The sequence below is a fragment of the Carnimonas bestiolae genome, from assembly GCF_051251145.1.
Lineage (GTDB): Bacteria > Pseudomonadota > Gammaproteobacteria > Pseudomonadales > Halomonadaceae > Carnimonas > Carnimonas bestiolae.
Map to the genome: position 1 here is coordinate 56262 of NZ_JBPCZK010000006.1, position 57671 is coordinate 113932.

Annotated in this window: 53 protein-coding genes and 1 riboswitch (2 of these 54 cut by a window edge); of the genes, 23 read left to right on the forward strand and 30 right to left on the reverse strand. The window is 56.3% G+C overall.

From position 1 onward, the window contains the following. A protein-coding gene (lptG, locus tag R84865_RS08730) for an LPS export ABC transporter permease LptG (RefSeq protein ID WP_435638098.1) crosses the window boundary here: on the reverse strand, positions 1–212 show its beginning. It extends 853 nt beyond the left edge of the window; only the first 212 of its 1065 coding nucleotides appear in the window; it begins with the start codon at positions 210–212; its stop codon lies beyond the left edge, outside the window. After that, entirely contained in the window at positions 212–1282 is a 1071-nt protein-coding gene (gene lptF / locus R84865_RS08735) for an LPS export ABC transporter permease LptF (protein ID WP_435638099.1), read from the reverse strand. Before lptF ends, lptG begins: the two co-directional genes overlap by 1 nt. A 279-nt stretch (positions 1283–1561) precedes the next feature. On the opposite strand from lptF, the gene R84865_RS08740 reads away from it, so the two are divergent. From R84865_RS08740 to R84865_RS08750, 3 genes are read left to right on the forward strand one after another with little or no spacing between them, the layout of a single operon-like run. Beyond that, positions 1562–3100 (forward strand): leucyl aminopeptidase, encoded by a 1539-nt coding sequence (locus tag R84865_RS08740; protein WP_435639408.1) that lies wholly within the window; start codon positions 1562–1564, stop codon positions 3098–3100. After that, positions 3100–3861, forward strand: a complete 762-nt coding sequence (locus R84865_RS08745; protein WP_435631302.1) for a glucose 1-dehydrogenase — start codon at positions 3100–3102, stop codon at positions 3859–3861. Before R84865_RS08740 ends, R84865_RS08745 begins: the two co-directional genes overlap by 1 nt. Positions 3862–3867: 6 nt before the next feature. Beyond that, a complete protein-coding gene (locus R84865_RS08750) occupies positions 3868–4305 on the forward strand; it encodes a DNA polymerase III subunit chi (RefSeq protein ID WP_435631301.1) in 438 nt (145 codons plus the stop codon). 163 nt (positions 4306–4468) lie between these two features. Here R84865_RS08750 and R84865_RS08755 read toward each other — a convergent pair whose 3' ends face one another. Next, positions 4469–5479, reverse strand: a complete 1011-nt coding sequence (locus R84865_RS08755) for an AI-2E family transporter (RefSeq protein ID WP_435639409.1) — start codon at positions 5477–5479, stop codon at positions 4469–4471. Between the two features lie 310 nt (positions 5480–5789). Between R84865_RS08755 and R84865_RS08760 the strand changes: the two genes are divergently transcribed. The 4 genes from R84865_RS08760 (at position 5790) to R84865_RS08775 (ending at position 10752) form a co-directional block, all read left to right on the forward strand. Next, positions 5790–8741 carry a valine--tRNA ligase gene (locus R84865_RS08760; protein WP_435639483.1) on the forward strand — a complete coding sequence of 984 codons (2952 nt, stop codon included), beginning with the start codon at positions 5790–5792 and terminating at the stop codon, positions 8739–8741. Positions 8742–8962: 221 nt separating this feature from the next. Beyond that, a complete protein-coding gene (locus tag R84865_RS08765; RefSeq protein ID WP_435639410.1) occupies positions 8963–9658 on the forward strand; it encodes a phosphatase PAP2 family protein in 696 nt (231 codons plus the stop codon). Positions 9659–9711: 53 nt separating this feature from the next. Continuing rightward, positions 9712–10434 carry a phosphatase PAP2 family protein gene (locus R84865_RS08770; protein ID WP_435639411.1) on the forward strand — a complete coding sequence of 241 codons (723 nt, stop codon included), beginning with the start codon at positions 9712–9714 and terminating at the stop codon, positions 10432–10434. 123 nt (positions 10435–10557) lie between these two features. Further along, a complete protein-coding gene (locus tag R84865_RS08775) occupies positions 10558–10752 on the forward strand; it encodes a hypothetical protein (protein WP_435639412.1) in 195 nt (64 codons plus the stop codon). A gap of 78 nt (positions 10753–10830) precedes the next feature. Here R84865_RS08775 and pstB read toward each other — a convergent pair whose 3' ends face one another. The 4 genes from pstB to pstS all read right to left on the reverse strand — a co-directional run bounded on the left by pstB (position 10831) and on the right by pstS (position 14885). Beyond that, complete coding sequence (gene pstB, locus R84865_RS08780; RefSeq protein WP_435631295.1) at positions 10831–11685, reverse strand: phosphate ABC transporter ATP-binding protein PstB; 855 nt, start codon at positions 11683–11685, stop codon at positions 10831–10833. Between the two features lie 2 nt (positions 11686–11687). Continuing rightward, on the reverse strand, positions 11688–12542 hold the full coding sequence (pstA, locus tag R84865_RS08785; protein ID WP_435631294.1) for a phosphate ABC transporter permease PstA: 855 nt from the start codon (positions 12540–12542) through the stop codon (positions 11688–11690). Between the two features lie 15 nt (positions 12543–12557). Next, positions 12558–13496, reverse strand: a complete 939-nt coding sequence (gene pstC / locus R84865_RS08790) for a phosphate ABC transporter permease subunit PstC (protein WP_435638106.1) — start codon at positions 13494–13496, stop codon at positions 12558–12560. Positions 13497–13832: 336 nt separating this feature from the next. Next, on the reverse strand, positions 13833–14885 hold the full coding sequence (pstS, locus tag R84865_RS08795; RefSeq protein WP_435631292.1) for a phosphate ABC transporter substrate-binding protein PstS: 1053 nt from the start codon (positions 14883–14885) through the stop codon (positions 13833–13835). A 307-nt stretch (positions 14886–15192) separates the two neighbouring features. On the opposite strand from pstS, the gene R84865_RS08800 reads away from it, so the two are divergent. The 5 genes from R84865_RS08800 to R84865_RS08820 all read left to right on the forward strand — a co-directional run bounded on the left by R84865_RS08800 (position 15193) and on the right by R84865_RS08820 (position 18813). Continuing rightward, positions 15193–15789, forward strand: coding sequence for an NAD(P)H-dependent oxidoreductase (locus R84865_RS08800; protein WP_435639413.1), 597 nt, complete (start codon positions 15193–15195; stop codon positions 15787–15789). A 47-nt stretch (positions 15790–15836) separates the two neighbouring features. After that, a complete protein-coding gene (gene ssuC / locus R84865_RS08805) occupies positions 15837–16637 on the forward strand; it encodes an aliphatic sulfonate ABC transporter permease SsuC (RefSeq protein ID WP_435631290.1) in 801 nt (266 codons plus the stop codon). A gap of 102 nt (positions 16638–16739) precedes the next feature. Next, on the forward strand, positions 16740–17585 hold the full coding sequence (locus tag R84865_RS08810) for an ABC transporter ATP-binding protein (protein WP_435639414.1): 846 nt from the start codon (positions 16740–16742) through the stop codon (positions 17583–17585). A 39-nt stretch (positions 17586–17624) separates the two neighbouring features. Then, complete coding sequence (locus R84865_RS08815; protein WP_435631288.1) at positions 17625–17843, forward strand: TOBE domain-containing protein; 219 nt, start codon at positions 17625–17627, stop codon at positions 17841–17843. A 109-nt stretch (positions 17844–17952) separates the two neighbouring features. Further along, positions 17953–18813 carry an aldo/keto reductase gene (locus R84865_RS08820; protein ID WP_435639415.1) on the forward strand — a complete coding sequence of 287 codons (861 nt, stop codon included), beginning with the start codon at positions 17953–17955 and terminating at the stop codon, positions 18811–18813. Between the two features lie 230 nt (positions 18814–19043). On the opposite strand, the gene R84865_RS08825 is transcribed toward R84865_RS08820, so the two are convergent. The 12 genes from R84865_RS08825 to R84865_RS08880 all read right to left on the reverse strand — a co-directional run bounded on the left by R84865_RS08825 (position 19044) and on the right by R84865_RS08880 (position 33884). Continuing rightward, positions 19044–19946, reverse strand: coding sequence for a PH domain-containing protein (locus tag R84865_RS08825; RefSeq protein WP_435631286.1), 903 nt, complete (start codon positions 19944–19946; stop codon positions 19044–19046). Between the two features lie 33 nt (positions 19947–19979). Beyond that, positions 19980–20834 carry a 3-hydroxyacyl-CoA dehydrogenase family protein gene (locus R84865_RS08830; RefSeq protein WP_435639416.1) on the reverse strand — a complete coding sequence of 285 codons (855 nt, stop codon included), beginning with the start codon at positions 20832–20834 and terminating at the stop codon, positions 19980–19982. A gap of 431 nt (positions 20835–21265) precedes the next feature. Beyond that, positions 21266–22105, reverse strand: coding sequence for an EAL domain-containing protein (locus R84865_RS08835; RefSeq protein WP_435631284.1), 840 nt, complete (start codon positions 22103–22105; stop codon positions 21266–21268). A gap of 144 nt (positions 22106–22249) precedes the next feature. Continuing rightward, complete coding sequence (locus tag R84865_RS08840; protein ID WP_435639417.1) at positions 22250–23563, reverse strand: lytic murein transglycosylase; 1314 nt, start codon at positions 23561–23563, stop codon at positions 22250–22252. A 111-nt stretch (positions 23564–23674) separates the two neighbouring features. Continuing rightward, entirely contained in the window at positions 23675–24643 is a 969-nt protein-coding gene (gene epsC, locus R84865_RS08845) for a serine O-acetyltransferase EpsC (protein WP_435631282.1), read from the reverse strand. 331 nt (positions 24644–24974) lie between these two features. Beyond that, positions 24975–25952, reverse strand: coding sequence for an aliphatic sulfonate ABC transporter substrate-binding protein (locus R84865_RS08850; protein WP_435639418.1), 978 nt, complete (start codon positions 25950–25952; stop codon positions 24975–24977). A gap of 305 nt (positions 25953–26257) precedes the next feature. Then, positions 26258–26404 carry a type B 50S ribosomal protein L36 gene (gene ykgO, locus R84865_RS08855; protein ID WP_435631280.1) on the reverse strand — a complete coding sequence of 49 codons (147 nt, stop codon included), beginning with the start codon at positions 26402–26404 and terminating at the stop codon, positions 26258–26260. A 373-nt stretch (positions 26405–26777) separates the two neighbouring features. After that, a complete protein-coding gene (locus R84865_RS08860) occupies positions 26778–27614 on the reverse strand; it encodes an energy-coupling factor transporter transmembrane component T family protein (RefSeq protein ID WP_435639419.1) in 837 nt (278 codons plus the stop codon). Next, entirely contained in the window at positions 27607–30069 is a 2463-nt protein-coding gene (locus tag R84865_RS08865) for an ECF-type riboflavin transporter substrate-binding protein (RefSeq protein ID WP_435639420.1), read from the reverse strand. Before R84865_RS08865 ends, R84865_RS08860 begins: the two co-directional genes overlap by 8 nt. A gap of 156 nt (positions 30070–30225) precedes the next feature. Next, positions 30226–31035, reverse strand: coding sequence for a MetQ/NlpA family ABC transporter substrate-binding protein (locus R84865_RS08870; RefSeq protein ID WP_435639421.1), 810 nt, complete (start codon positions 31033–31035; stop codon positions 30226–30228). Positions 31036–31394: 359 nt separating this feature from the next. Beyond that, positions 31395–32420 carry an isopenicillin N synthase family dioxygenase gene (locus R84865_RS08875; RefSeq protein WP_435639422.1) on the reverse strand — a complete coding sequence of 342 codons (1026 nt, stop codon included), beginning with the start codon at positions 32418–32420 and terminating at the stop codon, positions 31395–31397. Positions 32421–32495: 75 nt separating this feature from the next. Then, a complete protein-coding gene (locus R84865_RS08880) occupies positions 32496–33884 on the reverse strand; it encodes an LLM class flavin-dependent oxidoreductase (RefSeq protein ID WP_435639423.1) in 1389 nt (462 codons plus the stop codon). 291 nt (positions 33885–34175) lie between these two features. On the opposite strand from R84865_RS08880, the gene R84865_RS08885 reads away from it, so the two are divergent. From R84865_RS08885 to R84865_RS08895, 3 genes are all read left to right on the forward strand, one after another. Then, positions 34176–34760, forward strand: coding sequence for a nucleoside 2-deoxyribosyltransferase (locus R84865_RS08885; RefSeq protein ID WP_435639424.1), 585 nt, complete (start codon positions 34176–34178; stop codon positions 34758–34760). A gap of 325 nt (positions 34761–35085) precedes the next feature. Next, positions 35086–35286 (forward strand): type II toxin-antitoxin system RelE/ParE family toxin, encoded by a 201-nt coding sequence (locus tag R84865_RS08890; RefSeq protein ID WP_435639484.1) that lies wholly within the window; start codon positions 35086–35088, stop codon positions 35284–35286. A gap of 5 nt (positions 35287–35291) precedes the next feature. Beyond that, positions 35292–35600 (forward strand): helix-turn-helix domain-containing protein, encoded by a 309-nt coding sequence (locus R84865_RS08895; RefSeq protein WP_435639425.1) that lies wholly within the window; start codon positions 35292–35294, stop codon positions 35598–35600. 187 nt (positions 35601–35787) lie between these two features. On the opposite strand, the gene R84865_RS08900 is transcribed toward R84865_RS08895, so the two are convergent. Beyond that, the gene (locus R84865_RS08900) at positions 35788–36330 is read right to left on the reverse strand and encodes a 6,7-dimethyl-8-ribityllumazine synthase (RefSeq protein WP_435631272.1); all 543 of its coding nucleotides are present in this window, start codon (positions 36328–36330) and stop codon (positions 35788–35790) included. 82 nt (positions 36331–36412) lie between these two features. Then, a riboswitch (FMN riboswitch) is annotated at positions 36413–36568 on the reverse strand. 446 nt (positions 36569–37014) lie between these two features. Between R84865_RS08900 and R84865_RS08905 the strand changes: the two genes are divergently transcribed. Genes R84865_RS08905 through R84865_RS08915 form a run of 3 tightly spaced genes read left to right on the forward strand, consistent with a single transcriptional unit; the run spans position 37015 to position 41537 of the window. Continuing rightward, on the forward strand, positions 37015–38871 hold the full coding sequence (locus R84865_RS08905) for an ATP-binding protein (protein WP_435639426.1): 1857 nt from the start codon (positions 37015–37017) through the stop codon (positions 38869–38871). A gap of 6 nt (positions 38872–38877) precedes the next feature. Next, the gene (locus R84865_RS08910) at positions 38878–39921 is read left to right on the forward strand and encodes a DNA cytosine methyltransferase (protein ID WP_435639427.1); all 1044 of its coding nucleotides are present in this window, start codon (positions 38878–38880) and stop codon (positions 39919–39921) included. Further along, entirely contained in the window at positions 39921–41537 is a 1617-nt protein-coding gene (locus tag R84865_RS08915; RefSeq protein ID WP_435639428.1) for a TIGR02391 family protein, read from the forward strand. The genes R84865_RS08910 and R84865_RS08915 overlap by 1 nt, the downstream gene beginning before the upstream one ends. A gap of 291 nt (positions 41538–41828) precedes the next feature. Here R84865_RS08915 and R84865_RS08920 read toward each other — a convergent pair whose 3' ends face one another. From R84865_RS08920 to R84865_RS08930, 3 genes are read right to left on the reverse strand one after another with little or no spacing between them, the layout of a single operon-like run. After that, positions 41829–42482, reverse strand: coding sequence for a methionine ABC transporter permease (locus R84865_RS08920; protein ID WP_435639429.1), 654 nt, complete (start codon positions 42480–42482; stop codon positions 41829–41831). Beyond that, positions 42475–43662 (reverse strand): methionine ABC transporter ATP-binding protein, encoded by a 1188-nt coding sequence (locus R84865_RS08925; RefSeq protein WP_435639430.1) that lies wholly within the window; start codon positions 43660–43662, stop codon positions 42475–42477. Before R84865_RS08925 ends, R84865_RS08920 begins: the two co-directional genes overlap by 8 nt. A 2-nt stretch (positions 43663–43664) precedes the next feature. Then, positions 43665–44591: a MetQ/NlpA family ABC transporter substrate-binding protein gene (locus R84865_RS08930; RefSeq protein ID WP_435639431.1), complete on the reverse strand. Its 927-nt coding sequence runs from the start codon at positions 44589–44591 to the stop codon at positions 43665–43667. A gap of 424 nt (positions 44592–45015) precedes the next feature. On the opposite strand from R84865_RS08930, the gene R84865_RS08935 reads away from it, so the two are divergent. Continuing rightward, the gene (locus tag R84865_RS08935; RefSeq protein WP_435631267.1) at positions 45016–45282 is read left to right on the forward strand and encodes a hypothetical protein; all 267 of its coding nucleotides are present in this window, start codon (positions 45016–45018) and stop codon (positions 45280–45282) included. A 209-nt stretch (positions 45283–45491) separates the two neighbouring features. Here the strand turns inward: R84865_RS08935 and R84865_RS08940 are convergent, their stop codons facing one another. Both R84865_RS08940 and R84865_RS08945 read right to left on the reverse strand, forming a co-directional pair. Next, entirely contained in the window at positions 45492–46661 is a 1170-nt protein-coding gene (locus R84865_RS08940) for a hydroxymethylglutaryl-CoA synthase (RefSeq protein WP_435639432.1), read from the reverse strand. After that, the gene (locus tag R84865_RS08945; RefSeq protein WP_435631265.1) at positions 46658–47743 is read right to left on the reverse strand and encodes a hydroxymethylglutaryl-coenzyme A reductase family protein; all 1086 of its coding nucleotides are present in this window, start codon (positions 47741–47743) and stop codon (positions 46658–46660) included. The genes R84865_RS08940 and R84865_RS08945 overlap by 4 nt, the downstream gene beginning before the upstream one ends. Positions 47744–48129: 386 nt before the next feature. Between R84865_RS08945 and R84865_RS08950 the strand changes: the two genes are divergently transcribed. Continuing rightward, the gene (locus tag R84865_RS08950; RefSeq protein ID WP_435637967.1) at positions 48130–48708 is read left to right on the forward strand and encodes a DJ-1/PfpI family protein; all 579 of its coding nucleotides are present in this window, start codon (positions 48130–48132) and stop codon (positions 48706–48708) included. 151 nt (positions 48709–48859) lie between these two features. On the opposite strand, the gene R84865_RS08955 is transcribed toward R84865_RS08950, so the two are convergent. Next, the gene (locus R84865_RS08955) at positions 48860–49630 is read right to left on the reverse strand and encodes a DeoR/GlpR family DNA-binding transcription regulator (RefSeq protein WP_435639433.1); all 771 of its coding nucleotides are present in this window, start codon (positions 49628–49630) and stop codon (positions 48860–48862) included. A 188-nt stretch (positions 49631–49818) separates the two neighbouring features. Between R84865_RS08955 and R84865_RS08960 the strand changes: the two genes are divergently transcribed. The 3 genes from R84865_RS08960 to pdxA are packed head-to-tail and all read left to right on the forward strand — an operon-like array spanning position 49819 to position 53147. Then, complete coding sequence (locus R84865_RS08960; protein ID WP_435639434.1) at positions 49819–50802, forward strand: 2-keto-3-deoxygluconate permease; 984 nt, start codon at positions 49819–49821, stop codon at positions 50800–50802. Next, entirely contained in the window at positions 50795–52057 is a 1263-nt protein-coding gene (locus tag R84865_RS08965) for a four-carbon acid sugar kinase family protein (RefSeq protein ID WP_435639435.1), read from the forward strand. Before R84865_RS08960 ends, R84865_RS08965 begins: the two co-directional genes overlap by 8 nt. Positions 52058–52073: 16 nt before the next feature. Continuing rightward, complete coding sequence (pdxA, locus tag R84865_RS08970) at positions 52074–53147, forward strand: 4-hydroxythreonine-4-phosphate dehydrogenase PdxA (protein ID WP_435639436.1); 1074 nt, start codon at positions 52074–52076, stop codon at positions 53145–53147. Positions 53148–53249: 102 nt separating this feature from the next. Here pdxA and R84865_RS08975 read toward each other — a convergent pair whose 3' ends face one another. From R84865_RS08975 to R84865_RS08990, 4 genes are all read right to left on the reverse strand, one after another. After that, positions 53250–54467, reverse strand: a complete 1218-nt coding sequence (locus R84865_RS08975) for an acyl-CoA dehydrogenase family protein (RefSeq protein ID WP_435639437.1) — start codon at positions 54465–54467, stop codon at positions 53250–53252. A 142-nt stretch (positions 54468–54609) separates the two neighbouring features. Continuing rightward, positions 54610–56001, reverse strand: coding sequence for an L-cystine transporter (locus R84865_RS08980; RefSeq protein ID WP_435639438.1), 1392 nt, complete (start codon positions 55999–56001; stop codon positions 54610–54612). Between the two features lie 119 nt (positions 56002–56120). Further along, positions 56121–57557: an LLM class flavin-dependent oxidoreductase gene (locus R84865_RS08985; protein ID WP_435639439.1), complete on the reverse strand. Its 1437-nt coding sequence runs from the start codon at positions 57555–57557 to the stop codon at positions 56121–56123. A gap of 7 nt (positions 57558–57564) precedes the next feature. After that, positions 57565–57671, reverse strand: partial view of a MetQ/NlpA family ABC transporter substrate-binding protein gene (locus R84865_RS08990; RefSeq protein ID WP_435639440.1) — the end only. The gene runs 751 nt beyond the window's last position; 107 of the gene's 858 nt are visible here — the last part of the coding sequence; its start codon lies beyond the right edge, outside the window — the gene reads right to left on this strand; it ends in the stop codon at positions 57565–57567.

Here is a 57671-nt window from a genome sequence, read left to right on the forward strand (position 1 = left end):
AGTAGTACTGCCAGCGGCGCGTACTCATAGATACGCCACGGCAAGCGCATCAGTTGGAAGGCAATCAGCTGTATAAAGCCGTAATCGCCGGAAATATCGTCGACCGACCCCAATAAGCCAATCGAAAAATCCAGCGCCAGCAGCGTGAATTCGACGATGAGCATGGCCGCCAGTACCGTGCGCGCGACGTAGCGATCAAACAACGAAAACATTAGCGCGCCCCCCGCTGTCCAAAGGTCTGCTGCAACAGCCACAAACCGATTAGCAAGAACAGCACGTGCACCGGCCACACGCCTATCCAATCAGGCATTCGCCCCTCTTTGACCATATTAGACACGGCAATCAGCGCACTCAGGTAGATAACGTGCAGCACAATGGCGGGCAGCAGCTTGGCGAAGCGACCGTGGCGCGGATTCACCTTCGACAGCGACATCGCCAACAGCGCCAGTACAGGAATCATCAGCGGCAGACTGAGGCGGAACTGCAGCTCACCGAGCGCCTGTTCACCACCTTCACGCCACAGCTGCGGCGAAGACTGCATGGTGACCGCATCGAAGTTAGCGCGCGAGTTGGCAGTGCGCAGCAGGAAGGCGTAGCTGGCAAACTTCATTTCATCCGCCACTTTATCGCCCGCCACAATCGACTGGCGGAAGCCATCGCGCAGCATCAGGTAGCGGTCACCGGTTTTCGGATTGGTGTATTGCACCCCCAGATCGGCGCGAGTCAACACCGTAGGTTTGCCGGCCTGCTCTTCACTGATAAACACATGATGCATTTCAGTGTGGTCACGATTGATCTCGCCAATATAGGCGGTGCGCCCCGAACCAATCGGCTGGAAACGTCCCGGCGTCAGAATGCTGAAGTCGAGCTGAGATTTTTGCTGATCGAGGGCCTGAGCGGTGGCCTTGGTGGCCGCAGGATTTAGCCACAGCGAACACAGCGCTACCGCTATCGCGGTGATCACCCCGGGCCAGAGAGAAATACCCAGCAATCGCGAGGGGCTGAACCCGCACGCCTGCAACACGGTCATTTCGCTATTAAGGTAGAGCTGACCGTAGGCCAGCAGGAAACCAAGAAAGAACGCCAACGGCAAAATCAGCTGAATGAAGCCGGGAAAGTGGAACAGCATCAGGTTGCCCACCAGGCTCACCGGCAGTTCGCCTGCGGCGGCGTCAGCAATGTAGCGAATAAAGCGACTGCCGGTGATCACCAGCAACAGCACCGCTGCCACCGCAATCATGGTGATCATGATTTCACGAATCAAATAGCGGAAAATAACCAACGTGACTCTCCAAAAAGCGCCCGGCATTACCCATGGCAGCTAACAACTCTAAACACTTGATCATCAACGCCTGCGCCAGCGTTGAACTTGGCACCTGCTGATCTCGGCATTGACCATTACCGCAAAAAATCGCGGCTTCCAACAGCCGTTGCGCCGCCGGATACCTAGGGTACACTGTAGCAGTCACGCTGACGCTTGGCGCCTAGCCAGCCGCTCTAGCCAATGGGCTGCGGCTATCATACAACGCCCCGTCACCCCGCCTGCGCAACAGGAGCCACCATGCAATTTTCCGCCAGCAGCGCTACTGCCACTGATGTTTCAACGCAATGCCTCGTGCTACCGGTATTCAAGCCGCACCAGCAAGCGCCTCGCCAAACGCCCGCGTTCGAAGGCGTGGACCAGGCGCTGGGGGGATTACTGCAACGCTTGCTCAGCAACGGCGACTTTTCGGCCGCCGCCGGCACCACCCTGCTACTGCCCGAACCCCAAGGCATTGCGGCGCAGCGACTGCTGCTGGTTGGCCTCGGTGACCCCGAAACATTCTCCGAGCCCGCGCTGCGCTCGGCGATATTAGCGGCCTTTAGCGCGGCTTCCAAGCTCACTATTGAAGATGTCGCTGCCGCCTTCACCGATCCGCTGCTGGAAGATCGTGAACCCGAGTGGCAAGCGCGCCTCTGCGCAGAAAACGCGGTTAAGGCCAGCTATCGCTATACCCACGGCAAAAGCACCGTCAACGACACCGTCACACTGGCGCGCGTTACCGTGCTGGCGGCGGACGGCATCGACACCAGCCGCATCGATGAAAGCCTTGCGCTGGGCGCAGGGGTTGGCGAAGGCATCAACTTCGCGCGAGAACTCGGCAACCTTCCGGCTAACGTACTCACCCCGCGCCACTTGGCTGAACAGGCGGTAGCGCTGGGTGACAACGGCGCGCTCAAGGTAACGGTGCTCGATGAAGATGAACTCGAAGCGCTGGGTGCTGGCGCGCTTCTGGCGGTTGGCAAGGGCAGCCGCGAGCCTTCCCGCTTGATTGTGCTCGAATATCAAGGGGCCGCCGCCGACCAGCCGCCGCACGTACTGGTGGGCAAGGGCATCACCTTCGATACCGGCGGTATTTCGATCAAGCCCAGCGCCAATATGGATGAAATGCGTTACGACATGGGCGGTGCCGCCAGCGTGATGGGTACCTTCAAAACGCTGCTAGAGGTGAAACCCGCCATCAACGTGGTCGGTATTATCGCCTCTGCCGAGAACATGCCCGATGGCAATGCACTCAAACCCGGCGACGTCATTACCACGCTGAAAGGTCTGACTGTCGAAGTGCTGAACACCGATGCCGAAGGGCGGCTGGTGCTGTGCGACGCGCTCACCTACGCCGAGCGTTTCAAGCCGGCCAGCGTCGTCGATATGGCCACCCTGACCGGGGCCATGGTGATTGCGCTGGGCAGCGAAGCAAGCGGCGTCTTCTCCAACGATGACGGCCTTGCCGAAGAGCTGCTCGAAGCCGCCGACGAGTCCTGGGATCGCGCCTGGCAGCTCCCCATCTGGGACGAGTATCACAAACTGCTGGAGTCCAACTTCGCGGATCTCGCCAATATCAGCACACGCGGAGGCGGAGCGGGGTCGATTACCGCCGCGTGCTTCTTGTCGCGCTTCGCCGAGAACTATCGCTGGGCCCATCTCGACATTGCCGGCACTGCGTGGGACGGCAAGAACGGCGCTACCGGTCGGCCTGTAGGGCTACTTACCCAGTACCTGTTTGATCGCGAGGCAGAAGGCCTCGATGCCGACCAGCTTGGCCCGCTGGAGGAAGTGTAATGACGGCGACCCAGTCAACACCGGTGATGCTGATTACTGGCGGCTCGCGCGGCATTGGTGCCGCCACTGCCCGGCTAGCCGCGCAGCGCGGCTATCGCGTGGTGATCAACTACCTGAGTCGTAGCGATGCAGCGCAGCAGTTGGTCAGCGAGATTGAGCAAGCGGGCGGCACGGCCGTAGCCGTACAGGCCGACGCCAGTGAAGAAGCGGGCATTCAGGCGCTGTTCGATGCCGTTGACCAGCAGTTCGGACGCCTCGACGTGCTGGTGAACAATGCCGGTATTGTCGATCAGGTCAGCCGCGTCGAAGCGCTCAGCTACGCCCGTATCGAGCGCATGATGCGCATTAACGTGGTCGGGCCTTTTATCTGCGCGCGCGAAGCGGTCAAACGCATGTCGACGCGCTTTGGCGGCCACGGCGGTGCCATTGTTAACGTTTCATCAGCAGCGGCCCACCGCGGCGGCGCTAATCAGTACGTTGATTACGCGGCGTCGAAGGGCGCGATCGATACCTTCAGTGAAGGGTTGGCAAAAGAAGTGGCCGCCGATGGCATTCGAGTCAATACCGTTCGGCCTGGCGTGATTCGTACCGAGATTCACGCCAGCGGCGGATTGCCCGACAAACCGGACAGCTCAGCCGCTAGCATTCCGCTGGGCCGCGCCGGAGAAGCCGAGGAAATTGCCAACGCGATTGTCTGGCTGGCTTCCGGCGAAGCCAGTTTTGCCACCGGCGCGGTGCTCGATGTCGACGGTGGTGTGTAGCGCAGCATGACTCAGATCGACTTCTACGTGTTGCCCGACACCACCCTCGATGCGCGCATCACCTTCGCCTGTCGTTTGGCTGAAACCATCAACCATAAAGGCTACCGGCTGCATCTACATGCCAACGATGAAGCCGCTGCTGGTGAGATAGATGCAGCGCTGTGGACCTTCAGGCCCGAGAGTTTCGTGCCTCACGCGCTGCTGGGCAGCGCCGATGAAGAGCACGCGGCCATCACCATCGGCTACAGCGAGCCCCCCTGCCCCGGTGCCGAGGTGCTGCTGAATCTGGCCGACGAGGTGCCTGATTGGTTTTCGCGTTTTGAGCGCATCGCAGAGATTATCAATCAGCACCAGCAGGTGCTCACGGCCAAGCGCGCCAGCTGGAAAATGTACAAGGAACGCGGCTATCCGGTGAAGGCACACCACCTGAAGGGGCAAGCCTGAGCCGGACGCAATTCCTCTCTTGCTACTGGCGCAGCGCCACCACACTTACCAAAGGCGCTGCGCCGCCCCTCTCGCTCATTAGCACTGAGCACACCAGCGAGCCCCGCGAGCGTCTCCACAGCGAGACGTTCGCGAGCCGCGATCAGCCTCGCCGGTAGCGGCGCTAAATCAGCGCTTTCTCACGCAGTTCCATCTTCATATAGGCGTAATAGATGGGCGCGGCGATCAAACCGCCCAGCCCAAACAACGTTTCGAACACCAGCATCGCCAGCAGCAGTTCCCAGGCGCGTGCGTGGATCGAGCCACCGACAATGCGCGCATTGAAGAAGTACTCGAGCTTGTGCACGACCACCAGATAGACCAGCACCGAAATGGCCACCCACAGCGATACCGACAGGCCAATCACGCAGATGATGGCATTGGAGATCAGGTTACCGACAATCGGCAGAAGCCCGACAATAAAGGTCACGATCACCAGCGTTTTTGCCAGCGGCAAATGCACCCCCGCTAGCGGCAACACCACCAGCAAGAAGACGCCGGTCAGCACGGTGTTAAGCAGCGAGATGCGAATCTGTGCAAACACAATCTGATGGAAAGCCGCCGCGAGGCGATTAACGCGGCGATAGAGCGCTGCGGCCAGCGGCTTCATGTTTTCTTCGGAAGGAGAAGGCACCAGCGCGATCACGGCCCCCAGCACCATCCCCAGCAGCACCTTCACAAACAGATGCACCGCGCCGGTGCCCCAGGTTTTCAGCTCACTGGTGTGATCGTGCAGCAACTGCTTCAACAAGCTGTGAAAATCGTCCGCCGAACTGGGCAAGTAGCGTGTTAACACGTTGGGCAACTGACGACGCGCCTGCTCAACCACATCGAGCAGCATGTTAGTCAGGCGCGCAGGGTTATTCACTTCATGCAGCACCAGCGAGAACGCCCCCACCACCAGAATCGACAGCCCGCCCAAAATGATGAGGGTCAGCAGCGCCACCGTGATTGCGCGAGCGAAGCGGTAAGAGATCAACCGCTCTACCATCGGCGTAAGCGCATTAATCAGCTCAAACACCAGTAGCCCCGCCAGCATGGGTGCCAGCAGCTTGAACGGCAGCAATAGAATCAGAGCCACCGCAGCGATAATCAAACTGGCTAATTCAGTGCGCGACACCGTTATGTTTTTCATAATCACCCACATTCAGCAACCGCTCGGCGGTCGATAGCAATAAGGCTTAACAGAGCGCGCAGTGTAGCCCCTCACCGCAATAAATCGAACTGCTTTTTCGTCATCACTCAACGCGCCATGCCATACCATTTGCTCATCGCTTCGGGCAATTTCGCGCCACGCGTATCCGAGCGGCCAAAGACTGTGACGGCGGACGGGTGAAACGCGTATAATCGGAGCCATTTTCCACTGCTGCCAGCACGATCACAGTGCGTCGCGCAGTCACGCTATTAGTCATTCACCATCACACTTGAGCCGCTACATGGAACCGATGGATAAAACCTACTCCCCCAATGAGCTGGAAGAGCGCTGGTATCAGCGTTGGGAACAGCAGGGCCTATTTGCTCCCGCTGGTCATGGCACGCCCTTTTCGCTAATGATTCCGCCCCCCAACGTGACCGGCAGCCTGCACATGGGCCACGGTTTCGGCATGACGCTGATGGATACCCTGGTGCGCTTCAAGCGCATGCAGGGGTATAACACCCTGTGGCAGCCCGGCACCGACCACGCCGGTATCGCTACTCAGATGCTGGTCGAGCGCAAGGTGCAGGCCGAGGAAGGCAAAACCCGCCACGATTTGGGCCGCGATGCATTCATCGACAAGGTGTGGGAATGGAAGGAAGAGTCCGGCGGCAACATTAGCCGCCAGCTGCGCCGACTGGGCGGCAGCCCCGATTGGTCGCGCGAGCGCTTCACCATGGACGATGGTCTGCAGAATGCGGTCAAGGAAGCCTTCGTGCGGCTGCACGAGGATGGCCTGATCTATCGTGGCAAGCGCCTGGTCAACTGGGACCCGGTGCTGAATACCGCCATTTCCGATCTCGAAGTCGAGAACAAGGAAGTGGCCGGCCATATGTGGCACTTCAAGTATCCGCTGTCGGGCGGCGAAACCTACGAATACATCGAGCGCGACGCCGACGGCAACATTACCAAGCGCGAAACCCGCGACTACATCTCGATCGCTACCACCCGCCCCGAAACCATGCTGGGCGATGGCGCGATTGCGGTGCACCCTTCCGACCAGCGCTATGCGCCGCTGGTGGGCAAACTGTGTGAAATTCCGGTTGGCCCCAAAGCGCTGCGCCGCCAGATTCCCATCATCACCGACGAACACCCCGATCCAACCTTCGGCTCCGGTGCGGTGAAGATTACCGGTGCCCACGACTTCAACGACCACGAGGTCGCCAAGCGCCATCAGTTGCCCATGTACGAGCTGATGGACCTGAGCGGCCACATGCGCAGCGATGGGCTCTCCTATGAAGAGAGCGCGGCGGTTGCTACCGCCATCGCTCAAGGCAGCGATAGCCGCAGCGACGTGAGCACCATCAACCTAGTGCCGGATGAGTTTCGCGGTCTCGATCGCTTTGAAGCGCGCCAGCGCGTGGTCGAGGCCGTTACCGGCGAAGGGCTGGCGGTGCTCAACGATGATGGCGAGCCGCTGGTCGAGAACAAAACCATCATGCAGCCGTTCGGCGATCGCTCTGGCACCGTTATCGAGCCACTGCTAACGGCGCAGTGGTTTGTGTCGATCAAACCGCTGGCCGAGCCAGCCATCAAGGCGGTGGAAAACGGCGATATCAAATTCGTGCCGAAAAGCTACGAGAACATGTACTTCGCTTGGATGCGCGATATTCAGGACTGGTGCATTTCGCGTCAGCTGTGGTGGGGTCACCGCATTCCCGCATGGTACGACCAGCAGGGCAACTGCTACGTGGGCCGCAGTGAGGAGGAGGTGCGCCGCACTGAAGGGCTCGGCGACGACGTCGAACTGCGTCAGGACGACGACGTACTCGACACCTGGTTCAGCTCCGGCCTGTGGACCTTTGCCACCCTGGGCTGGCCCGAGCAAACCGAGGCGCTGAAAACCTTCCACCCCACCGATGTACTGGTGACCGGCTTCGACATCATCTTTTTCTGGGTAGCACGCATGATCATGCTGACCCTGAAGTTTACCGGACAGGTGCCATTCAAGACCGTCTACATGACGGGTCTGGTGCGCGATGGTCAGGGTCAGAAAATGTCGAAATCGAAGGGCAACGTGCTCGACCCGATCGATTTGATCGACGGCATTGGGCTTGAGCAACTGGTCGATAAACGCACCGGCAACATGATGCAGCCGCAGAAGGCCGAGAAGATTGCCAAGGCAACGCGCAAGGAGTATCCCGACGGTATCGAGGCGCACGGCACCGATGCGTTGCGCTACACCTTCCTGTCGCTGGCCTCGACCGGACGCGATATCAAGTTCGATATCAATCGTCTCGATGGCTACCGTAACTTCTGTAACAAGCTGTGGAATGCTGCACGCTACGTGCTCTCCAATGCGGAAGGCGAGGATTGCGGTCAGCACGGCGAGACCGTCGAGCTAAGCCGCGCGGATCGCTACATCATTTCGCGCTTGCAGCTGATTGAAGCGCAGTTGACCAAACACCTTGAGGAATATCGCTTCGATCTGGCCTCTCAGGCGCTCTATGAATTTGTCTGGAACGACTACTGCGACTGGTACCTTGAGCTATCCAAACCGGTACTGTGGGACGACAGCGCTAGCGCTGAGCTGAAGCGCGGCACCCGCCGCACGCTGGTACGCGTGCTGGAAGTGATCCTGCGTCTCGCGCACCCGATGATGCCGTTCATTACCGAAGAAATCTGGCAGCGCGTTGCGCCGCTGGCAGGCATCGAGCTCACACCGGATAGCTCGATCATGGTGCAGCCATGGCCCAACGCCGACCAGTCGCGAGTCGATCACGCCGCCATCGACGATATCGAGTGGGTGAAACACGTCATCGTGGCGGTGCGTAACATTCGTGCTGAAATGAACATCGCGCCCGGCAAGGCGCTGCCGCTGATTCTAAGCGGTGGCGATGACAGCGACCGCCGTCGCTTGCAGGAAAATCGTCGAGTGCTTAGCAAACTGGCCAAGCTCGAAAGCGTTGAGTTCGCCGCCGCAGATGACGCACCGCTGTCGGCACTGGGCCACGTGGGGGCGCTGGAAGTGCGCGTGCCGATGGCCGGCTTTATCGACAAAGAGGCCGAGCTCAAGCGTATCGACAAGCAGCTCGAGCAAAGCCGCAAGGCCATCGACGGTATTGAGCGCAAACTGTCCAATCAGGGCTTCGTTGCCAAAGCACCAGCCGAGGTGGTCGAGAAAGAGCGCAGCCGCTTGGAAGAGCAGCGCCAGTCAATCACTCTGCTGGAGGCACAGCGCGACAAGATCGCAGCGCTGTAACGCTCGCCTGAGCAGTATTCGACGCTCAAAAGCAAAGGGCCGTGGGAGCAATTCCCACGGCCCTTTTGTATGTCCATCCCTACGCCAAGCGGAGCCGAGCAGGTAATTTTCACTCTTTTTACGCGGGAATGTCACGCTCACTATCCATTCAACATGTTGCACATCATGCAACTCACGTAAAATAAATTGAAACTTATAATACTGATACATCAAGGGATAACATGAAGAGTGCAGCACTCATACGTTGCTACTTCGTAGCACTGCTGCTGTTTGGCAGCTGGCTCTTGTTTCGTGCGCAATGGGACGCGCTCGACACGCGCCTGTTCTTCTATTTCAACCAGTACCTCACCCCCGCCCACCCGCGGTTCGTGAATATCCTGGCGCTGACTAACGCGCGTTTCTTCGATTCGATTATCTTTTGTATGATGCTAGCGATTCTCGCGTTCAATCTGCTCAGACATCTTAGCGTGCAGGGATTTTGCTACTGGTTCAGCATCGCGCTGGTGATGTCAGCATGCTCGGGCGTTGCCACCGATATCATTCACGTGATGCTCGATTACGCGCGTCCTAGCCCTGCCTATTTGCACGATAATGTGCACCTTATTACCACACTCACCGACTATAATGTGAAAGATGCGGTCAGTAACAGCTTTCCCGGCGACCACGGCGTTCACGCGATGATCTTTGCCGCCTTCATGATGCGCTTTGCCAATCGATTGTGGGCAGCCGTGGCGTTTGTGCTGGCACTGCTGGTGACCTGCCCCCGCATTATGGTGGGCGCACACGCCTTCAGCGATATTTATGTCGGATCGCTTACACTAGTGCTTTTGCTCACACCGTGGTTTATGTTTACCCCGCTTCAGCGCTGGGTAGAAACGCAGCTGATGGGCATTTTCAATCCTAAATCCAACATTTAACGCTGTCGTGCCAACACGTACGATCCGTTGTTGACTACCCGTAGATACCGTACATGTCTCTGAAACGAATTCTGACCCTCAACCTTTTGGGGCTACTCATTCTGTTTAGCTGGTGGCAAACCACGCTGCCCATCTGGCCCGCGCTCGACGAGTGGATATTCTTCTCGTTCAACCACACCATTACCGAACAGCACTCCCTGTGGGTGACCCTGCTGGGGGCGCTAAACACGCGCATCTATGATGCGGCCACCTTCTTCCTGATGCTGTTTGTGCTGGTGCTGGCGATGTTCGAAGACAAGCGCCCGGCACGAGTGTGGCACTGGTTCTCGATTGGCTTCGTAATGCTGGCCAGCGCCGGTATTATCGCGCTGATCAACAATAAGCTGCCCTACGCGCACGAAAGCCCATCGCTCTTTTTCCATGACATGGGCGAGCACGTCAATTACGTATCGCAGATGGTGTCGTTCAAGGCGAAGGATAGCGCTGGCGACAGTTTCCCCGGCGATCATGGCATGATGCTGCTGGTATTTACCTCCTTCGTCATGCGCTACGCGCCGCGCAAGTGGACGCCCATCGCCATTATCATGGCGCTCTGCTTCAGCATGCCGCGCATTATTGTCGGCGCGCACTGGTTCGAGGACGTTTACATGGCGTCACTGGCAATCGGGCTGATCTATCTGCCCTGGGTACTGATGACTCCCCTCAGCGACCGCTGCATTCGAGGTGTTGAGCGGCTGCTGCGCCTCACCCACCTGCCCGGCACCCAACGCCTATAAGCATTGGCCCCACTCGCTACCCAGCCAGTGGGGCCAAATCGTTTATGCCCGCAAAAAACCGCCTCAGCCAACGCGGCTGCGCTATGCTGATGAAGCCAATAACAACTAAAGCGAGCCTTCATCATGCGCTTCCTTCACGCATCAACCCTTGTAGTGCTTACCACACTGGCTGCCGGCTGCGTTAGCAACGACTACCCGCCTGATTCATGCGGCGGCGTTAACAAGACCGCCAATCCTGAAGTCGTCGCCCCCAAAACCTTTTCGCTCGACCCCGTATGCCTTTATCGCTCGGTGTTCGACAACCCAGGCCGCCAATAAAAACTCGCCCCCAACGAAAGCCCCCATGGCCTGAGGCGCTCATGGGGGCTAAGTGTCGTGCGAAGGCAAGCTCGTCGGCTATCCGTAGCGTCCGGTAATGTAGTCTTCGGTTTGCTTGTTGCGCGGTTGGGTGAATATCTTCGAGGTGCGGTCGTATTCGATCAGCTCGCCCAGATACATGAAGGCGGTGGTGTCGGATACGCGGGCGGCCTGCTGCATGTTGTGGGTCACGATGACGATGGTGTAGTCCTGCTTGAGCTCGTTGACCAGGTCTTCGATGTAACCGGTCGAGATCGGGTCGAGTGCGGAGGTGGGTTCGTCGAGCAGAATCACCTCGGGTTTCACCGCGATACTACGTGCGATGCACAGGCGCTGCTGCTGACCACCGGAGAGCGCTTGGCCGCTTTGACGCAGCTTGTCCTTCACTTCGTCCCACAGCGCGGCTTTGCGCAGCGCCCACTCCACGCGTTCTTCCATTTCGCGACGCGGCAGACGTTCGTAGAGCTTCACGCCGAAGGCAATGTTATCGAACACCGACATCGGAAACGGGGTCGGGCGCTGAAACACCATGCCCACGCGCGCGCGCAGCAGGTTGATATCGATACTGCGATCGTTGATATCGTTGCCGTCCAGCAGCAACCGACCTTTGGTATGCATGTTGGGGTAAAGGTCATGGATGCGATTGAAGCAGCGCAGCAGCGTTGATTTACCGCAGCCGGAAGGACCGATAAAGGCCGTTACTTCGTTGGCAGGAATCTCCATGCTGATATTTTTCAGCGCATGAAACTTGCCGTAGTAGAAGTTCAAGTCATCTACCAGCAGCTTGGTGCTGTTTGGCGTGTTGTTGGCACCACGTTCAGTCAGCGTGACGCCCGGCGTCACTTGCGGCTGCGTTTCCGGCGCGGAGGCGGAATAAGCGTTCGTCGAGGGCATGATTACCTCTTGTTGGCGTCTCGCGACACGAAGCGCGCGATGATATTAAGCACCAGAATGGTCAGCGTGAGGATCAAGGCTCCGCCCCACGCCAATTCGACCTGGCGGGGAATGAAGGAGTTGATCGTCATGTTTTGATAAATCGTCATTGGCAGGTTGGGCATTTCGCTACCAAGATCGAAGAAGTTCCACTGGTTGGAATTGAGTGAGGTGAAGATCAACGGCGCGGTTTCGCCGCTGATACGAGCACAGGCCAGCAAGATACCGGTGATAATGCCGGCACGCGCACCGCTGTAGCAGACTCGCACCACCACCCACCAGCGGTGAGCGCCCATCGCTGAAGCCGCCTCACGCAGTGAATCGGGCACTAGCTTCAGCATATCCTCGGTGGCACGAATCACCACCGGAATCACAATTACCGCTAGCGCCAGTATGCCCGCCCAGCCCGAGAAGTGGCCCATGGGCAGCACCACCAGCGCGTAGATGAACAGCCCGATAATCACCGAGGGCGCTGACAGCAGCACATCGTTGATAAAGCGAATAACGCTGCCGAGCACCGACTCACGACCGTATTCGGCCAGCCAGGTACCCGCCCCGACCCCGATAATCGTCCCGATCACGGTGCCGCCCAGCGTTAGCATGATCGAGCCCAGAATGGCGTTACCCAAACCGCCGCCCGACATGCGGGTACGTTCAGTAAAGGTCGACCATTCGATCGCGGTAACACCCTGCCACAGCAGCGTTGCCAGAATGGCCAGCAGCCAGAAGATGCCGAACAGCGCCGCCGCCGAGCACAGCACCATCACGGTGCGGTTAAGCAGCTTGCGCTTGTGATAAAGCGAATTGGAGTGTTGCATCTGCACTGGCTCCCGCTACGGCATCCGGCGCTGCATACGCTTGAGCATCAAGCGCGCGCAGGCCAGTACCGCAAAGGTAATCAGGAAGAGAATCAGGCCCAGCGCCAGCAGCGCCGAGCGTTGTACGCCGGTAGCTTCGTTAAACTGCGTCGCAATCAGCGCCGCAATCGACGTGCCTTGGCCGGTCAGGGTCGGCGAGAAGAACAGGTTATTACCGATCACAAAGGTAACCGCCATGGTCTCACCCAGCGCGCGCCCTAGCCCCAGAATAATGCCGCCCACCAGTCCGGCGCGAATCGACGGCAGCACCACCGAGCGCACCACTTCCCAGGTAGTACAGCCCACCCCGTAAGCGGATTCGCGCAGTACCGCAGGCACAGTATTCATCACATCGCGCGCGGTCGCCGTAATGAAGGGAATGATCATCACCGCCAGAATAATGCCCGCAGTGAGCAGCCCGGTACCGGTAGGGAAGGTAATCGGCGACAGCCATTGCAGCAGCGGGGCCAGCACCAGCACGCCCCACATGCCATAGATGATCGACGGAATGCCCGCCAGCAGCTCCACCGTCACCCCAAGCGGGCGACGCAGCACCGCAGGGCATAGCTCGGTGAGAAAGATCGCTATACCAAACGACACCGGCACCGCAATCACTACCGCAATCAGCGACGTGATCAAGGTGCCGTAAATGGCGGGCAGCGCACCGAACACCTGTTGATTGGGCGCCCAGCGGTTCTCAGTGAAAAACTGCCCGCCATAGCTCACCAGCGCCGGCCAGGCGGAAATCAACAGCGACAGCATAATGCCGCCCAGCAGCACCAGTACCAGTACCGCTAACGCTCCAGTGCCGTTTTTGAACACACGATCCATCAGCCCGTGGCGCGCCAGTGCGCGCTCTTCCTGCTGACTGGCACCCAGCAGCGGTGATGATTCGCGGCGATCGCTGTCGCTCATGGCACCGACCTCAGTCCTGTTTGAAAAATGCGCAGCACGATAAACCTTTGTTCGGTGAGTAAACCAACACGCCGTCAGACGGCGCTCGCACTAGCCTTTGAGCAACGCACCAAGGCATGCGTGGGATACTGAAGTAAACACCACTTCGCGGTGGAGCTAAGCACAACACTCTGTTTACTCAGCTAAACTTCAGATAACTGGAGGCATTGTCACGGATGAATGTGACACAAATACTACAACGCCGGGAAAAATCCCGGCGTTACCAACGTTTAGCGTATTGCACTCAGACCGGCGAGCCCCCTGAACAAGCGGGGAACCAGCCCTGCGCAATGCGGCTTACTTGTCGTTCCACACCGGCTTGCCATCAGCCTTGATGCGCGACCAAACGTTTTTCTTCACGGTGTCCACTACGTTTTGCGGGATCGCGACATAATCAAGCTTGGTCGCCGCATCGCCACCGTTGGCGTAGGCCCAGTTGAAGAAGTCGAGCGCCTGCTTCGATGCCTTGGCATCTTTGGCGTCGGTGTGCATCAGGATGTAGGAGACCGCAGTGATCGGCCAGCTATCGGCGCCCGGCTGGTTAGTCAGCACCACGTCGAAGCCAGGCGTACCCTGCCAGTCGGCGTGAGATGCTGCTGCGGCAAAGCTTTTGCCGGAAGGCGCAACAAACTTGCCTTCGCGGTTTTTCAGCTGCAGCGCGGGCAGGTGATTCTGCTTGGCGTAGGCATACTCAACGTAGCCAATTGCGCCCGGCACCTTGCTCACCTGTGACGCCACACCACCGTTGGCCTGAGCGCCAACACCCGCCGGCCATGAAACCGAATTGCCTTCGCCTACCTGCTGCTTGAAATCGCTGCTGACCTGCGACAGATAGTGGGTGAAGTTGAAGTTGGTGCCCGAACCATCAGAGCGGTAAACCGGCGTAATACGTTGCGACGGCAGGTCCACGCCTTCGTTCAATGCAGCAATTTTCTTGTCATCCCACGACGTAATCTTGCCCTGATAAATGGCAGCAAGCGTGGGGCCGTCAAGACGCAGCGTTTTACCTTCCGGCAGCTTCAGGTTAGCAACCGGTACTGCACCGCCCATGATCATCGGGAACTGCACCAGACCATGCTTTTTCTGCTCATCCGCGGACAGCGGCGCATCGGAAGCACCGAAAGTCACGGTGCCAGCCTGAATCTGCTGAATACCACCGCCAGAACCGATTGCCTGATAGTTAAGACCTGCACCGGTTTTATCCTGGTACTGATCCGACCATTCGGAATAGACCGGATAAGGGAAGGTAGCGCCAGCGCCAGTAATGGCGTCGGCCGCGTGAGCAGGAGCCTGAACACCCAGACCTACGACCAGTGAAGCGGCAAGAAGGAGCGAACTGCGCTTGAGCATGCGTGCTCTCCATAAACAGGGGCGATATTGAAATTTTGGTTCTGCGCTCGTTGCAGAGCATGCGAAGAACTCCCGCTACGCTAGCAACGGAGCATGTCAGTTTTATTTCAGTTTGGCGTTTTGCCTGCGTAAAAAATGCATCGTCACCGCTCTTATATTCACTTAGCGAATATCAAAACCCAAAAACTGTATTTAACGGTAATTAAGCGACGCCCTACTCTGGAACGCTCGCAACGCTGCCTGCCAGTGCCATCCGGCAAGGCAGAGCGTTGGCGAAGACGTATGTTGTTTGATGATCGGAGTCGCTATGAGTGTCGTGGTAATTCATGGAAGCCCCAGCGAGCCTTCGCGCTCTTCGGCGTTGGCCTACTACCTAAGCAAGCCATTAGAACAACAGGGCATCACTGTCCATCACGTAACGCTGACGCAGCTACCGGCCGACGCCTTGCTACGCACCGATACCGCGCATCCGAAACTGAGCCATTATCTTGAGCTGATTGCCAACGCCAGCGGGATCATTATCGCAACGCCGGTGTATACCGGATCGATCAGTGCGCTCACCAAGGCGCTGTTGGAAATCATTCCTGAGCGCGGTCTGCGCGGCCGCCCGGCGCTAGCGGTGGCCAGCGGCGGATCCGTCGCCAGCGTGCAGGCCGCCGAGCACGCACTAACGCCTATTTTGCGCAACCTCAAGGCGACGCTGATCGGCGCCAGCGTTTATAGCACCGCCAGCGAGCTGCCTTCACGTAAGGACAGCAACGGCTATACGCTCGATTATCAATTCACGGAAACGCTTACCGAGCGCCTCGACGATGCGCTCGAACACTTTGTTGCCCAGCTACCGCCAACGCACACGCGATCATCAACGCAGCAGCATGCGTGGGCGGCGCGGTTGGCGCTTTAGCCTCGCTCAACGGTTCTCTCTTCTGATTTGTGACAAAAGGAATCTTCATGGCTAGCGCACGACGCCATCACCCGTTACAGCGTCTTTTCAATCTCGCTGCACCTTGGCTGTTACCCATCGCGCTGTTGATCGTCTGGGAGCTGGCCGCTGACTACGGTTGGATCTCAGCGCGCATTCTGCCCTCGCCTTCGGCAGTGGTCGCTGCTGGCTGGCGCACCATCCAGGATGGTTCGCTGTTCGAGGCGCTGTGGTCAAGCACCCGTCGTGCGCTGATCGGCTTCGCCATTGGTGGTGCCGCCGGGCTAGCGCTGGGGTTTATTACCGGGCTATCCGCATTGGCCTCGCGACTGCTCGATAGCAGCCTGCAAATGATCCGCAACGTACCGCACTTGGCGCTGATTCCGCTGGTGATCCTGTGGTTCGGCATTGGCGAAACCGCGAAGGTTTTTCTGGTAGCGCTCGGCACGCTGTTTCCCATTTACCTCAACACCTATCACGGCATCCGCAACGTTGATCCAAACCTGATCGAAATGGCGAAAAGCTACGGTCTGCACGGTGCCAAGCTGTTCTGGAATGTGATTTTGCCAGGTGCGCTGCCGTCGATTCTGGTGGGCGTACGTTTCGCCCTTGGGCTGATGTGGCTAACGCTGATTGTGGCCGAAACCATCAGTTCCACCGACGGCCTTGGCTATATGGCGATGAATGCGCGCGAGTTTCTGCAAACCGACATCGTGCTGCTGACCATCGTGCTCTATGCGCTGCTCGGCAAGGTCGCCGATCTGCTAGCCAAGGGACTCGAATACTGGTGGCTGCGCTGGCATCCCGCGTTTCAACGCGACGCGCGTTAGGCCAGCAGCAACTCCCGACCGCTCGCCGCACTCGCCCTGTGTTCGAGTGCGGCGGCCGACGACACACCTTCGACGTTTAACTTCAGCGAGCGAATCATTTTTATGTCACAGCCTCACGATGCGTCACCGCACAGCGCTGCCTTAACGCTAAGAAACGTAGAGCGCCACTTCGGCGATACGCAGGTGCTTCAGCAGTTGGATTTGGACATCGCGGAAGGCGAAATCGTTGCCATTATCGGCCGCAGCGGCTGCGGGAAATCAACCCTGCTACGCCTGCTGGCGGGATTGGATAGCGCCGACGGTGGCACCCTCGAATGGCACGGCGCACCGCTAAGCCGACATACCCGCGATATCAGGCTGATGTTTCAGGACCCGCGTCTACTGCCGTGGAAGCGCGTGCTGGACAACGCAGCGCTGGGCAGCAACCGTACGGTGGCACGCAAGGCGCTGGAAGAAGTGGGACTGAGCGAGCGCGAACAGCGTTGGCCCGCTCAACTGTCAGGAGGCCAACGCTCGCGCGTAGCGCTGGCCCGCGCCTTGGCGCACCAGCCGCAGCTACTGCTGCTGGATGAGCCGCTGGGCGCACTCGATGCCCTCACCCGTTCGAGCATGCACCAACTGATCGAGCGACTCTGGCGCGAACACGGATTTACGCTGGTGCTGGTCACCCACGATGTGTCGGAAGCAGTAACGCTGGCTGATCGCGTGATTCTGCTCGATGAAGGACGCGTCGAGCTCGACCTGAAGATCGATGTAGCGCGCCCCCGCCGCCCCACCGATCCTCGATTGATTCAGCACGAAGCGACGCTGCTCGAGCACCTGACCGGACAACGCCAGGCGACACAGGACGACGACCCACACGAACACAGGCACGGCGGAGATCCTCACGATAGCTACTTGCATCAGGCGCGCGTGGTACAGGTTTCCCCCGACGCAATTGCCATCTGACCAACACTTTTCCCTCACACTCACTTACGGAGACATTCCATGTCCAACGATCCCGCTCTTAATCCGCGCAACCAGTTTCGCGGCACCATCAAGCAAATTCACGAAGGCGATGTGCTCAGCGAAATCGATGTCGAAACGCCACACGGCATCGTGACCTCGGTAATTACCACGCGCTCGGTACGCGAGTTGGAGCTGGCAATAGGCTCGCCGGTGCTGGCGTTCGTGAAGGCAACCGAAGTCGCGCTGGCGCGTCTATAGCCACAGGCTTGGCGTAGCCGCAGCTGCTTTATCAGCCCCTCGCGCTTTTCAGGCGCGGGGGGCTTGCTTTAGTCTGGGAAGGAAACGCGACACCTTCCGAGGAGGCATCATGACGGTCACGGTTAACTTCGCTGGACAGCAACTTCCCGCTATTGGTCAGGGCACCTGGCGAATGGGCGATGGGCATTACACCGCCGAGCAAGAGGTCGACGGACTGAGGCGCGGGCTGGATTTGGGCCTGACACTGATTGATAGCGCCGAAATGTATGGTCATGGGCGTTCGGAAAGCATTGTCGGCCGTGCGGTGAAAGGCCGTCGCGACGATGCCTTCATCGTCAGCAAGGCGCTGCCTTCCAACGCCACTAAAAAAGGCTTGAAGGAAGCCTGCGAGCGCAGCCTGTCGTATCTGGGCATCGATTGCCTCGATCTTTACCTGCTGCACTGGCCGGGCAGTACGCCGCTTAGCGAAACATTGGAAGGCTTCGAGCAGCTTATCGACGCGGGCAAGATCAAGCGCTGGGGCGTATCGAACTTCGATACCAGCGCCACCAATGCACTGGCACGCACCAGCGGCAGCAGCGACTGCACCACCAATCAGGTGCTTTATAACCTAGGCTCGCGCGGCATCGAATTCGATTTGCGCCCCCGCCTGCGCGAGCTGGAAATTCCGCTGATGGCGTATTGCCCGGTGGCCCAAGGCGGCAGCGCCAGCCGTCATTTGGTCAATCACCCTATCGTGCAGGAAATCGCCGCGCAGCATAACGCCTCCCCCACCCAGCTACTGCTGGCATGGGCCATTCGTCCCTTCAACGGTGAGCGCGACCTGATCGCTATCCCCAAAGCGGTCACCCCTGCGCATATTGAGGAGAATGCCAAGGCACTGGAGATTACGTTAAGCGCTGAGCAGTTGAAAAAGCTCGACGAAGCCTTCCCGCCACCCGCTGGCCCAGAGCCCTTGGACATCGTGTAAACATCCGCGAGCGCGTGTGAGTGCGCTAAGCAGAAAAAGCGCCGTGCGATCGAATCGCACGGCGCTTATTTTTTGACGGCTGTTAGCGGCCCGCTTTGGCACCAGCCTGAAGCCTTCGAACTGTTTGCTGCAACACGACTGGGCTACTGTGGAACACATTGCCTCGCTCGCCAGTCATAACATACGAGCGACAGTGCCAGCCGCAGCACCTCGCGGCGAATCGCGCGCCGCTAATACAGCGCGATGCCGGTAACGGCGACCGCTTGATCGAACCAGTTGCGTTTGTCACCCGAGCGCAAGTCGACTTCATACACATGGCCCGATAGATCAGCCACATAGGCAAGCTGCTGTTCTAACAGCAACGCCAGCCCGATGGTCTCCTTGAAGCCACGCGTGATGACCTCTACTTCGCCCAGCTTGCCGTTTTCCAAACGCGCGCGATTCAGCGAATTGCCGTTAGGCTCAGCGCCGCGGTCTGTCCAGTAGAGGAAACCGTTGTCGCTATCGAGCTCAAGATCGATCGGCTCTGGCAGGTGGTCAGCCAGCACGGTGATATCCGAGCGAGTCGACGGCGTTTCGCCTTCGGGCAGCTCGATGCCGGCGGTGAAGATACGCCCCTGACCACCCTTCGGCGGGCCTTTCTGCGTCCAATAAAGCGTGTTGTTCGCCTCATCGACCACAATTCCGACGCAGCGATCCAGCTCTTCACGCGGATAGGACTGGCCCGCACCGCGCTCGACCAGAGTTTCCAGCCCCGAGCCGTCAACATTGCAGCGCATTACCCTGCCCCCTTCGCGATCACACCAGTAAAGCCGCTGATGCGTCGTATCCAGATAGAGCTGCTTGGGCGTTACGATATCGCCGCCGCCGACCAGTTCGGTCATCTCAGAGCCATCGAGCTTGCTGCGCAGGATTCTGCCATCGGGTGCGGGGAAATCTTCGCCGTGCTTCTCTTTCCCCATGTCGGTCCAATACAGCAGGCCGTTCTGGGTATCTACCTGAACGCCATCGACAAACCCCGCAGAGGTAACGGTGGTGATTAAATGCTTGTCGTGTCTATCGAGGATATAGATGCTCTGCTTACCCACATCGAGCAGCACCAGATGTGAGTTTCTCTCGTTATTGGTGCTCATTGTCGGTTTCCTGATTCGATCAACGGATGAATATTACTCGGAATAATCGTCGTAAAAGCCTTTGCCGGTTTTTCTGCCCAGCTCGTTTTTATCGATGAACGTTTTCAAGAACTTCCTTGGCTCGTCGGACAATGCGGGATTCAGCTCGGCGTAGTGGGTTTCAATATCCAGTACGACATCAAGACCTACTTTATCCATAGAGCGGAACGGGCCAGAGCGGGTACCCAAACACTCGCGGAAGATATTATCGATAACCTCAGGGCTAGCGACGCCTTCTGCCGCTACGGTCAGCGACTCGCGTTTGATTGCCGCCCAAATGCGGTTAAAGATGAAACCGACGCTTTCTTCATGGGCAACATAGGCATTGAAGCCGTACTTCGGCAGGGCTTTCTCTACCAGCTCAATGACCTCAGGCAAGGTTTTACTGCAGCTCATCAGCTCAACCGCAACTACGTCTGGCGGCATCAGGAAGTGAGTATTCATGACGCGTTCAGGATGCTTAACGCGGTCGATCACCTGGCTGCTGGGGAAAGAGGACGAATTGGTAGAAAGCACTGCATCTTGCGGGGCAAGCTCGTCCAACTGCGCGAAGAGATCTACCTTGATATCGCGACGCTCAGGGATACATTCGATGGCGAGCCAAATATCGCTAACGGCCTCTTCGAGAGAGCTAAACGGCGTAAGACGAACCTTGTCCTTGTCTTTGCCCATTTTCTCAAGCTCCTGACCGATGAACTCAAGCCCTTGCTGACCCGCTTGCTCGTTGGCGTCGTACAGGCGGGTGTCTGCGCCGTAGGCAGCAAACATCAGCGCGATACGGCGGCCTAGCGTGCCAGCACCAACGATAAGTACAGGACGTTGCTCGAAATTTTCAGGAATATGGTCCATGAAGCGTGCTCCTCACTATCGGATAATGAATTTACCGCATGCCTACAATTAATAGCCTGCTAAGAATTTAAGTCAACTACACTACGCCATGTTCTTTACTTATACTCATTTTTTGGAATTTGGTTCTCTATATTTCCTAATTAATACTATTTACGTAAAGTAATGTTAATTATTTCACCCTTCCGCGCCGTCCTGTTCAGGTAATCGCAACAGCAAGTGCCAAACGCGGCTTTATAAATACCCATAGCGGATATCGACGCCCTAGTGGATGCCCCGTGACATGAATATCGCCCCGCTGCGTCGAGGCGATCTTATTCATCGATAAGCGCATAAGCATTGAAGTGGAAAAGCAAAAGGCCCTCGTGAAGAGGGCCTTGGGAAGAAGATAACGCGCGTGATGGCGGCGTTGATGGCCGCTGGGTTGGCTGGCATCAATAATGGCTTGCCGCTATTTCGTCGAGCCGATCGCCGCTAACCGCATCTACATTGAGCCGCCACGCCAGTTCCAGCGCTTTACTACTATCCAGAGATTGTAGCCATACTTTCAGCCCCTCGGCGTGAGCGCTGCTGATCCACTGGTCGAGGCGCGCCTGCAGCATGCGGTTGCGTAGCATCGCCTGCAAGAAGTCGGGATCGGCCGCTACCCAGTCGATGCCCATCTCTCCTAATAGCGGCCAGTGTGCGTGATCAATCGGCAATCCTTCGACCAACAACCGATAACCGCGCGCTTCGAAGCTAGCGACTGCGCGTCGCACGTGCTCATCTTCCACCAGCGCGTCAGCCTGCATGCGTAGGATGATTTGCGTCGGCAAAACACCCAGCTGCGACAGCAGGTTCTCGAACACCTGCCCGTGCGAAGCCTCTACCGCCCTGACATGGCGCCAGTGCACATCGAGGATAAGCGGCACTTCGGCAGTAGCGGGATCGCTACCGTGCTTGGCAAGATGGTTAAGCGTGTGCAAGACACGCAGAAAACGGTCGAGGAAGACGACATCTTCAGGTTCCCACGCGGCGTAGTATAGCGAGCGCGCGTTGATATCAGCGCCGTGCTCATCTTCGATGCGCAGCCACGATTCGAATGCGACCGGCGCACTGATTTCACTGTTGTAGAGCGCGTGCTGGCCGGGAACAATCCGCATGCCATCGATCTCGCCGGTTATTTCCGCGCGCTCGGACACATAGTGAATACGCGCGCTGGGGGCGAGCCGGGAAGCACGATTGAAGTCATCAAGGTGCGAATTGAAGTAGTTAACAACAGCAGTTAGCGGCATGGCATCGATCAGCTAGCAAGGGGGAGAAAGCGAGCAGGTTACGCTACCCCCTAGTGTGGAGAACACGAGCGGCAAAGTGAAATAGTATGCCGCCCGTCGATATTCGAATTGAATATAAACCGGAGATGCTATCAGGTAGCGACGTTAGTGCGCGGCATCGACCCGTTGCTTGACGTCCTGGCTAATGAAGCCGTCCGCTGGCTGCCCGTGGGCACGCTGGAATTTACGCACAGCGTCGCGAGTGCCGGGGCCCACGATGCCGTCGGCACCGCCCGCATCATAGCCCTGCGCGCTAAGCTGTTGCTGCAGCTGTTTGATTTGAGTGCGGCTCAGCGGCTTCTGGTTGCGCGGCCAGTTAGCCTGCACGCCCGCCTGCCCCGACACTCGCTGTGCCAACAGGCTGACACCCAGCGCATAACTGGTCGAATTGTTATAACGCAGGATGGTGCGGAAGTTATGCCCGGTCAGGAAAGCAGGCCCGTTGGCCCCTGCCGGAAGCAGCAGCGTAGCGCCTTCCAGCGACGGCAGCGAGCCGCCCGAGACTGAGCGCACGCCCAGCTGTTGCCAGGCGCTCACCGAACGCTGCTGCTTGCCATCGGCCAGACTGTAGTTGAAGCCTCTCGGCAGCGTCACCTCGACGCCCCATGGCTCGCCCGCGTGCCAGCCATTGCCCTTCAGGTAATTGGCAGTCGACGCGATAACGTCGGGAATACTGCCCCAGATATCACGGCGACCATCGCCATCGCCATCGACCGCATAGCTGTTGAAGCTCGACGGCATGAATTGGGTATTACCCATCGCGCCCGCCCACGAGCCGCGCATTTGGTCGTGGTTGATGTCACCGTTCTGGATGATCTTCAGTGCTTCGACAAGTTCCGATTTGGCCCATGCTTCGCGGCGTCCGTTATAGCCGATGGTCGCCAGCGCATCGATGGTGGGATAGTTACCGAAGTTAGCGCCGTAGTTGCTTTCCATGCCCCAGATCGCGACGATAATTTCCGGCGGCACGCCATAGCGCTGCTGTGCTTTGGTGAAGTCGGCCCGATGCTGCGCCAGCAGTTGCCTGCCTTTGCTTACTCGGGTATTCGACACCGCCGTGTCGAGATACTCCCACACTGGCCGCACGAATTCGGGTTGCGAGCGCGACAGATTCAGAATACTGGTTTGCAGGTGCGCATTGCGGAAAGCGCGATCGAAGGTGGCGGCGCTGATCCCGTGCGAGAGCGCGTAGGGACGGAAGTTATTGACCCATTGCTGAAAACCGCTCGCGGAATTGCTCGCCTGCGCCGGTTGCGCTTGCTGGCTGGCCGACGCACTACCTGCGGCGCTGGCGCCGGAGGATTCAGCCGTTCTGGCGTTGGCACTGCTGCTGAGCATGGCCAGACTGACGGCAGCGCCCAAGACAGCGCTCTGCACAAAGGTGACCTTGGCGCGGTTAGCAATTCTGCGTGACATCATGAGCGCGCATTCCTGTTGCAATATAAAAGTATGAATAATTTATCGCTGCCCATCAGCGATTGTTGCGGAAAACCCACGCGACAATCGCTGCAGCAGCGTTGACACGCTGGGCTACAGCAGTTGGCTCTGCTGAATGGGCTCGCCATTGGCCATACTGGCCTGCGATACATTACTGCCAGCCGGCACCCCACGCGTCAACCACACGTTACCACCCACCACCGTACCTTTGCCGATGGTCACTCGCCCCAGAATAGTCGCTCCGGCGTAAATCACCACATCGTCTTCGACGATCGGATGACGCGGCTGGCCTTTTTCCAGGTGTCCATCCTCGGCTTCGGGGAAGCGCTTCGCGCCCAAGGTAACCGCCTGATATATACGCACATTGTCGCCAATAACTGCTGTTTCACCAATCACCACACCGGTGCCGTGATCGATGAAGAAGCTGCGCCCGATGCTTGCGCCCGGATGGATATCAATACCGGTGGTCGAGTGCGCCTGTTCGGAGATAATCCGCGCCAGCATCAGCAAGCCTTCACCATAGAAATAGTGCGCCAGACGATGGTGAATGATCGCTTCAACGCCAGGGTAGCAAAGCAGCACTTCATCAACGCTACGCGCCGCCGGGTCGCCGCGATAGGCCGCCACGATGTCATCGTCCAAACGCGCACGAATATCGGGCAGCGCCAACGCAAAGCCCTTCATGATGCGCTCGGCGCAATCGCGCTGACGCTGCGGGCAGCTTTCGCCAATGCCACGACGGGCGGCGTAATCAAGCTCCAGACGTGCCTGCTCGAAGAGCGAATTGAACGCGACGTCCAGGGTATAGCCAACGTAAAAATCCTCGCTTTCCTCGCGAAGGTCGGCTGGCCCCAACCGCATCGGAAACAGTGCCTGAATTACCTTGGCGATGGCATCGCGTACGATATTGGGCGACGGTAGCTCGCGGCCGTTGAATTCGTTAGCGCGCTGCTGGTCGGAGCGCCATTTGGAACGCCGCTTGCGCAGCTCCGCCACGGCATCGCCAAGCTGCCAATTGATTCGTCCACTACCGCTTGGCGGTTCGAAATTATAAGAAGACATGCTGGTTCGACTCTCAAATAGAATGTTGCCAAGCATAGTGAATCGCGCCTCGCTTCAAAAGGGCTTAATGAAAGATGGTCGAGCGATAAAACAACAGGTGCTGGTGGTGTGAACGACGATACGGGCCGCACGATGGACCACTGCACGGCTTGGGGTTCGATAGTGCAGCGCGCCTGACGGAGTAACAGCAGCGGTCACGATAGTCGAGATTGCGCACCACCATCACGCTACCCAACTAACGCCAAGAGGCCGTTGCAGCAGCGTGCAGCAGCCTCTTGAGCGGTTTCTTTTATCTTCTAGCGCCCCCCTTCTCCTCGAGAGGACGCACGATTTACTTGGCCGTGAACTCGCCCTTGCGCCAGAAGTACTCGCCGACCTTGATTGGCGCAGGAATCAGATGCTGCTTGGCGAAGGCATCGGCTACCTGCTGCTGATCGGCGATCACCTTGTCGTCGAGTGGAATCAGGCGGTAGTCGAGTTTCTTCTGCCAGCCCAAAATCACCTCACGCGGCAGCCCAAGCTCTTTGGCAAGAATGTCCGACACTTCCTCGCGGTGAGCATTCACCCACAATGATGTTTTTCCCAATTCCTGAAGCAGCTGATTCAGCAGTTCGGGGTGCTGCTCGGTAAACTGCGCAGAGGCCTGATAAAAGCTATAGGCCGCCCCGAAGTCATGCCCTGCGCCCACCACCCGCGCGTGAAGATCATGCTGTGCCGATCCAAAATAAGGGTCCCACACCGCCCATGCATCGACACTGCCATTGGCAAAGGCCGCGCGCGCATCCGCCGGCGACAGATAGGCTGGCTGAATATCCTTGAAGCTCAGCCCTTCGTGCTCGAGTGCTTCCAGCAGCAGATAGTTGGCGCTGGAGCCTTTCTGCACCGCTACGCGCTTGCCTTTCAGCGCACTCAGCGAGGAGATGTCGGAATTTTCGGGCACCAAAATGCCTTCAGCATCGGGGCTCGCCTTCACTGCTGCCACATAGCGCAGGTCGATACCGGCCGCCTGCGCGAACACCGGCGGCGGTGCACCGGTATAGCCGAAGTCGAGGCTGCCAGCGTTCAGGGCTTCCAGCAATTGCGGCCCAGCGGGAAATTCGTGCCAGCTGACCTGAATGCCCTGCTCGGCGAGATGCTTCTCGAAGCCGCCCTGCGCCTTCAGTACCGCCAGCACGCCACTACCTTTCTGATAGCCAATACTCAGACGCTGTGCCGCCGCTGCACCGCTCGCCGCGCTCAGCCCTACGGCTGCCACCAGCAAGGCACCCATCCAGCGCTTCATGGTTATTTTTTTAATCCAGCCTGCCATCGTATTTCTGCTCCGCATCGCAATGAAAAAGGTTAACGCTACTCCTCTCAAAGCAAGCGCTATGCCAACCGAGAGCACACGGCTAACGCGCGCTGAGTTGCTGAGACACACGTGCACCGCGCCGCGATTTTTGGTTGGGCGTGATCTCTGAGTGATGGAAAAACAGCCAGGTGCTGTTGTATTACCGACACCGCCATGCGCTATCTGCGGGAAATTCGCGGGAGGGAAATACAAAAAAGGCGACCATCAGGTCGCCAATAGGTCTTGCTTCAGTGGGCTATTGCATCGTGAACGCCCGCTCGCGGCTACTTGCGGCCTGAACGGGCGCGGCCTTGTACGGCCTTGAAGCGAGGATTGCTTTTGCAAACAACGTAGAGCCGCCCGCGGCGTTTGACGACCTGACAGTCGGGATGGCGTTTCTTGGCCGATTTCAGTGAAGAGAGCACTTGCATGATGAGATCCGGTCTAGCCGATAAATGAAACGTTATACTATTTCATTTATCGAGATAAGCCAAGCCCCGCTGCGAAAACGCGAAGTCGCCGCCTAGCTGCTTGTCGCTAGCCACTAGCCACTGGGGCGGATGTCATGGCGAATGTCGAGTCCAACGATAACGCTCCGTTCCGCGACGCGTTAGGCCGCTAGCAAGGCAAGGCAAGGCAAGGCAAGGCAAGGCAAGGCAAGGCAAGGCAAGGCAAGGCAAGGCAAGGCAAGGCAAGGCAAGGCAAGGCAAGGCAAGGCAAGGCAAGGCAAGGCAAGTAAAACTGGTGCGGCGAAGGTTGCGCAAGCCGCGGCTATGCTCGATAGCGCGCACTGGTGGCGATACCTCACCCCGTCACGAAGGGATTATAAAAACGCCCGTGATTCAGCCAGAACAGCCACAGCCCCACCGCCACGATTCCAAGGCTTGCCACCACCACCGCGATATCAGCTGCGCGCAGGGGTGCCGCGCTGTACCAGCTGCGCGAGCGATTGGTGCCGAAGCGGCGCAGCTCCATGGCATGGCTGATGGTGGTAATGCGCTGCAAGCTGTTCACTACCAGGGTCCAGCCAATCCGAACGTTGCCGCGCACGCGCTTACCCAGCCGTGCCTGGCGAGACAGTTCGACGCCGCGCGCCTGCTGCGCCAGCCTGATGCGCTGATAGTCGCTTTGCAGCGCGGGGATGTAACGCATCGCCAATGCCACCGCGTAGCTGATGCGATAGGAAACACCGATACGATTGAGGCTGGAGGCAAATTCACTCGGATGGGTGGTCAGGAGAAAGATCAACGCCAAGGGAATGGTGCAGACGTATTTCAGCAGCAGATTGAATTCGTAGAACAGCTGTTCAGCGGTAATGGTGAAGCGCCCGACACCTCCAACGAGCAGTGTGCGGCTACGGTAAAGCGCAACGCCATACTCCGGCGCAAATAGCCAGGTCACCAGCAAATTAAGGATCATCACCACCAGCATCATCACCAGCACCGTGCGGATAGAGCGCAGGCGAACCCGTGACACCCGCAGCGCTACGCACGACAGCAGCGCAATCGCCACCAGCAAACGAGTATCGAAAGAGCTCATGGTGATGGCGAATATCAGCACCAGTGCCAACAGTTTGCTGGCACCGCTTAAGCGATGGAAGACCGAATCGCCCGCGCGATAGCCGAGGGTGCCTTCACTCATGACCACCTCCGGCGCTGCGTTGTTCAGCGAACGACTGTGTACTGGCATCGCGCAACCAACTAGCCACGCACTGTGCTGCCCACCTTCGGTCATGCGGATTCAGCACGTCGGCCAATTGATAAAGACTGCTGCGCCGCAAAGCGCCTTGCGCAACGATCGCGGGATCAGCAAGCACCTCAGCAGGCGCTCCGTCAGCGATAATGGCGCCGTCCCTGAGCACCAGCGTGCGATCGCTGTGCTCTAGTAGCAGGTCCATATCGTGCGTCACCATCACCAGCGTATGACCGCGCTGGTTAAGCTGATCGAGGAAGGTCATCAGCTCGCGCGCGTGCTGATAATCCTGTCCGGAAGTGGGTTCGTCGAGTAGCAATACGGGCGGCCGCGTGACTAATACGGCGGCGATACTGAGGCGCTTCTTCTGACCATGGCTTAACGCAGCAAGGGGCCAGTGACGCACCTCGTCGAGACCGCAGATGCGCAGCGTTTCACGTACTCGCCGCTCGACATCCTCGGCACCCCAACCGCGCAGCTCCAGCGCCCAGGCTGCCTCGCGGTATACGGTTGCCGCGCCGAGCATTTGGTTGGCGTCTTGCATGACATAGCCAATTCGCTCACCGATATGCTTGATCGACTCTCCCGCCATCGACCTACCCTGCCACTCGATCGTTCCGCAATGGGGACGCAAGAATCCACACAGCAAATTCGCCAGCGTCGACTTGCCAGCGCCATTGGCACCTACCAGCGAGACGCGCTCGCCGGCATGAAGCGCTAAATCAATATGATGAACACCCGCCCCATCGCTATTAGCGTGGTGATAGCCCACGCCTTTCATCGCGAGCAGTGGAGCTGTGGAGAGAAGGCCAGACGGCGGAACTGGCGGTGTTGTGTGCTGGCTAGACGACGAAGGCGAACGTGGCGATGCTGCCACTGAGAGCGAGCCCGACGGCGTGGCCGAGCTAGGCGATGGCGGTGCAGAGGAGCGCTCGAGCAGCCGAGCCTTAGCTTCGTTAGGTAGCGCTTCAGGGCGAAGCGGGCCTGAGTCGGGAAGCGCAATCGCGTAGTGACGCAGCACTTCGATCCAGCGCGGCTCGCGAATGCCATAGTGCGGCAGCAAGCCTGAACGCAGCAGCGTGTCGGGATCGGTATCTGCGACGACGCGGCCGTGATCGAGCAGCACCACTCGATCTAGCGAGCGGTGCAATAGAGTCTCGAGGCGGTGCTCGATGATGACGGTGGTTAGCTGATGCTGGCGATGCAACTCGTCGATCAGCTCAATGGCCTGAGCCGCCGCCGTGGGGTCGAGCGCCGCCAGCGGTTCGTCCAATAACAGCAACTGCGGCTGATCGATCAGCACGCCTGCTAGCGCAACACGCTGCTGCTGACCGCCGGAAAGCTGATGCGGCGCGCGTTCCAGCAATTCGGTAATGCCCAAGCGTTGCGCCCATTGCACCACCTCACGCTGCATCCTCGCTTGCGGACATGCGCTATTTTCCAGCGCGAAGGCGATATCTTCGGCCACCGTCAGCCCCACGAACTGCGTGTTGCTATCTTGCAGCGCCGTGCCCGCCTGCAGCGACAATTGCGCCACGGAAGCTTCTCCGAAGGTGCTCTCAGCAATGCGCAGCCGCCCATCAGCCGTGCCGGACTGTAAATGCGGCAGGGTACCGTTCAGGCTTTTGAGCAGCGTCGACTTACCCGAACCGCTACTGCCTATAATCGCAACCTTCTCGCCCTGACGAATGTGCAGGGTAATGAGGTTTAGCGACGGCGCTTGCTGCGCGGTGTAGGTCCAACTGAACTGGTCGGCGCTAACGACAACGTCACCCCCATGATGCGGCGGGGAGATTAACGGCGCGATGGCGATATCATTACGTTGCGCCTGCGGCTTGACCAGCGTTCCTCGCGGCACGAAAGACGCCGCCCACGACGTTAGCAGTGGCACCCCCACTATCACGGTGGTCAGCGAATTGACCAGCGCCGACAGCACTCCTTGGGTAAACACACGCGCCGCAGGCTCGGCGTAGATAAGCTGGTCGAGTAGCGGCGCTAAAGCGCCCCAGCTCAGCACATTGATTACCAGCGCCGCCAGTGAAAACAGCAGCAGCTTCGGCTTACTGAACCGGCCGTCCGCAATCGCCAGCGGGCGCTGCAACAGTCCAAACAGCGCCCCAACCACGCCCGACACCAGCACCCAACTGATCCACACGCTGCCATACAACGTCAGGTCGTTGAGGCAGTGACCGCAGAGCCCCGCGAGCCCAGCCACCACGGGGCCAAACGCAACACCCAATAGCGCCAGAAAGGGATAGCACAGCGCGATACTGGTATTAGGCAAGGGTGATGGCACCATCACGAAGCGCATCAGAATGTAGAAAATCGCGGTGCCGATGCCAATCGCAACCACGTCGGTGACCGACAGAGGGCGACGAGCAAAAGGATTCAGGAATGAGGGCATAATGAGCGCAACGCAGATGATGGAAACGCTAGCTTAGCAACAGAACGCGCCTAAAGGCTTGCGCCAGTCAGAAGAGAGCGGCGAACAGTGCCACCGCTCCCGCTACCACGCCTATCGATATGCCAATGGGCCGCTCAGAAGACAACGATGATCGCGCTAGTGCCCCTGCTGCTGCGCTCCGCCATGATGTACTGGCAGCACCGAGCCACGATAATGTTGCTCGATAAATGCTGCCACATCGGGCGAGGTTAGCTCTTCCGCCAGCTTCTTCACGCGTGGATCGTTTTTATCGCTGTCACGTACCACCAGAATATTGGCGTAGTGATTGTGCGCCGCCGGTTCCAGCGCCAGCGCATCCTTGGACGGCGTCAAACCTGCTTCGAGCGCAAAATTGCCATTGATGATACCGGCATCCACATCGGGCAACGCCCGCGTAATCAGCGGCGAATCGGTGAGCACCAGCCGCAGGTGATGCGGATTGGCAGTGATATCCTGCTCGGTAATCGCCTGCCCTTGGCTGCCCTTCACCTTCAACAGCCCATTGTCCTGCAACAGCAGCAGCGAACGCGCCAGATTAGTAGGGTTGTTCGGCAGCGCAATGCGGGCACCGTCGGGCAGCGCCGTCAGCGAGTCGTATTTCGATGAATAGATGCCCAACGGCTCGATATGCACGTCCGCTACCACCGCCAGCGACGCTGACAGATGCTTCAGATCTTCCTCAAGAAAAGGCCGATGCTGGAAGTAATTGGCATCGATATCGCCGCCGGCTAGCGGCTGGTTAGGATCGGTCTGACCGTCGATCTCGATGATATTAAGCTTCGGCGCATCGTCGAAGTGCGACTCGACATAGCGCAGAATCTCAGCGTGCGGCAGCGGCGCAGCCATGATGGTGAGCGTCTTGTCATCCGACGACGAGCAACCGCTTAGTACCAGCGCCACCAGGGTGGCTATCACGCATTTTTTCATTGTTGTATCCCTTCCTTGAAAATGAACGAGCGCTATTACCCGCTTCACATTGCACCCAGCGACCGGCGTCACCTCTTCACCAGCCTTAACATGCCTAGCCTACGTCCCCCCCTTCCAGCACGAGCCAGCGACGGTTGGGCTAGCCAAACAACGGTAGAAACGCGCAGTTTATGAGCTATGTCTAAACGTTAGAGAAGCCGCTCAACACCACCTGGCCTAAGTGCAGCCTTCCCAAAAGTGAGCGAACGACGGTCAGGCTAGGCAAACAGCGACGAAAACGCGCAGTTTACGAGTGGTAAATGAGCATTTTGAGGAGCTGTTTAACACCGCCTGGCCTAAGTGCAGCCACTTTTGAGCCGCTACCCGATATCCCCATAATGCCGCTGCGCCACATCCGGATGAGACCGCAGCCTTCCCTTGATCGCATTCGGCCCAATTTCACAGAACAACGGATTTTCTGGATCACTTTCTGGCCCTTGCGCCAGCTTCGCTAGATGCGGGGGAAGCGGCAGCAATGGAACGTTGCCTTCCAACGACGGCGACAGAAAATAAGCGATGGAGTAGCGCACTACCCCTTCCGGCGGCGTGATTACGCGGTGATTAGTGGCACGCAGGTAGCCGTTAGTGGCGAGCTCGAGTATTTCGCCAATATTGATCACGAAGGTGCCTTCGATCGGCGGCGCATCGATCCAGCCTTCTGGGCGCTCTACCTGTAAGCCACCGTGATGATCCTGATGCAGTAACGTCAGGATGCCTGCGTCCTTGTGCGCACCAACGCCCTGACGCTGCTGTTCATCGCTGGTACCGGGATAGCGAATCAGCTTCAGCAGTTGCGCGGGAGCGCCGTCAATCAATCCATCCAGCGCGTGTGGCGGTTGCTCAAGCGCCTCGGCGAAAGCCCGCAGCAGGGTAATTGCGATCTCGCGCAGCGACGCCGACCACGCCAGCGCTTCGTCGCGCAGTTCCGGCAGACTCTCCGGCCACTGATTCGGCCCCTGCATGCGCTCCCAGGCAGGCGCACCGGCGCGCCGCTCGAGCGCGGGCAGTTCGGCACCAATATCGATCTGCTCACGGCGGTCGGGGTGGTGACGCGTAATCTCATGACCGGTCGCGGTGTAGCCGCGAAAGTGCGGCGAGTTCGCCATGCGAATGGCGTCCTTTTCGTGCTGCGGCAGCGCGAAGAAACGCTTGGCTACTGCCTCCAGCCGCGCCAGACGTTCTGGTTCGATGCCATGACCTTTCAAATAGAAGAAGCCGACATCACGGGCCGCGCGCCCTAACCGAGCGATAAAGTCAGCGCGATGGGTAGGCTGCTCCAATTCGCGTAGATCAAGTACCGGCAGCGCAGCCTGCTGCTCCTGAGCAGATGATGAAATGTCGCTCATGTTGTTCTCCTGTATGACCGACACGACGCCCGTTTAACGCGGCACCGCGCCCTCAATGATAACGCTTAGCCCCGCTCACCCTTTGCTGTGATAGCGATAAGCCGCGGCAGGATGGCTTGGCGGCAGCCGGTCGCCGCCGCTTAAACGGCGCCTCAGGGTCTGATTGTGACCATGCTGATCGCGCGGATAGTCAGACGCCACTAAACCACGCTGGCGTAATTCCGGCACCACATGATCAACAAAGGCGTCGATGCTTTCAGGCACCACGGTACGCGCCAGATTAAAGCCATCGCAACCGGTCTCATCGACCCAGCGCTGCAACTCGTCGGCGACCGTTATCCCACTGCCCACCAGCGGCGCATAGCGCCCGCCCAGCCCATAGCTATCAAGCAGCGCGCGACGCGTGAGCGGCTGCTGCGCGCCGTTAACGTTGTCCACCGCAGACTGAATGGCGTTGCGATTACCGCCCTGAATCGGCTCATCCAGATCGAAGCGAGAGAAATCAATGCCGGTGCTGGAAGCAAAATGAGCAATGCCTGCCTCGGCACTGGCGTAATGCTGATATTCGCGGAACAACGCCTGCGCTTCGTTATCGGAGTCTGCCACGATGGCCGTCGCGCCGAGAAAAATCTTCAGATCGTAGGGATCGCGCCCTACCGCAGCGGCCTGCTCACGCAGGCTTTTTACCAACGCGGCGGTCTGGCCGCGGCTCTGCATGGATAAGAACACGCATTCTGCATGACGCGCGGCAAATGCCTGGCCGCGCGCGGAACTGCCCGCCTGAAACAGCACCGGCGTACGCTGCGGCGATGGTTCACTGAGGTGATAGCCGTTAACGCGATAGAAGTCACCGTGGTGGTTGACGGGATGAATGCGTGCTGAGTCGGCAAAGCGTCGCTGTGCTTTATCACGCAGCACCGCGTCGTCTTCCCAACTGCCTTCCCACAGTTGATAGACCACCTCCATGAATTCTTCGGCCTGATCATAGCGGCGATCATGTTCGACCAGCTGCTCCTGCCCCATCGCCCGTGCCGCACTGTCCAGATAGCCGGTAACAATATTCCAGCCGACACGGCCGCGGGTAAGGTGATCGAGTGTAGAAAAGCGGCGCGCAAAGCTGTAGGGCGTTTCGAAGCCCAGGTTGACCGTCACGCCGAAGCCAAGATGCTCGGTCACCTGCGCCATTGCGGGCACCAGCAGCAGCGGATCGTTGACCGGCAGTTGGATGGCCTCGGCGGCGGTCAGCTCGATGCCGTTCTGGTAAACATCGTAGACGCCCAGAATGTCGGCCAAAAACAGCGCATCGAAGCCGCCGCGCTCCAGCGTTTTCGCCAGCTCGGTCCAGTATGCCAGGGTGTTGTAGTTGGAAGAGGTGTCGCGCGGATGCGTCCACAGGCCGTGATTGATATGGCCCACGCAGTTCATATTGAATGCGTTAAGAAGGATAGGCGTTGTCGCTGACATGAATAGCTGCACTCATTGGAAATACAGCTTTCCGAAGCAACTTTCGTTCCTCTCTTAGCCCTTTGAATTTATTGAGTAAAAATACTCTTCTTAGAATAGCCATGAGGGATCATCGACAGCTTGGCGTCGCCTCTGTCCGATATCCAACACACCAAGGTCGGCTTCCCTTCAGCCTCACAAGCGCGCGACAATCAGCGTTTTCATTGAACGCAGCGGTGATCTTTCTATCGCTAACGGCCCAATTACCGCTGCGCTCGTTGTACCGCTCACTTTCACTATGGCAGCTCGATCATGGCAACCACGCTTTACCTGGCAGGCGATCTGGTGTTTCGCCCCGGCGCTATCGCGCTTTTCGATCGCTTGAAGGCAATTTGCGCAGAATACGATATCGAAGGGCTAGCGCCTTTCGATGGGCAGGAGGACGTTAAGGAACTTCCCGCGGGACGCGACAAACTGATGACTATCGCGCGCGCCGACCGAGCGCTAATGGACCATTGTGATGCCGGTATTTTCTGCCTCGATCCATTTCGCCGCGCCCCCGATATGGATGCTGGCACGGCCGTTGAAATCGGCTATATGCACGCGCTGGGCAAGCCTCTGGAAGGCTATACCGTGGATGGTCGCGACTATCCGGAGAAGGTTGCCGACTACTGGCAGCGCGCATGGCAGCAACCGCTCAGCGAAATTACCGGCGACGATGAGCTGAGTTCCGGCGGCTGGCGCGATGCCGACGGCATGCTCGCGCACTCGGAAGGCATGGTCCAGAACCTGATGGTAGAAGGCTTTATCGAACTATCGGGCGGCAAGGTTGCCGTCGGCACCAGCCTCGAAGCAGCCTTCAGGCAAGCCGTGGAGCACCTGAGTAAGCGGCTGTAGTGATCGCAAAAATGCTCGCATCTCGGCCCCCAAATGGAGGCGGAGATGCAAGCGTCGAACTCTCAAACTCTTCAATTAAATCGACGAACACGTTGCCCATCATCCATGCATAGTACCCCTGCTTCAGCTCTCAACTTGAGGTGCCTGAAGCCTATGCACTAACGACCGTATTTCCCCTTCACACGACTACGCCATTGGTGCCCAATCACACACAATCTTCATCGGGACCGAGATCTTCACTCGCCAGCTAAAGCATCTGCTCGATGAGGATTGCTATCGTCAGCTGCAGGTTGATCTGACCAGGCACCCGGACAAGGGAGATGTAATCTCCGGCACCGGGGGCTTAAGAAAGATAAGAGTGGCTGCCAAAGGACACGGCAAGAGCGGCGGCGCACGGGTTATCTATTATCACTTCATCAGCGCGTCTCAGATTGCGATGTTGTTTATATACCCAAAAAATGAGCAAGAAGACCTGACAAGTGAACAGCGGAAGATACTAAAAACGGTCATCGAGCATTGGAGATGAAACGCATGGATAAGCATCTGTTCGACGAACTCATGGAAAGCGTTCAGCAAATGGACGAAATTCGTTCAGGCGAACGTGAACCCAGCCGCGAAACCCACGTTCACGGTCTTCAAGTAAAGAACATCCGCTTGAAAGCAGGGCTAACCCAACAGCAATTTGCTGAATTGATTGATGTTCGAATTGGTACGCTGCGCAACTGGGAGCAAGGACGTCGTGAACCAACCGGACCTGCCCGCTCACTGATTCGCGCTATCGACCAGGATTCGACACATGTCATTTCAGCGCTGAATAAAGGTAGAAAAGCCGTGTGTTGAGGGGCGATTCATTCGCTTTCGGCGAAAGATGGTCGACAACAGCAGCCTTCAGGCAAGCCGTGGAGCACCTAAGTAAGCGGTTGTAGAAGGAGTTGCCTTAACGCAAAGAACCCACCTCGCGGTGGGTTCTTTATATCTGCACGGTGACTCTTGCTAGCAAGACATTCGCGCCCGACAACGCCAGCTGTTAGATGGCGCTGGTGGCGGTTGCCTCGGCGTTGACGCGCTGATCCAGCATGGCGTGAGTCGCAACGATGCCAATGCACGCTTGAGCGGCTTCTTCACCTTTCTTGATGAAATGCTCGCGGAAGAACTCGGTATGCTCAGCGGTTTCGTGGAAGTGATGCGGGGTTAGCACCACCGATAGCACCGGTATACCGCTGTCCATGCCAGTTTGCATCAGCGCTTTGATAACTGCGTCGGCGACAAAGTCGTGACGGTAAATACCGCCGTCGACCACAAAACCCGCCGCAACCACTGCGGCATATTTACCGCTGGCGGCCAGCTTTTTGGCCAGCAGCGGAATTTCGAAGGCGCCCGCCACGTCAAAGCGATCCACATGGCTGGCATCGCAGCCCTGGCGCTGATATTCCTTCATGAAACCGACGCGCGCGTTATCGACGATATCGGCGTGCCAGCCGGCCTGAATGAACGCGACGCGAGCGCCTGCACCGGGCGCAGTATCGTGGGTGTGGCTAGGAGAAACAGGTGTTTCGATAGACTGATTCATGGTGTCCTCGACAAAAGATTAGCAACCAGAATCAGGGCAAAAATGGATGGCGAGGCCGCAAAAATGCAGACGTTGGATCGACATCTATTCTCTTTCATCCGGACTATGACCGTCGGCTTCGGCATCTCACCGAATCTGCTGACCCTGCCGTGGCAGGCGCTCGCGGGCTCAAGCAGCGCTGTTTGATTAGCGTACTCATACCGCCGGTGGGGAATTACACCCCGCCCTGAGAACAATGTCGCTTGAAAGGCGACGCCTCTACTATCGCGCTGCAAGCGTTATGACGCAACCACCGCTTAAGAACATCTCGGCATATCGTATTCGATTGGAGAGTATTCGGTTGGGGCACTGACCACTGCGTTTTTGTCATTCATACCGTTGTACGAAAAATGCACCAGCCTATTGTCAATATCCTCCAAAAAGCGCTATCGACTAGGAAAGCGCTTTTTGCTAGAGAAGTGCGGCGGGTTCCACCCGCCATAGTGTGATCAGTGGAGTTCCAAGATATTGCAGTCTATTTTAAACTCAGCGGAGTTGACCTGGCTAATGTCTCCTAAACTAATTCCACTACCGCCGAAACCTTCCCTCCATAACCTGAGGGAGCTACGCTAGTTAGTAGAAATATGCAATGAACTTTGGCCAGAGCTGCTCGATACAGTCTTATCAGCCGGTGTGTATTGGAAAATGCTAATATTAAGCGAAGAAATTGAGCTCCTCAAAAAAATGGGAAAATATGAGAAAATTTTTCCAGGATACATTACTCACATACGTTTCCCACGCTACAAAAATATCGTAGATGGCACCCGCGTAGACTTCACATTCCCAATAACTGCGCTCGTTGGTCCAAATGGTTCAGGAAAAACCTCAGTATTAAATGCTTTGTATGGAGCACCCGCGAGAAAATCCACTGGAGATTATTGGTTTAGCACCAAAGTAGATCCCATCGAGGAAGGTGAAGGGAGCCCTAATCGGTTTATCTATGGTCATCACAGCTCTGACTTAAAATCAATTGTTGAAACGAGAAAAGCTAGGGTGAGAAAAGAACGCCACGGACGTCCTGATCCAAACTATTGGGAGCCGACCAAAGAAACTACTGGTGACGGCATGAAAGAACACGACTTGCGAGAAGGTAAAAACTACGCAGGTCGAAGCAAAGATCGCTGGAATCCAGTTTCTCGCAAAGTTCTTTATATAAACTTTCGCAAAGAGCTTAGCGCATTTGACAAATATTTTTATTTTGGGAAAGAACCCATTCCTCGTCGCTCGAATACCAAGCTCTCCTCTAATTCTACAAAGCGTAACTCGCGGCGTATCATTAATAAGAAGCATCAAGTTCAAAAAGACGCCGAGTTATTAGCTAGAGTTATTGATTTGGGCGATACGTCGTATCAATACCACAATCGTAAAGTAGCGACCGAAAATAGACTTCTTGATAGAAATGAATTAAGAATAGTAAGTTTCATTTTGGATAAAGAATATGATGAGGCTCGTTGGATTCGTCATCGGCTATTTAAAGGAGCAGACGGGCTTAGCGTGGTTTTCAGAACCCGACACGGAAAATACTCCGAGGCCTTCGCTGGTAGCGGTGAGATAGCAGTAACAAGCTGCGTCGTACAAGTTATAAAGGCTACCAAAGGAACTCTCGTATTACTAGACGAACCCGAGGTTTCTTTGCACCCCGGTGCTCAAGAACGGCTACTTGCATTCCTCGCGCATAGGGCACGAACTCATCATCTCCAGATTATATTTTCTACTCACTCGCCACATTTTCTAGTCAGCCTACCAAATGAAGCAATTAAATCCTTCAATCAACAGGATGACGGTCGTTTTTCCATCATACCTTCAACACATCCTTATGCTGCTTTTCAAAGACTGGGCGTTGTAGACAGCAATAAAATTCGGATAATAGTTGAGGACCGCCTGGCTGAAGAGGTTGTAAAACAAGCGCTACTTATATTACCTGATACCGCTGAGCGTGAAATATTCCACATCGAATACTTTAGCGGTGGTGCTGAGGCGATTCTTAAGTATCTGATCCCCTCACTGCTTACGGCACCAGGCCACACGCTGATTCTCCTCGATGGGGATCAGAAGAGAATGGATAAATTTGAGGATCCTGATACAATACCCGTTTCGGAAAATAGCACTCTTAGCGCCAAGATTATGGAAGCCACGGGAGTTGCCCCTAATCTAATGATCGATGGCGGTTCAAACGGGGGGAATAAAGCGCAGTTGATTGAAATTGAACGCAAATACCTAGCATGGATTAGAAAAAATTTGAAGTTTATACCGACCCTCTGTCCTGAGGAATTGGTATTGCGTGCAGTAAACATGAACGATCAATCTGCAACCAAGTCCCAACATCACAAGGATCGTCTTAGAGCCAAAGCAGAAGAACACTTTGGAACGAGTGTAACGAATGAACGCACGGATGAGTACGGAATCACATTGCTTGCTGGCAAGAGAAGTCAATCTAAGGAACTCTCTTTGCTTGCAAGCATATTAAAATGCTATATCGAATCAGTTCGGTCAGGAAGTTAGTTATATATGAAAAGAAAGGATCTGACGGCAATTGACCTTTTCTGTGGCGCGGGCGGACTAACCCTTGGTCTCAAACAGGCTGGTTTTCGGGTTGTTGCAGGGGTGGAAGTGAATCCAATAGCCGCTGAAACTTATCGCCTAAACCATGCCGATGTTGTAGTTTATGAAAAAGATATTCGCAATATTGACCCTTCTGAGATTCTTTCAAGCGTTAATTTGAAACCAGGTGAACTCGACCTACTCGCAGGATGCCCTCCCTGCCAAGGTTTTTCGAGTCAACGAACTCGAAATAAAACTAGTGCACATTTTGACCCTCGTAATGAATTAATATTTGAATTCCTCCGATTTGTAACAGCTTTTATGCCAAAAACGATAATGCTGGAAAACGTTCCGGCGCTAGCGAAAAACTGGAGAATATTCAAATTAAAGGAAAGCTTGAACCAGCTTGGATATATTGTTAACGACAAATCAATTGCTATACATAATGCTGCCGACTATGGAGTTCCTCAACGGCGGCGGCGCCTCCTTTTCAGAGCATCAAGGCTAGGAATCATCTCAGATACACCGAAGAGTAAAAAGAAAATAACGGTCAAAGAATCGATTTCTAATTTAAAACCAGCGGGTTCTAGTGGTGACGAACTTCATGATCTAGGAGAGAATCGGAGTGAAAGGGTAAAAAAAATAATATCTCTCGTCCCAAAAGACGGAGGATCGAGAACTGACTTACCAAAAGAATATTGGCTCGAGTGTCACAAGCGAAGTCCTAACGGTTACCGAGATGTTTATGGCAGAATGAGCTGGAATGATGTTTCGCCCACAATCACGGGCGGTTGCCATAATCCATCCAAGGGGAGATTTATTCATCCAGAGTTTAATAGAGCAATAACTCTCCGCGAAGCTGCATTGTTACAAACGTTCCCGATGAATTATAAATTTTCGTTAACGGGAGGGAAGGATTCTATCGCTCTTATGATAGGGAACGCGCTACCTCCTATTTTTATAGAAAATCACGCTAGGCAATATGCCAATCATATAAAGGAGGTAGAATAATGAGCTTGGAGTTAAAATTTGACCCAAGAACTATTGAGCATCTAGGGGTTAAAATGTATTCAACTCTACCTCCCGCACTAGCAGAATTAATATCAAATTCTTATGATGCTGACTCTCCCGGGGTAATTGTTGAATTCAATGAGATAAACAAATGTCCCAAGAGCATTGTAATTAAAGATGAAGGAGAGGGAATGTCGCTGGACGACATTCAAAATAAGTTTTTAATCATAGGCCGAAATCGCAGAGAAGATGATGGGGACAAACCTTCAGATAAATTTAGCCGACTTCCCACCGGTAAAAAGGGGTTAGGTAAGCTAGCCCTCTTTGGACTAGCTAATGAAATTGTTGTTGACACAATCAAAAACGGCTTAAGAAATAGGTTTCGGCTAAACTGGTCAGAATTGTTGTCATCAGACTCTGTTTACAACCCTAAAATGGAACGCCAGGAAGAATCTACAAATCTTTCAAATAGAACACACATAAAGCTTTCAGAGTTAAAAAGAAAATCTCAGTTCGATCTTGATTCTTTAGCAGACAGTCTCGCGAAAATATTTGCTTCCGATCCGTCTTTCCCTATCACATTAAAAAAGGGAAGTGATGAAATTTTAGTGGATAATGCTCGTAGATACAAAAATATAGTATCGCAATTCGAATGGACAGAAAAAGACTTAGTGAGCGATAAAAGCCCCTATAGCGGAAAAATATCTTTAACACTTATCACTGCCAAAACTCCAATTCCGCCATCAGCAGGATTAAGGGGGGTCACAATATTTTCACGTGGGAAGCTTGTCAATGCGCCTGAGTATTTTTCAGAAAGCACCTCTAGTCACTTTTTCCAATACTTGACTGGGACAATTAATGCCGACTTCATCGATCTATTAAGAGAAGATGTTATCTCTACGAACCGTCAGTCAATTGACTGGGATCAGCCAGATATGAGGGCCTTTAGAGAATACTTGAGCGGTATCATTACAGAGACAGCTAGAGACTGGAGGAAAAAGCGAGCGGAAGACAAGGAAGATGAGATAAGAGTAGTGACTGGAGTCGACACAGGACAATGGATGAACACTCTGCCTGAAAATATAAGAGAGCCAGTACTATCTATTATTAATCAAATGACGAAAAACGAGGAAATTTCTGATAGCTTAAAGCCAGTTGTAAAAGCACTCTATAAAATAGTACCTGAATATCCCAATCTGCATTGGAGGCATCTTCATCCCAGCATTAAAGATGGAGTTCGCGACTTTTATAAAAATGAACAATATGGGCTCGCTGCAGATCAAGCAACCAAACTATACGCGGATAGAATCAGAAAAATAGCACACGTTGATAAAGATGGCGTAAACTTGGCCGATGTTTTTTCTATAAAAGATAACGTCGCCCTCGTCGCGATCAACGATCTTAGCACTTCATCTTTGATAAATATGCAAATAGGACAGGGCTTTTTAACAAGAGGACTTATGCAAGGATTCCGTAACCCAATAAATCATGCTCCTGTAAGCAAAGTTGTCCCAGAAATAATTTCGGAGCTCGATTGTTTAAACATACTCAGCCTTGTTTCTTATCTCGAAGAGAAGCTTGATTATGCGGAAAATGAAAAAGTTGATAAAAATTAACTTTGAAGTGGAGAGAAGCAGCCCTTCTGCACGGCTACATACGAGCAGATGATGGAAATGTAGAAAAATAAGCATATATTAAAATAGTTTAAACAGCGATAAATCTGCCGTATAAAGCCAAGCGAGCCCGAGGTCAATACTTTAGCGGGATTCCGGCACAGTGTCTGGCGTTCAAAAGCCCGCCAGTGAGGCTAGTGCACCGCTCGCGACAAAGGCCACAACTCCCTCAATCGCCAAGGCCTGCCACAGCCATTCATACTCTCCCTGTCCTTCCGTTACAGCGCCGCTTCGCTACCGATGCCGCAGATAGGCGACGGAGCGGTCGCCGAGCCATTGAATCAGGCACACAACTGCGATCAGAATGGCGATCACTGCGATCATGACGGTGGTGTCGTAGCGCTGGTAGCCATAGCGGATGGCGAGATCGCCGAGGCCGCCTGCGCCAATTGCGCCGGCCATGGCGGAGGCTCCAATCATCGCAACCAGTGTGATGGTGAAGCCACCAATAATGCCGGGCAGTGCTTCTGGGAACATCACCTTGGCGACGATACCTAGCGGTTTCAGGCCCATGGCCTGGGCAGCTTCCAACACTCCGCTGTCGACTTCACGCAGGCTCACTTCGACCACGCGGGCGAAAAATGGCGTGGCGCTAATGCTGATCGGCACGATGGCGGCCCATACACCGATACTGGTGCCAACAATCAGGCGCGTGAGGGGAATCAGCGCCACCAGCAAAATAATAAAAGGCGTAGCGCGGAAGGCGTTGATCACCCATGCCAGCGGTCGATTGAACCAAGGCGCAGGAAACAGCCCATCGCGTGCTGTTGTTACCAGCAGCACCGCCAATGCGATACCGGCGAACCACACGATTACCGCCGAGATCGCGACCATGGTCAGCGTGTCTAACCCTGCACTCCACAGCGCATCGAGCATCATCTCAGACATAGCCGAGCACCTCCCCACTAATGCCAGCCGCCGCCAGCCGGTCGTTAGCACCTTCGGCGCTGCCGCCGTCGATACCGATCAGAAAACGCCCCTGCACGTGGCCTTGCAACCGCTCAACGCCACCGTGCAGCAGACTTGCATCACTGCCCAACAGCTCACTTAGCCGCGCCAGATTAATCCCCGGGCCACCGCCATCGGCGGCGCCAATATCGATCTGTACCACCAGCGTACGGTGCTCAGCGTCGGCGCTGGCAGAGAGCCGCCGCGCTAGCTGTTCAGGCAGCCTCACCTTCAGCGGCTCGAGCAACGAGCGCGTTACCGCGTGCTGGGGGCGTCCAAATACCTGCCACACCGGGCCGCTCTCGACCAGACTGCCGTGCTCCAGCACCGCAACGCGATCGCAGATTTCCCGAATAACCGACATCTCGTGGGTGATCAACACGATGGTCAGCCCCAGCGAGCGATTGATATCGCGCAGCAGAGACAGAATGGTCTGAGTGGTTTCCGGGTCCAGCGCCGAAGTTGCCTCGTCACACAGCAGCACCTCGGGATCGAGCATCAGGGCCCGCGCAATACCGACACGCTGTTTCTGCCCGCCCGACAAGCGCGCCGGATAGACATGCTGCTTGCCTTCCAGCCCCACCAATCTTAGAAGTCGCTCGGCGCGCCGGCTGATTTCGGCCTTATCAAGACCTGCGGCTCGGGCCGGCAGCGCCAGGTTGTCGAACACTGTCTTGGAGCGCAGCAGATTGAAGTGCTGGAAGATCATGCCGATGCGTCGTCGCAGATCAACCAGCGCGTTGCCCGACAACTGCTGCACGTCAACGCCGCCCACTTCGACACGGCCGGAATCGATACGCTCTAAGCGGTTGATGGTGCGTACCAGTGTCGATTTTCCTGCCCCGCTGCGTCCAATAACGCCGAATATTTCTCCTCGATGAATGTCAAGATCAATGTGATTGAGCGCCGTTACCTGACCATCGCGGCCGGGGTAGGTTTTGAACACATCGGCAAACACAATCTGCCGCGGCGCCTCGCTATTGGCAGGCTGCGCAGAATGGACGTGCGCAGAGGCCTGCGGTGGCTCACTCGCAGCGGAGGACTGATCTTCTTCATCGAAACTGCTCAGCAGGTGGTCGTAGGCACCACCGCTGGAGCGCAACTCGTAGTTCGAAGCCATGCTTATTCTCCTTTCTGCCGGCGCTGTTCCAGCTCAAGCGGCGTCGGCCCGGGCTTGCCGTTACTATCGAGCCATGCCAACTGATAGAGCTTGGGCGAGCCAAACACATGCGCCAGAATCTCGCGCACTTCTGGCGCCGTCTGGTAGATATGAATGAAGGTGTTGATGTCTTTGCGTTTGACATCTTCAGGACGCACCGCAAACACCAGCGCATAGGTGCGATTCTTATCGTGGGTGAGCGCCAGCGCATCGGTCGGATCCTTCACGCCGGAACCGATCAGATCGGCGGGATAACCTTCTGCAATATCGACATCCTGCAGTGAGCGCACCAACTGAGGCCCCGGCAGCTCGGTAAATTTGAGCTGTTTGGGGTTGTCCTCGATATCAAACAGGGTGGCGTTATCACCGACGCCGGGCTTCAGCTTGATCAGCCCAACTTCTTCCAGCAGCCTCAGACCACGGCTCTGATTAACCGGATCATCAGCAATCGCCACCCTGCCGCCCGGCTGGATATCGCCAGCCTTTTTCAAAGTGTTGGAATACAGGCCAATGTTGTTTTCGACCCCAAAAGCGAGCGGCGCTAGCGTGAAGCCTGCCTGCTTCTCAGCATTGGCAAGAAAGGGCCGGTGCTGGAAGTAGTTGATATCCGCATCGCCGTTCACGACCGCCGAGTTCGGCGTCACCCAGTCACTGAACTCTCGCACCTGCACATCAACGCCCTGCTGCTTGGCCAGTTCGGCCGCCTTATAGATCGCATCGCCGGTAGGGCCTCCGGTTATCGCAACAGTGACCGACGCCATCGCTTGCGACGCCGCCCCCATGCCCACAATCAAGGCACAGGCCATCAGCGAGCGGCCGATCACGCGCCGCTGGCTATACGACCTGTGCAATAAAGATGAAAAAGAAAACTCACTACGACGAATTGGCATTACTGGCTCCACAGCGAAAACGAGCACCACGTGATGCTCTGGTAACACAACTGGGAGCAATCCCCGTGCCATTGACAAGAAATTGATTTTTATCAACTTTTTTTGAAGCAAAAGCAGCCGATGAAGCATAATCATCAGCTTGGCAGGCAGTGCTGCTGCATTTCCGACACCCCTGAATAACGGCTAACGCTATAGCTGCGATAAGACCGCTTTATCGTGATCCCCTTTACCATGCTGGGTGGAAACACTGTGCTGCGGCATTTCACACGGCCCAGAGCTTGGCAATGTCTTGTCGCAGGTGTAAAGTGACCCAATATCAGATGCGAATAATTCTTATAGTCTTGTGATCAAGCGGATCATTTAGACTATCCATCTTTTGGAATCGGTCTTTCAGACATACGTCGAAGATGTTCGGGTAACTGTCATGTTGAAACTGGTAAAAGTAGATCGAAAGCCGCTCCCCGAGAGCAGAGGCGATCTGATCTTTCTGTCAGAGTGCTTTTATATCGCGCGCATGAAGCGATACGGTAAAGAGTGGGCGCTACGTATGTACCAGGACCACTACGGCCTATCAGTGAGCGCCAGCGACGCTCAGCTAGCGCTCGACGATCACTTCCTGACCAACCGCGCGCCCTCCTACTGCACTTGGGGCTGGTTCAACGTTAGTCCCTGCCGCTTGCAGGAGCCCTAAGCGCCCCACCTATCGATAGCCAGTTACTGTCGCTGGAAATCCAAAACCGCCCTGACGGCACATCCGTCAGGGCGGTTTTGTTACTACACGACACGCGCTTTTGCCAAGTCACGCATCCCGCCTTACCAACCGCCGATAAAAAAGCCCCGCTCTACAAAAGAACGGGGCTTTTCGCTTACTTGGCTGCTGAAAGAGGGCTTACCGTTGCATCACTCTTTACGGTAGAGGCGCCGGTGCTCTTGCAAGCCGCAGAAGTGAAAGCCATTGGTGTGGTGCTGTGCAACCTCAAGCTCGCCCGAGGCGTCGGAGCGCGGTGCGTCGAAGAAGCGCTCGTAGGTGGGCACGTCGAGCATTTCGCGCCCTTCAACCTGATCGCGATGGTAGTCGTGATGCAGATAGTCACGATAGCCCGGCAGCACCTTGCCGCTGAAGTATTCAGCCACGCAGCCAGAACCATAGCTGTAGAAGCCGATGCGCTTGCCGCTTAGATCTTCGCTGTTGCGTTCAAGCACCGCGCACAGGCCGATGAACAACGTGGCGGTGTAGCTATTGCCAAGTTCACGGCCGTAGTCCAGCGAACCACCCAACTGCTGCTCGATCTGCTCCTTGCCGATGCGCCCCTTGCCGGCCAGCGCAGCGAGGCTTTGGTGAGCCTTCTCGACCAGCTTGGGTACCGGCGTGTGATAGCAGAAGAAGTCGATATCATCGAAACCAACGCCTGAGCGCTCGCTGTACTGGCCCCACACTTCTTCAAGCATTTGCAGGTAAAGGCGCGAGGAGTACTTGCCTTCAACGAAAGCCGTATCCGAGTAGTTGGGGCGCCAGAAGTCGAGCACGTTGTCGGTGGCAACACCGTACTCCGGCTCGAATTCGAGCACCCGCGGCTGCATCGACAGCACCATCGCTACCGCGGCGCACCCTTGCGACGGCTCTCCGGGCTTGCCGAGACCGTAACGGGCGATATCGGAGGCAATCACCAGTACTTTCTTGTCGGGGTTCGCCTGCAAGAACGGCAGCGCTAGCTGAAGCGAAAACGTTCCCGCATAGCAGGCTTGCTTCAGCTCCATCACGCGGCAGCGGCGCGGCAGCCCCAGCAGACCATGCACGAAGGTGCTGGCGGCCTTCGACTGATCGATACCGGATTCGGTACCCAGCAGCACCATTTCGATCTGCTCACGATCGATACCTTGTAGCGCCTGTTCAGCGGCGGCAGCGGCCAGCGTCACCGTGTCTTCATCGGGCGGCGCTACCGACATCACATTGATGCCCAGCCCCACCGCATACTTGCGCGGATCTATACCACGCGCTTCGGCCAGTGCCGCAAGCTCAAGAGCATAGCGCGACGTCGCAAAGGCGATGCCTTCAATGCCTGGATTCATTGCTCATTATCCTTACTGTTGTGCGCGCTTTTACTGGCCGCCGACCGCTCAAGCGAAACGTGGCTTTGCATCAGTTCGCCGGGCACCGACTGCGCTGCCAGCAGCGATAGCTCGCCGCACAGCACACAAGCTGCCGCGCCCACCGCCAAACGCCGCGCGTTGCTACCGGGCGTGGCGTCACGATCGGTACAGCCTAGCGCCTCAAGATTGCGCTGCACAAAATCAAGCCCTTTACCGTTACCTACCGATCCTACTATCAGATTGGGTAGCGTCACCGAAAAATAGAGATCATCACCGCGCATCTCGGTGTGCACCATGCCCTGCGACCCTTCGACGATATTGGCGGCATCTTGTCCGGTCGCCAGATAGTAACCCAGCAGCATATTAGCGAAGTGTGCGTTAGCGGTGCGCACCCCGCCCGAGATAATGCTGCCGATCAGATTCTTCTTGATGCTGAGCTGAACGATATTTTCGGGCTCGGCTTTAAGCACCCGACGCACGGTACTGCGAGGCAGCAGCACATCGGCAACGACATACTTGCCGCGCCCCAAAATACCGTTGACCGCCGAGTTCTTTTTATCGGTACAGAAGTTACCGGAAATGGTCACGTAGCCAAGTTCGGGGTGGCGCTCAAGCAGCCACTTCATCAGCCCTTCAGCGGCCAGCGTTGCCATATTGTGGCCAGAGGCATCACCGGTTTGAAACTCGAAGCGCAGGTAGACCAGCGTGCCTACTACCTGGGTATGAAAATCGAGCAGCTTGGCGAAGCGGCTGGTTTTACCGACTTCATCTTCAAGCTGCTGGCGATAGCCGGGAAGGGCCTGCACAAAGCGCTGCGCGGTAACGATAGTGTCAGCCTCGAACAGCACCGAGCGCGTCATGCGGTCGTCCATCACCACCGCATTGATACCGCCCGCCTTATTGCACGCCAGCGCCCCACGATGGGTGGAGTGCCACAGCGGCGTTTCGTAGGTTGCCATCGGTAAAGGCAGCTGAGCGTTGACCTCTGTGCCATTGATTTGCACCGGCCCCACTGCTCGCATGGGAATCGCGGCATAGTCATCACTTTCCTGCCAACGCATAAGTGTTACTCACCTGCTGAGTTTAGCGTCGAGCGCGCTAGGCTGCGCCCCACAAATCATCGTTTAAAGGCGACTATTTTAGGCGTCCCTGGGGTATCAATGCCAGTAAAGGAAGATGAAGAGCCCGTTGATGGCCACCAACGCAGACCAGAACAGTAATAAAGGTGCCATCACAGCACGTTGTTCAGGGCCTTTTGAGAGGCCCCTCCGTCCACTCGCAGATGCACTGAAGGGTGAAACCGTTGGGGTGCCATCATCGCCTCGATACCTTCAGGCTATTTTCATTCTGGAAGAGATCGCACCACACTGAAAGAAGACTTTTCCACGGCTGATAGGCCCGATGAAGCACCTGGTCTCTCGCCTATCAGCGGCAACGAGCGAGGCTGATCATGAGCAAACGAATTCTAATGCTGGCGGGTGATTTTGTTGAAGACTACGAAGTCATGGTGCCATATCAGGCACTGCTCGCAGTGGGCTGCGAGGTCGACGTAGTGTGTCCTGACAAACGCAGCGGCGACTACATCGCCACCGCCATCCACGATTTCACCGGTTTTCAGACCTACCAGGAGCTACGCGGCCATAACTTCGCCATCAACAAGGACTTCGACGCCGTCAATCTCGACGACTACGATGGTCTCTTTGTTACTGGCGGACGCGCGCCCGAATACATTCGGCTCAACGAAAAAGTGCTCAACTACACCCGCCACTTCTTCGACCACGATAAGCCCGTAGCCGCCGTATGCCACGGCATTCAGGTACTGACCGCCGCCGGCGTAGTAAAAGGCCGCACCCTTACCGCATATCCCGCTACCGGCCCCGAAATCACCCTGGCTGGCGGCGAGTGGAAAGACGTACCGGTGACCGAAACCGTCATCGACGGCAACCTCATCACCTCACCCGCCTGGCCCGGCCACCCCACCCTGCTACGCGCCTTCTTCGACGCGTTAGGGATTAGGATTGGGTAAGGTGTTGAGTATCGCGTTACTCACTTAAACCAAAGTGCCCAGTTACGCCAACAGGCGACTGGGCACTTTCATTAGTTCCTTAGGCTAGCTAGCGACACAGCGGCATGCTCAACATGGTTATTCGTTCGGTGCTGACCTGTGACGAGTGGCTTCACTCCAATGGAGGAGCCACGCAGAACGTAATTCCCCTTCTTTCCAATTCTTTTTCGTCAATGTGAACGTCAGGCATCGAATCGGTGATGATTTGGCTCCCTCTCGGCAGAGGAACCCAATGCCTTCCCGAGGATGAAAATTTATCAGCGCACGCCAAGATGTAAGTAGTGCGAGCCGAACGAAATAACTTCTCCCTAAATTGGGCTTGGGCCCAGCAGCCTTCGAAAAGACCGCGGTTTACATCTAGCGCATCTCCGCTCACGAATGCTCGATCAATGTTAATTTTGTCCAATGCCAGTTCAGCGAGAGATCCATAAAGACCTAAGCTGGCTGCTCTGACCCCTCCTCCTATGATCGTGGTATCAACACCGGAAAGGGCCAATTGATTTGCAATTAGCAGATTGTTGGTTACTACCTTGACGTCGTTGCGCGAATAGATGAGTTCGGCCAGCGCGGCCACCGTGGTGCCTGCATCCAAGAATATCGTGTCGCCGGGGCGAATTTCGGAGAAAGCCTTCGCGGCAATTGCTCCCTTTGCATCGAGATAGCGTGATTGTCGTAATTCCAAGGATTCCTCTTCGCCGTACTCATTCCTCAGCAGCGCAACCCCGCCATATGTTTTGAGCAGCCTCTTTCCTTCTACCAATGATCTGATATCTCGACGGATGGTCGCGATCGACACGTTGAAGATTTTGGCGAGCACTTCTACCTCAGTAGTGCCTAGTGACACCGCTTTGAGAATTTCTTCCTGCCGTTCGAATGCTTTCACCGCCGCCCTCCCTCCTTAACAAAACTGCGCAATACCGTGAAAAGTGATTGATTGAACCAAAAATTCGACCCAAACAATCATATAAATCGAAATATCTTTCACATTTTTTCTAAAATCGACCTAATATGATTTAAAAAATCATCTAAATGACTGCACCCATCATCTGAGCCTCGCAACATGAGGAATGTATGGCACACATACCTATCAAAAAAACCGTAGACAGAATCCCGGGGGGGATCATGTTGATACCGATGCTATCGGGCGCGCTGGTAACAACGTTCATCCCCTGGTTTCCGTATTACTTTGGTTCTTTCACCAGCGCACTTCTGACTGACCCCGTCCCGGTATTGGCGGTTTTTTACGTGTGCATTGGCGCCACTATAAAAATTAAAGCAGCACCCACCATATTGAAAAGAGGCGGGATTTTCTTAGTCACCAAAGCATCAATAGCATTAATCATCGGCATGGTATTGGCGCGGGTCATTGGGCCCACTCACATCACTAGCGGAGTGTTGTCGGGTGTATCCGTACTGGCGGTGGTGGCAGCACTCAACAATACCAATGGAGGGCTATATATGGCGTTGATGGAACAATACGGTAGCAAAGAAGATACCGGCGCCTATTCCATCATGTCATTAGAATCAGGCCCATTCCTCACCATGCTAACGCTAGGGATAGTCGGATTATCCGCCTTTCCCTGGCAGACGTTAATAGGCAGCATTCTGCCACTCGCAGCAGGGATGCTACTCGGCAATTTAGACCATGAAATGCGGAAATTCCTAGGCCAAGCCGTACCGGTGATGATCCCATTTTTCTCCTTGGCGTTGGGAGCATCGTTGGACTTGAGTCAGGTGTGGCAAGCCGGACTTATTGGAATGCTACTGGGCATCGCGGTCGTTATTGTGTCGGGCGTACCTCTTTATTGGGTCGACCGCCTTTCCGGAGGCACTGGATTAGCAGGGGTGTCGGCAGCAAATACCGCGGGTAACGCGGCAGCGGTCCCTGCCATCATCGCCGCAGCCAACCCTACCTATGCCCCAGCAGCACAAAGCGCCACGATGTTAGTAGCGGCATGTGTGATCGTTAGCTCAATCGTCTCACCTTTGTTAGTCGCCATAATCGCTAAACGACAACAATCCGCCAGCACTAGAGCGAGGGATTTACATGACTAGACCGCAAGAGCACACGTTGGTCATTGTGGCTGATGATATGACCGGAGCTGCAGATTGCGCTGTTGCTTTTTCGAAGCAAAATGCACAGGTGACGCTTGTTGCTCGCTTATCCCAAGTAAAACCCGACGTCGACGTAGTCGCGCTCGATTTCAACACCCGACCCCTGACAGAGGCTCAAGCGATCGAAAGGATGCAAGAAGGAGCGCATCATTTCGAGCACTTTAAATGGCTGTATAAAAAAATCGACTCAACCCTACGCGGCAACTGGGCAGCAGAAACTGCATCGCTGGTAGCGCAGAAGGGGCTGGCACTCGTTGCCCCCGCTTTCCCGGAATTGGGGCGATCAGTTGTTGGGGGAAAGGTTTTTGTCAACGGGAAACCATTGTCCGAAACAGAAACGTGGCAAGCCGAACATACCGACAAACCAGCTGATATTACCGAACAGCTTAATACTCAAGGGTTGCAGGTTATGCATATCCCTCTCGCTCTTGTGAGAGGCGACCGCGAATTACTCAGAAATCAAATCGAATCCGCCGCTCGCAGTGGCACTGGGGCCGTCGTCTTCGATAGCGAATCACAGCAAGATTTGCACGCTATAGCGAGCGTAACTCTATCGCTCACCATCCCAGCATTCTGGGCCGGCTCTAGCGGATTGGCCAAGCATCTAGCGCCGCTGATGTATCGTGCACAAACCACCACTGCAACGAATACTTCGGAACTACTCCAACAACATGCCGACCGCTCATTCGTCGTCATCATCGGCAGCCTATCGAGTGTTTCATCAACCCAGGCAGATGTGCTTTTTAAGACCGGGGAGGTGGAAAGAATCACCTTACCTTCTCAGGTATTACGCGAGCGTGAGGCCCATCCTGACTGGCATCAGTGGCAACAGCGAGTAAGGGAATGCGTTGCAAATCAACGCGATCTGATACTGAAGATCGGCCGAGACGACCTCTACGATCCTCATGAAGGAACGTATTTCTCGCATTCCATCGCGCTATTAGTAAAACCTGTCATTCATCATATCGGCACCCTTCTTTTGACCGGCGGCGAGACTGCACGCGCCGTTCTAGTGGCGAATGACATCGATCGAATGCACCTCATTAGTGAGCTCGATGCAGGCATTACATTAGCCCGCGCAACAGCGCCTGCAGCCCCTCTCATTATTACTAAAGCCGGCGCTTTTGGGATTCCCACAACGTTAATCGAAATCAGACAGCTCTTGAATGCGTCCAGAGCAGCTTTAGTCGAATAAATAAAAGGAATGTCTCATGTCGAACCAACCAATCATCGGTATTACGATGGGAGATGCCGCTGGCGTAGGTCCTGAAATAATAGTGAAAGCGCTAGACCACGCGGCTCTCTACGAAAAATGCAGACCAATCGTGATCGGGGATCCAAAGCGGCTCCAAAAAGCGATTGATATTACCCACTCACCTCTATCTATTAGGGCAATCGATACTGTTAAGGATGCTCATCATGATGTTGGGACTATAGACTGCATTGACCTTGGATTAATTCCTGAAAAGCTACCGTTTGGACAACCATCTCCGGTGGCTGGAGATGCCGCATATCAATTTATCGCCAGAGCAGTCGAACTAGCCTCGACAAGCGAGATCCAGGCGATTTGCACCGCCCCCATCAATAAGGCTGCTTTGCGTGCAGCCGGACACCACTTCTCTGGCCACACTGAACTGCTGCGCCACCTGTCAGACGCGGATGAGGTGTTCGTAATGATGGTGGCGCACAACCTCAGAGTGATCCACGTTACCGCAGATATGGGGCTAATCGACGCCATCAACAAAATCAACGAAGGGCTCGTCGAACGCACCATCCGCTGCGGCTACGAAACGCTAGTCAAGGCAGGCATACCCGATCCACGTATAGGCGTGTGTGGGATTAATCCACACGCTGGAGAAAACGGGCTCTTCGGTAACCGGGAAGAAGAAAAGAAAATAATGCACGCGCTCGCCATGGTTCAACTCGATGGCATAGACGCGACCGGGCCTCTGCCAGCAGATACCCTGTTTTACCGCGCCATTCGAGGAGATTTCGATCTCGTGGTCGCGATGTATCACGACCAGGGACACGGCCCGGTGAAAGTGCTGGGACTGGAAGCTGGCGTCAATATAACGGTGGGGTTGGATGTTATAAGAACGTCGGTCGATCATGGCACCGCCTTCGATATAGCGGGAACCGGCAAAGCAGATGAAGGCAGTATGGTAGAGGCACTCTACCAAGCAAGCGCTCTCGCAAGTAATAAGCTGGCAAACTATGAAAAACCACCACGAAACGTGATCGAATTTCCGCGACAATACATCAGAACCACTCCACGAGGACGCTAAAAAGGATCACGCATTCTTTTGTGGGCGCTCGCTCATTGCTCGGCATGAAGAGTGCAGCCGAACAATGACCGAGCCCCAAAAAGAGCGGCGAGTTTAGGCCCCCTAAACACCGTTCCCTTCGCCCACGCTCCATTGATACGGGTCGGGTTGGCGCTGGTTGACCACCCAGTCGCCGATGATTCGCTCCTTGTAAATCAATGGATTATGGGAGGCGAGGGTGCGTGCGTTACGCCAGTGGCGATCAAGCTGCTTGCCTGCGCGCACGGCTGAGGCGCCGAGGGCGTTAAACAGCGCGGTGGCGGCGGCCAGCACCTGGTCAGCGGCGACCACTTGCGCTTGCGCTGAACCAAGCTCGGCGTGCCAATAGGCTTGCGCGCGTTGCTCGTCGTTGCTGTCGCGTAGCTCGAATGCTTGCTGCTGATACTCCGCTGCTTTTAGCGCACAGGCATGGGCGGCGAATATCTGGGCAGAGATTTTTCCGACCACTTGCAACACCTGTGCATCATCGGCCGAGCGATCGGCGTTGCCATGGCTATAAACACGGGTACGTTGCGCTACCTCGTGGGCAACGTCCCGCTCAATGGCGTGTCCTACCCCAACGAGTGCGGCAATCAAGTTGAGCTGATAGAAGGCAGTTTGGTAACCGAAGCGCTCGCTGAAGGGCGTTACTTCGTCGCGCTCAACATGAGCCGCCGTAAATACGCTGGAGCCAGTGCCGGTAGTGCGCTGACCGAAGCCGTCCCAGTCGTCGGAGCGTTCGATGTGCGGCTGATGAGTGTTCACCAGCGCGATCACTTGCTCGCCGCTCGCGGCATCTTCGGCGGTCACGTCCATCCAGTCAGCGTAAATACTGCCGGTGCTGTAATACTTGGCGCCATCGAGACGCCAGTGCTCGCCGTCGCGCGTTACCTTGGTCTCTAACCGACCCAGTTTGGCAGAGCCGGTTTCGGTCCAGCCATTACCGACCAATTCACCGTTCGCGAAACGCTTCAGCCAGCGCTCCCGTGTATCGCTATGAGGGCGATTCAGCACCTCCTCCACGAAGGTGAAGTGACCGCGCAGCGCCTGCACAAGATTGGAATCGCCCGTTCCCAGCGCTATCCACAGCTCGGTGAGCTGTACAATCGATGCGCCGAAACCGCCATATTCCTGCGGTACCCGCAAGGCGCCGAAACGCGCTTTCTTCAGCCAATCAATTTCTTCGAAGGGAAGTGAACGCGCCTGCTCGCGCGCGCGCTGCCCCTCTTGAATGCGCTCGAAAATAGGGGCGAAGGTTGCTAGTAGCGATGCAGTGGTGGGTGCTACCGACGAGTTGCTCATAATGCTGACCTCTTGAGTGAAGCAGTGGATAACAACGCGTGCCTAACCGCGTCTTGTGCATATGGCATTATTCGATGGCCGCCATGGCACCACTGCTCACCCAAGCTCAGCACAAGGGGCGCGAACGTCCCCTTGGCTATCGCTACTGCTGCGCCAGCTCGCCGTCGTCGGTGCTTTTAAGGCGCGCTTTATCGGTTTGCTTGAGCCATTGGCTGGTAGCCATGCCGGCGGTCATGGAACCGTTGATGTTGAGCATGGTGCGGCCCATGTCGATCAGCGGTTCGATGGAAATCAGCAGCGCCACCAGCGTTACCGGCATGCCCATGGTCGGCAGCACGATCAGTGCCGCGAAGGTAGCGCCGCCGCCAACACCCGCCACGCCCGCCGAGCTGATCATTACGATGACTGCCAGCGACAGCATGAAGCTGGGGTCGAGCGGGTTAATGCCCATGGTGGGCGCGATCATGGTGGCCAGCATCGCGGGATACAGCCCTGCGCAGCCGTTTTGCCCGATCGTCGCGCCAAACGACGACGCAAAGGTCGCGATCGATTCAGGAATGCCCAGACGCCGCGTCTGTGCTTCGACGCTCAGCGGAATGGACGCTGCACTGGATCGGCTGGCAAAGCCGAACGCCAGCACCGGCCACACCTTGCGGAAGAACGCCGCTGGGCTCACCCCAACCAGCAGCAATACCAGCGCATGCACCACGAACATGATCGCCAGGCCAACATAAGAGGCCACGACGAAGGCGCCCAGATTGACGATCTCGCGCACGTTGGAGCCGGCCACTACGATCGTCATCAGCGCCAGCACGCCGTATGGCGTGAGCTGCATGACAACGCGCACCAGCTTCATGATCCACGCCTGCGCGATATCAATGGCAGTGACGACGCGCTGGCCTTTTTCGGCATCGTCACGCACCAGCCTGATGGCAGCGATTCCCAGCAGCACCGCGAAAATCACCACGCTGATGATTGAAGTCGGGCTCGCGCCGGTCAGTGCGGCGAAGGGATTCGATGGCAAGAACGACAGCACCCATTGCGGCACCGTCAAATCGCTCACTTTCCCTACGTAGCTGCTTTGCAGCGCGTCGAGACGGGCGTTTTCCGCCGCTCCCTGCGTCAGCCCTGCAGCACTGAGTCCAAACAAATGCGCAATCACAATGCCTACCAGCGCCGCAATGAAGGTAGTGACCAGCAGCGTGCCGATGGTCAGGACGCTGATCTTGCCTAGCTGCGAAGCATTATGCAGCCGCACCATGGCACTGAGGATCGACACCAGCACCAGCGGCATCACGATCATTTGCAGCAGCTTGACGTAACCGCTGCCAACAATGCCGAACCACTCGACCGAATCCGTGAGTACGGTGCTATCCGAGCCGTACACCAACTGCAGCGCCAGCCCAAACAGCACGCCCAGCACCAGGGCAGTCAGGGTTTTCCTGGCCAAACTCCAAGCGCTCGGCAGCAGTCGCGCGAGCGCCACTAGCAGAATGGCGAAGATCACCACGTTGGATATCAAAGGAATATTCATCACTTTTCCGCTTCTATATAGCTAAACGATATGGCGCGCAGCGTAACAGGCCAGCGCCTAGGCTCCATCAGCGAAAAAAGCATTACGTAGTTCCATTTGGGTATAACCGCCTGATATACCTACTCCTGCTCGCCATTATGATCTGCAAAGGCCGAGGGTTGGGTACCGTCCAACGCGCTGTGCTCACTAAATGCGCCGCGGTAGCGCGCTGCCGGATGTCGCGAAGAAACCTTCGACGAGCCGCTATCGAGCAGCTGCTCACGCAGGGTATTACCGTGGTATCCGTCTTCCAGCAAACCACGCTGTTTGAGTTCAGGCACCACGAAATCGATCAGATCAGCAAAACTGCCGGGGGTAATCGCATAGGCGAAATTAAAGCCATCGATGCCACCCACCTCGATCCAGCGCTCCAATTCATCGGCAACCTTCTGCGGGCCACCCACCAGCACCGGCCCTAGACCACCAATGCTGCGGCGCTCAACAATATCGCGCACCGTCCAGCGTCGCTCCGGGTCCGCGGTCGACAACAGCTCCAGCACCGAGCGAATACTGTCATTGTCGATCGCCTCCAGCGGCTCATCGGGGTCGAACGAGGAGAAGTCGACGCCGGTCCAGCCACCGTAGAAGGTCAGCATTCCTTCACCGTTGGCGAGCGTCAGATATTCATCGTACTTGCGCTGCGCTGCTTCATCGCTAGCACCGGTAATCACCGTCAGCAGTGTAAAAATGCGGAAGTCGTCCCGCGCACGGCCTTGCTCGGCCGCCTTGGCCACAATGTCATCGACCACGCCGCGTGCCTGCTCTGGGGTGGCTGGCGCGATAAAAATGCCTTCCGCATGCTTGGCCGCGAAGGCGCGCCCACGGCTCGACGCACCGGCCTGAAAGATCACCGGCGTACGCTGTGGCGACGGTTCACTCAAATGAATGCCTGGCACCTGGTAATAGGTGCCCTGATGCCCAATCGGGTGCACCTTGGCAGGATCGGTAAAAACGCCGCGGCCACGATCGCGCTGCACGGCATCATCGTCCCACGAGCCCTCCCACAGCTTGTAGGTAACGTCGAGAAACTCATCGGCCAGGTTGTAGCGCTCATCATGAGAAACCTGCTGCTGATGCCCCAGATTGACTGCAGCGCTGTTCAGGTAAGAAGTCACGACGTTCCACGCCACTCGCCCTTTGGTCAGGTGATCAAGCGTCGAAAACTTGCGCGCCAGCAGATAAGGCTGCTCGTAGGTCACCGCGGCGGTAACGCCAAAGCCAAGATGCTTGGTCACCGCCGCCATGGCAGATATCTGCATGAAGGGATCGTTGACCGGCACCTGATCGGCATCGAACAGTGCGCCTGCCACGCTGCCTCGGTAAACGTCGTAGACCCCCACCACATCGGCAATAAAGAGCGAGTCAAAGCCGCCGCGTTCAAGCAGTTGCGCCAACTCGGTCCAGTAATCAATATCCTTGTAGCGCCATGCCTGGTTATTGGGATGGCGCCAAGTGCCCGCCGCCTGATGGCTAACGCAGGTCATGTCGAAGGCATTGAGAATAATACGGCGGCTCATAAAGGCCTCACTGGTTTGCTTCGGATAAGTGGTCATGGCCTAGCGTGTGGTGCTGCCAAGCCAGTTGATAGAGACGCTCGGAACCATAGGAACGTTTCAGTGCAGCGCGTACTT

Coding starts and splice junctions, on each gene's coding strand:
- R84865_RS08740 (WP_435639408.1), top strand. CDS start 1,562: ATGCAATTTTCCGCCAGCAGCGCTACTGCCACTGATGTTTCAACGCAA.
- R84865_RS08745 (WP_435631302.1), top strand. CDS start 3,100: ATGACGGCGACCCAGTCAACACCGGTGATGCTGATTACTGGCGGCTCG.
- R84865_RS08750 (WP_435631301.1), top strand. CDS start 3,868: ATGACTCAGATCGACTTCTACGTGTTGCCCGACACCACCCTCGATGCG.
- R84865_RS08755 (WP_435639409.1), bottom strand. CDS start 5,479: ATGAAAAACATAACGGTGTCGCGCACTGAATTAGCCAGTTTGATTATC.
- R84865_RS08760 (WP_435639483.1), top strand. CDS start 5,790: ATGGATAAAACCTACTCCCCCAATGAGCTGGAAGAGCGCTGGTATCAG.
- R84865_RS08765 (WP_435639410.1), top strand. CDS start 8,963: ATGAAGAGTGCAGCACTCATACGTTGCTACTTCGTAGCACTGCTGCTG.
- R84865_RS08770 (WP_435639411.1), top strand. CDS start 9,712: ATGTCTCTGAAACGAATTCTGACCCTCAACCTTTTGGGGCTACTCATT.
- R84865_RS08775 (WP_435639412.1), top strand. CDS start 10,558: ATGCGCTTCCTTCACGCATCAACCCTTGTAGTGCTTACCACACTGGCT.
- pstB (WP_435631295.1), bottom strand. CDS start 11,685: ATGCCCTCGACGAACGCTTATTCCGCCTCCGCGCCGGAAACGCAGCCG.
- pstA (WP_435631294.1), bottom strand. CDS start 12,542: ATGCAACACTCCAATTCGCTTTATCACAAGCGCAAGCTGCTTAACCGC.
- pstC (WP_435638106.1), bottom strand. CDS start 13,496: ATGAGCGACAGCGATCGCCGCGAATCATCACCGCTGCTGGGTGCCAGT.
- pstS (WP_435631292.1), bottom strand. CDS start 14,885: ATGCTCAAGCGCAGTTCGCTCCTTCTTGCCGCTTCACTGGTCGTAGGT.
- R84865_RS08800 (WP_435639413.1), top strand. CDS start 15,193: ATGAGTGTCGTGGTAATTCATGGAAGCCCCAGCGAGCCTTCGCGCTCT.
- ssuC (WP_435631290.1), top strand. CDS start 15,837: ATGGCTAGCGCACGACGCCATCACCCGTTACAGCGTCTTTTCAATCTC.
- R84865_RS08810 (WP_435639414.1), top strand. CDS start 16,740: ATGTCACAGCCTCACGATGCGTCACCGCACAGCGCTGCCTTAACGCTA.
- R84865_RS08815 (WP_435631288.1), top strand. CDS start 17,625: ATGTCCAACGATCCCGCTCTTAATCCGCGCAACCAGTTTCGCGGCACC.
- R84865_RS08820 (WP_435639415.1), top strand. CDS start 17,953: ATGACGGTCACGGTTAACTTCGCTGGACAGCAACTTCCCGCTATTGGT.
- R84865_RS08825 (WP_435631286.1), bottom strand. CDS start 19,946: ATGAGCACCAATAACGAGAGAAACTCACATCTGGTGCTGCTCGATGTG.
- R84865_RS08830 (WP_435639416.1), bottom strand. CDS start 20,834: ATGGACCATATTCCTGAAAATTTCGAGCAACGTCCTGTACTTATCGTT.
- R84865_RS08835 (WP_435631284.1), bottom strand. CDS start 22,105: ATGCCGCTAACTGCTGTTGTTAACTACTTCAATTCGCACCTTGATGAC.
- R84865_RS08840 (WP_435639417.1), bottom strand. CDS start 23,563: ATGATGTCACGCAGAATTGCTAACCGCGCCAAGGTCACCTTTGTGCAG.
- epsC (WP_435631282.1), bottom strand. CDS start 24,643: ATGTCTTCTTATAATTTCGAACCGCCAAGCGGTAGTGGACGAATCAAT.
- R84865_RS08850 (WP_435639418.1), bottom strand. CDS start 25,952: ATGGCAGGCTGGATTAAAAAAATAACCATGAAGCGCTGGATGGGTGCC.
- ykgO (WP_435631280.1), bottom strand. CDS start 26,404: ATGCAAGTGCTCTCTTCACTGAAATCGGCCAAGAAACGCCATCCCGAC.
- R84865_RS08860 (WP_435639419.1), bottom strand. CDS start 27,614: ATGAGTGAAGGCACCCTCGGCTATCGCGCGGGCGATTCGGTCTTCCAT.
- R84865_RS08865 (WP_435639420.1), bottom strand. CDS start 30,069: ATGCCCTCATTCCTGAATCCTTTTGCTCGTCGCCCTCTGTCGGTCACC.
- R84865_RS08870 (WP_435639421.1), bottom strand. CDS start 31,035: ATGAAAAAATGCGTGATAGCCACCCTGGTGGCGCTGGTACTAAGCGGT.
- R84865_RS08875 (WP_435639422.1), bottom strand. CDS start 32,420: ATGAGCGACATTTCATCATCTGCTCAGGAGCAGCAGGCTGCGCTGCCG.
- R84865_RS08880 (WP_435639423.1), bottom strand. CDS start 33,884: ATGTCAGCGACAACGCCTATCCTTCTTAACGCATTCAATATGAACTGC.
- R84865_RS08885 (WP_435639424.1), top strand. CDS start 34,176: ATGGCAACCACGCTTTACCTGGCAGGCGATCTGGTGTTTCGCCCCGGC.
- R84865_RS08895 (WP_435639425.1), top strand. CDS start 35,292: ATGGATAAGCATCTGTTCGACGAACTCATGGAAAGCGTTCAGCAAATG.
- R84865_RS08900 (WP_435631272.1), bottom strand. CDS start 36,330: ATGAATCAGTCTATCGAAACACCTGTTTCTCCTAGCCACACCCACGAT.
- R84865_RS08905 (WP_435639426.1), top strand. CDS start 37,015: ATGCTAATATTAAGCGAAGAAATTGAGCTCCTCAAAAAAATGGGAAAA.
- R84865_RS08910 (WP_435639427.1), top strand. CDS start 38,878: ATGAAAAGAAAGGATCTGACGGCAATTGACCTTTTCTGTGGCGCGGGC.
- R84865_RS08915 (WP_435639428.1), top strand. CDS start 39,921: ATGAGCTTGGAGTTAAAATTTGACCCAAGAACTATTGAGCATCTAGGG.
- R84865_RS08920 (WP_435639429.1), bottom strand. CDS start 42,482: ATGTCTGAGATGATGCTCGATGCGCTGTGGAGTGCAGGGTTAGACACG.
- R84865_RS08925 (WP_435639430.1), bottom strand. CDS start 43,662: ATGGCTTCGAACTACGAGTTGCGCTCCAGCGGTGGTGCCTACGACCAC.
- R84865_RS08930 (WP_435639431.1), bottom strand. CDS start 44,591: ATGCCAATTCGTCGTAGTGAGTTTTCTTTTTCATCTTTATTGCACAGG.
- R84865_RS08935 (WP_435631267.1), top strand. CDS start 45,016: ATGTTGAAACTGGTAAAAGTAGATCGAAAGCCGCTCCCCGAGAGCAGA.
- R84865_RS08940 (WP_435639432.1), bottom strand. CDS start 46,661: ATGAATCCAGGCATTGAAGGCATCGCCTTTGCGACGTCGCGCTATGCT.
- R84865_RS08945 (WP_435631265.1), bottom strand. CDS start 47,743: ATGCGTTGGCAGGAAAGTGATGACTATGCCGCGATTCCCATGCGAGCA.
- R84865_RS08960 (WP_435639434.1), top strand. CDS start 49,819: ATGGCACACATACCTATCAAAAAAACCGTAGACAGAATCCCGGGGGGG.
- R84865_RS08965 (WP_435639435.1), top strand. CDS start 50,795: ATGACTAGACCGCAAGAGCACACGTTGGTCATTGTGGCTGATGATATG.
- pdxA (WP_435639436.1), top strand. CDS start 52,074: ATGTCGAACCAACCAATCATCGGTATTACGATGGGAGATGCCGCTGGC.
- R84865_RS08975 (WP_435639437.1), bottom strand. CDS start 54,467: ATGAGCAACTCGTCGGTAGCACCCACCACTGCATCGCTACTAGCAACC.
- R84865_RS08980 (WP_435639438.1), bottom strand. CDS start 56,001: ATGAATATTCCTTTGATATCCAACGTGGTGATCTTCGCCATTCTGCTA.
- R84865_RS08985 (WP_435639439.1), bottom strand. CDS start 57,557: ATGAGCCGCCGTATTATTCTCAATGCCTTCGACATGACCTGCGTTAGC.